The organism is Streptomyces silvisoli, from assembly GCF_029269905.1.
In the GTDB taxonomy this organism is placed as follows: domain Bacteria; phylum Actinomycetota; class Actinomycetes; order Streptomycetales; family Streptomycetaceae; genus Streptantibioticus_A; species Streptantibioticus_A silvisoli_A.
The window spans coordinates 1-57239 of sequence record NZ_JARJBC010000001.1; the positions used below are offsets into that span (position 1 = coordinate 1).

Below are 57239 nucleotides of genomic sequence, written 5' to 3' on the forward strand. Positions count from 1 at the left end.
CGTGGGGAGCCGGGCGGCCAAGCCTCCCAAGCCATGGTCGGCAGCCTCATGAAAGCCACACCCGGCTCCCCTGGGTCCCCCAACCCTACGAATGGCTGGGGCAGGCCCAGCAAGAAGGTAGAGCCTCATGAGCGCGCCGGCCGTACGGTCCCGACGCGCCGTGCTGGGCATGATGGCGGCGGCCCTGACCACCGGAGCCGCGCCCGCGTCGGCGCTGACCATCCGGCCGCGCGCCAGTACCGAGGCGCAGGCCAGGACCCGGAGCCTGCTGCTCGCCGCCGACCAGGCCAGTGAGCGGGTACTGGTCCTCGACCCCACCGACGAGTCCTGGGCCGAACACGGCACCCGCGCCGCTCTGCGCTCCGCCGCGAGGGCGGCGCTGTGGTCCTGGTCGCCGACTGACGACGGCAGCCTGAACTTCCTGAATCCGCAGAGGAGTTGGCGCAACGTCAGCGAGGCCAAGCACCGGGTGGTGGACGGCAGGCAGTGGCTGCTGACCTGCGCGTCGGCTGGCCTGGTCGCGGTGGTGTCCTACCCGCACGGCCGGGTCGCCTGGGCCACCGTGGTCGGCGGCAACGCCCACAGCCTGGAACTGCTGCCGGGCGGCAACGTCGCGGTCGCGGCCAGCACAGGGGGGTTCGTCCGCATCTACACCGCCTCCCAGGGGCCGGGCTCCGCGCGCTACGTCCAGTACGGCCTGCCCGGTGCGCACGGCGTGCAGTGGGACGAGGCCAACAGCACGCTGTGGGCCCTGGGCGAGAGTCAGTTGGTCGGCCTGAAGGTGGACGGCAGCGACGCCGAACCGGAGGTGTCCACCGGGGTGACCGTCAACCTCCCCGACACCGGCGGCCATGACCTGTCCGCGGTCGCGCGGGACCGCAACCGGCTGTGGGTCACCAGTACCCACCACGTGCGGCAGTACTCCATCTCCGATGACGCCTTCGTCGGATATCCCGGGCAGGCGGGGATCGACCGGGCCGGGGTCAAGAGCGTCGGCGACGACCCGGTCACCGGCCAGGTGCTCACGGTGACCCCGCAGTCCGGCAATCCCTGTCAGTGGTGCACCTCGACCATCGACTTCCACGCGCCCGACGGCCGCCAGGACACCGCGGGGGCGAGTCTGTACAAGGCCCGTTGGCTGCTGCCATACGACAGCGACGACGAGTGACCGCGACGCGTCCCCGCCGGGAAACCGGCGGGAAAGCGCGCCGCAGCTCAAATTACGCTCAAGTCATTCCGCTGGTTCGTGACCACCCGGTAATAGTCGGAGCCGGAGGTCCTCCCACCTGAAGCGCGTCTTGACCATTTCTTTACCAGGGGCCCCAGAGGCAGCTGAGAGCGGGCTGTCCAAGGGAAACGCGCCGGACGCATGGAAATTATCTCTGGAAGGTAACTATTCATCGTCGAGTCTTTGCGGACGTATGAACGATCCCTACTCTGAGGCAACTCTTCTCAGCACGCTCTGCCATTAATGGAGAGGCCCCTCATGGTCAGTGTGGACAAGTTCGCCCCGCAGACGGCGCGGGACCCCAGCACGCTCCGTCGCGATGTAGGCCTGATCGGGCTGCTCTGGGCGTCTGTCGGTTCCATCATCGGTTCAGGATGGTTGTACGGCGCGCAGAAGGCCGTGGTCGTCGCCGGCCCGGCCGCCATCATCTCGTGGACCATAGGCGCGATCGCGATCGTGCTGCTCGCCCTGGTCCATGCCGAACTCGGCGGCCTCTTCCCGGTAGCGGGCGGTACCGCCCGCTACCCGCACTACGCCTTCGGCGGGCTCGCCGGTATGTCCTTCGGCTGGTTCTCCTGGCTGCAGGCGGCCACCGTCGCCCCGATCGAGGTCGAGGCGATGATCGGCTACGCCGGTCACTGGTCCTGGGCGCAGGGCTTCCTCAACAAGGATCAGACGCTGACGGTGAGCGGCTTCATCGTCGCGGTGATCCTGATGGCCGTCTTCGTCGCGGTCAACTTCCTCGGCGTCCGGCTACTGGCGCACACCAACAGCGCCGCCACCTGGTGGAAGGTGGCCATCCCGCTGCTCGCGATATTCGTGCTGGCGGCCACCCACTTCCACGGCGGCAACTTCACCTCGCACGGCTTCGCACCGTTCGGCGCCAAGGGTGTGCTGGGGGCGATCAGCACCAGCGGAATCATCTTCGCGCTGCTCGGCTTCGAGCAGGCGATCCAGATCTCCGGTGAGAGCAAGAACCCCAAGCGGGACATCCCGCGGGCCACCATCGGGTCGGTGTTCATCGGCGCGGGCATCTACCTGGCGCTGCAGATCGTCTACATCGGCGCGCTGCCCGGCAGCTCCTTCGCCAAGGGCTGGGCCAACCTCAACTACGCGGGAATCAGCGGCCCGTTCGCCGGTCTGGCGACCGTCGTCGGACTCGGCTGGCTGGCCTGGGTGCTGTACATGGACGCGGTCATCTCCCCCGGTGGTACCGGTCTGATCTACGCCACCTCCACGTCGCGTATCTCCTACGGTCTGAGCAAGAACGGCTACGCTCCCACGCTGTTCGAGCGCACCAACGCCCGTAGCGTTCCGTGGTTCGGTCTGGTCATGGCCTTCGTGACCGGCGTGATCTGCTTCCTGCCGTTCCCGAGCTGGCAGCAGCTGGTCAGCTTCATCAGCTCGGCCAGTGTCCTGATGTACGCGGGTGCCCCGCTCGCCTTCGGCGCGCTGCGGTCCCGGCTGCCGGAGCGGGACCGGCCTTACCGGCTGCCCATCGGCGGCCTCGTCTCGCCGCTGTCCTTCGTGATCGCGAGCCTGATCATCTACTGGTCCGGCTGGGACACGCTGTGGCGGCTGGGCGTCGCCATCATCCTCGGTTACGTACTGCTCGGCTCGTACGCGCTGTACGCCAACCGCAAGGGTCTGCCGAACGCCCCGACGCTGAACTGGAAGTCGGCGCAGTGGCTTCCGGTCTACCTGATCGGCATCGGTGTGATCTCCTGGCAGGGCGGCTTCGGCAACGGCACCGGCGCCATCCCGCTGTGGTGGGACATCGCGCTCATCGCGGCGTTCTCCCTGGGCATCTACTACTGGGCCCGCGCCACGGCGCTGTCCAGCGAGGAGATCCAGCGGAACATCGACTCGGTGACCGTGGTGGACGAGGGCGGCCACTGAGCCTCCCCCCTCCCGACACGTGGAGCCCGGCCGGTCCCCTCGGCCGGGCTCCACGCATTCCCGCGTCAGCGCGCGTCATCCCGTGGCACAACGCGGCCAGGGGTGCCGGGACTCGAGCTCGGCGGCCAGGTCGAGCAGGGTGTGCTCACCGCCCAGCGGCGCCACCAGCTGCACCGCACCCGGCACCGCGCCAGGCTGGCCGCCCATGGGAACGCTCATCGCGGGCCAGCCGGCGAGGTTCCACGGCGGGGTGAGCGGTGAACACCGCGTACTGCCAACCAGGTTGGCCAGCCAACCGCGCTCGTACCACGGCCCCGCGGCCGGACCGGGGCGGGCCAGCGCCGGCATGACCAGCACGTCGTAACGGGCGAAGAACGGCGCCAGGCGCTCGCGCAACCGGGTCCGCAGATCCGCCTGCGGCAGCCCGGTACGGGCGAGGACCCGGCCGACCGCGCCGTGCCGCCGGGTGCGCCGAGTCAGCAGCCGCACCGGCAACCCCTCGGCGTCCGCCGCGGTGCCCGCGGTCCAGCGGGCGAACACCGCCGCGCCCAGCCAGACCGGGTACGGCGGGTCCGCCGGAGTGACGTGGTGCCCGGCGGCGGCCAGCAACTCGCCCGCGCGACGGGCGGCCTGGGCGTACGGCGCGGTGACGCCGACGCCCGGCAGCGGGCTGCGCACCGAGACGGCGACGCGCAACGGGCCGACCGCCGGGCGGGCCGCGTCCGGCGGATCCTCACCGGCCAGCACCCGAAACATCAGCCGCGTGTCCGCGGTGGTGGTGGCCAGCGGGCCGTTCTCCGACATGCCGAACCAGTCGCCGTTGCCGATTGCGGCGGGCACCGTTCCAGAACCCGGCTTGAGGCCGATCAGGCCGCAGTTGGCGGCCGGTATCCGCAACGAGCCCATCCCGTCGTTGCCGAGGGCGATCGGTACCATCCCGCTGGCCACCGCCGCCGCGCTGCCGCCGGAGGAGCCACCGGACGTGCGCGCCCGGTCCCACGGGTTGCGGGCGATTCCGTAGACGCTGTCCGCGGTACCGAAGACGCACAGTTCGGGCACGTTGGTCAGGCCGACGACCACGGCGCCGGCGGCGCGCAGTCGTCGCACTGTGGGGTGGTCGGCCGTGGCAGGGGTGTCCGTGGTGGCCGCGGAACCGTTTCGGCATGACTCCCCGCGCACCGGCAGGTTGTCCTTGACGGCCACCGGCACTCCGGCGAGCGGGAGCCCCGCGAGATCCGGGCGGGCGGCGACCTCGTCCGCCTCGTCCAGCGCGAGTTGGGCGCGCACGGTGCGGAAGGCACCGATTCCGGCGTTCTCGCGCTCGATCCGTGCCAGATGCTCGGCCACCACCTCGCGCGGGGTGACCCGGCCCTCGCGTACGGCGGCGGATATCTCAACGGCGGTACGTCCAGGCCAAGTTGGCATACGCACTGACCTTTCCTCGGGCCATGTCCGACGGGTGGTGGAGTTCGGGCGTCGAGCCTATGTCCGAGGTCAACGGTCAGGCGAGGGCGCCGTCCCGCTCGGCGGAGACCGAGCGCAGCAGCAGTACCGCGATGTCGTCGGTCCGGTGCCTGGCCTGCTCCGCGTGCCTGGTGAGCGCGTCGGCCAGGGCGTCCAGCGGTCCGTCGTCGAAGCGGGCGAGCTTGCCGCCCAGCGCGTGCAGCGCGTCGTCCAGGTCGACCCCGGGCGCCTCGATCAGACCGTCGGTGTACAGCGCGAGCACCGTGCCGACCGGCATGGGGATCCGGGTCAGCGGATAGCTGGTGACGGCCTCCGCGCCCAGCACGATCCCTCCGGCCACCTTAGGTACCCGCACCTCGCCGTCCGGGGTGCGCAACAGCGGCCGGGGGTGGCCTGCGCTGGCCAGCAGCGCGTACCTCCCGATGAGGTCCACCCGCAGATATATGCAACTCGCGAGCAAATTGGTATCGAGGTCATTCATCAGGCGGTTGGTCTGGGACAACACGGAGCCCGGGTCGGCGCCCGCTGTCGCATAGGCGCGGACCGCCGTCCGGATTTGGCCCATGAGGGCCGCGGCTGCCACATTGTGTCCCTGGACATCACCGATCACCGCGCCCGCGGTGCCGCGGTCTATTCGCAGGATGTCGTAGAAGTCGCCGCCGATATCCATTCCCTCGGTCCCGGGGAGATAGCGGGCCGCCGTCTCCAGCCCGGGCAGCAGCGGAAGGGCATGCGGCAGCAGGCTTTCCTGGAGGCCGTGGGCGAGTTCCAGTTTGGCGTCGTACATCCGGGCCCGGTCCATGGCCTGGGCGATCAGACCACTGAGCGACGTGAGCACCGCGCGTTCATGGACCGTGAAGTGGTGCGGCTGGTCGAAGGCGAGGACGCAGCTGCCCACCAGTCGGCCCGACGCCACCAGCGGCAGATATGCCCAGGCGGACATGGTGTCCCGCAGCTGCGGCCGCACCGGATACATCCGTTCCAGTTCCTCGCGGGACTCGAAGAATGCGGGCGCCCCCGAGACCAACGCGTGGACTCCCGGTGTGGCGGCGGTCAGCGGCGTGCTGTCGAAGGCGTCGATGAGGCCCGGCGGATAGCCGCGATGGCCCGCTACCAGCAGCCGGTCGCCCTCGGCGATCAGTACCGCCACCGCGCGGGCGCCGAACGAGGGGACGATCTGGTCGGCCACCAGGTCCACCACGTCCACCACCCCGGCGGCCTGGGCGAGCTTACTGGCGAGGTGCAGTATGTGGTAATACGCGCCCGCCCGGGTGGGGACCTCGGCGTCCGCGGCCAGCATCGGGCCCGGCGCGTCTTGCGGTGCCACGTCGGCCTCGTTGATCCGCACGGTGATCCCGGAAGCGTCCGGATACAGCCGGAAGGCCAGCCAGCGGTCGGGTGGTCGCAGCGCCACGAAGGACGAGATCTGCCGACTGGCCGTCGCCGCCCGGTAGCGGTCCTCGTACACCGGATCCCGTAGCCACGGCAGTACGTCCCAGGGGCGGGCGCCGAGCAGTCGGAAGACGGGGGCGCCCAGCAGGTTGGCCGCCCTGGGCGTGACCCAGGTCAGCCGACCCCGCGCGTCCAGCGCGCACATGCCCTCCGGTAGCCGCTCGACCATCGCCGTGAGGCTCTCCGTGGTCCCGGGGCCGCCGCTCTCCGCGGTGATCATCAGCGGCTCCGGCCCGGCGCGTACGGGGCGGCCCGCCGCGGTGGCGTCGCGCAGCAGGCGGGCCAGGTCGGCGGAGAGTTCCATCAGGGCGTCGTGCTCGGTCTCCGACAACTCCGCCGAGTGCCAGCCCGGCCAGCACGTGAGGACGACCCCGAGCACCGCGCCCCCCGCCACCAGTGGCAGCACGGCGAGCGAGAAGGCGTAGGGCAGGACCAGCGCGAGGGCCGGGTAGAGCCGCACCATCGCCTCCTCGCCGGCCACCCACACCAGTCGGCGGTCGCGCATCGCGTCCGTCACCGGCGTGGTGGTGGACAGCGGCACATGCTCCCACGGCCGGACGAACTCCCGCGAAAGGCCCAGCATCATCACCAGTCCCAGCCGCTCCGCGTCCGGCTCCGGAACGTAGAGCGCGGCGATATGGCAGCCCAGCCGGTCCCGCGCCGCGTCCAGGCGCGCCAGCAGGGCGTCGAGATCCTGGCGCACACCCTGGTCGATGGCGTCCGTCCCGGAGCCCGGCGCCGCGGACCGTGAGTCGCGAGCCATGGGCACCTCCACGTCTGCCCATTCTCGCCCCGATCGCCCGGATGAACGACCCCTGTCCGTGAGGGGTGCAGCCACTCCGTGTCAGCGCGTCGGTACGGAACGTGGCGCCCGTGCTATGGCGCCGAGTTGGTCACCCACTCCAGGACGGCCATCGCGCTGGGCAGCTTCATCGCCGCCTGAGTCCAGGCCAGCGAGCGCGGGCCGTCCAGTACCGCCGCGGAGACCTCCTCGCCCCGCCGGGCGGGCAGGTCGTGCATGAACCAGGCGTCCGGCCAGCGGTTAACGAACGCCTGGTTCACCTGGAAGGCTCCGTCGGCTCCGCTGCCGCCCCAGCGCGTCGTGTAGACCACGTCCACCTCGCGCGGGAGGCGACGTGGGTCGTGCAGCTGGTCCAGGCGCGCCCCGGTGCCGACGGCTCGCTTCGCGGCGCGTTCCAACTCCCGTTCGGGCAGGGCGTGTTCACGCGGGCAGACGAACGTGGCGCGGGCGTCCGGCACCGCGCTGAGCCCATGGGCCAGGGCTACCGCGGTGCTGTTGCCCTCGCCCACGTAGAGCAGCCGCAGGCCGGACAGGTCGCCGAACCGCAGCAGCAGCGTCGCCAGGTCGCAGATGCCCTGGGTCGGGTGCTCGTCGGCGGCCATCGCGTTGACGGTGGGCAGTTGCCCGTACCGGGACAGCACCCGCAGCCCCTCCAGCGGCCCCGTGGTGCGGGCCACCAGGGCGTCCAGCATGCAGCCGAGCACTCTGCCGGTGTCCGGCAGCGGTTCCCCGGCGGACGACTGGAGGTCGTCCGGTCCGTACGGCACCGGTGTGCCGCCCAGCCGCAGCGTCCCGACCGTGAAGGCGGTACGGGTGCGGGTGGAGGGCCCGGTGAACAGCGTGCCGACGACCCGGTCGCGCAGCGGGCGGTCATGCGCCTCGCGGTCGTCGAACAACTCCGTTGACCTGCGGGCCAGTCGGATGACGGCGGCGGGCGCCAGGTCGGCCAGCGAGAACAGGCCGCGCTCCGGTTCCGATGGCCCTGCCACGATGTCCACCATGCTCGGGCGACCCCCTCGGTCGGCTGGTCAGACGTGGCCTCAGCCGGGGGAAGGTAGCAACCGGAAGGCCCCGGCACCATGCGGCGGGGAAACGAATCGGCCGCGCGTCACCCCCTCGGCGGCCCGGAGGAACCCGGACGCTGCTGCGGGCTGGTGAAGTGCGGTCACGGTGCGTGGCTCCCGCGGCGCGCGGGGGTACCCATCGCTGGTGTCGCAACCGCCGCTGGAGGAGACGCCGCCACCCCGCGCGGTGAGCCCTGCCCGCACCCCGGTCCCGGGCGCCGCGCAGGACGTCAGGGTCGAGGAACGCAAGCTCCACCGCCGACTGGGCTGCTGGGGCCTGGGCGCGATCGGCTTCAGCGACATCGTCGGTTCCGGTTGGCTGTTCGGCGCGATGTACGCGGCGCGGATCGCCGGGCCGCTGTCCCTGCTGTGCTGGTTGGCGGCCGGTGCGCTCGCCGGTCTGGTCGCCCTGGTGATGGTCGAGCTGGGTGCCAGCCGGCCGGAGGCCGGGGGCACCGTGCGCTGGCCGCTGTACGCCAACGGGCCGCTGGTTGCGGGTGTGATCAGCTGGGCGGTGCTGCTGTCGGTGGGGGCGCACGCCGCGGAGGTGACCGCGATCCTGCGGTACGTCTCGCACTGGCTGCCCTGGCTCTACCACGGTGCCCGGCTGAGCTGGGCAGGGCTGGCGCTGGCCGCGGCCGTCACCGTCTCGCTCGGTGCGCTCAACTGGTTCGGCGTCCGGCTGTTCGCCCGGGTCAACCTGCTGGTCTCGGTGCTCAAGCTGGCCGTGCCCACGATCACCGTGGTCCTGCTGCTGGTCTCCGGATTCCATCCGCACCGGCTGACCGAGCACGGCGGCTTCGCCCCCTACGGGTGGTCGGCCGGGCTGACCGCGCTGTCGATGGGCGGTGTCGTCTACTCGGTGAACGGCTTCCAGGCACCGGTGGAGTTCTCCGGCGAGGCGCGCGACCCCCGGCGGGACATGCCGCGCGCGGTGCTGACCGCGATCGGGCTGGCGGTACTGCTCTACGTCGGGCTGCAGTTGGCCTATTTGTGCGCGGTGCCGGAACAGGCACTGGCCCACGGCTGGCACGGGGTCAGCTTCGACTCGCCGTTCGGCCAGCTGGCGCTGCTGCTCAATCTGCACTGGCTCGCCCTCCTGCTGTACGCCGACGCCGTGGTCTCACCCGCCGGCGGGGCCTTCGTCGGTGTGGCGGCGCACGCCCGGCGCACATACGCGCTGGCGAAGAACCGGATGTTGCCGCACTGGTTCATGCAAGTGCACGCCGGTTCCGGCATTCCGCGCCGGGGGCTGGCGCTGAACCTCGCGGTGACGTTGCTGTTCCTGCTGCCGTTCGGCGGCTGGCAGGACGTGGTCAGTACCATCGGCAACCTGTTCCTGCTGGGGTACGCCACCTCGGCGGTGGCCGCGTACACCCTGCGGGTGGCGGGCCCCGGGCGGGTGCCGGGGGTGCGCTGGATCGCGCCGGTCAGCTTCGTGGTGGCCACCTTGTTCGTGTACTGGTCGAGCTGGCACCGGTTGCGGGTGACGCTGCCGCTGGCGCTGCTGGGCGTGCCGCTGTTCTGGTGGGTACGGCGGCACGAGCCAACCGCCGTACTCCTGAGGGAGGTTCGCAAGGGCGCCTGGCTGCCCGCCTGGCTGCTCGGCCTGCTGGCCTGCTCCGCGCTGGGCGCCTTCGGCGGCACCGCTGTGCTGCCCCAGCCCTACGATTCCTTCGCGGTCGCCGCGTTCAGCCTCGGGGTGTTCGGCTGGGCGGTGCGCTCGGGGCGTCGGCACCTCGCGGAGGGCGCGGCGACCGCCCCCGACGGTATGGCGGAATTCCCGCGCTGACAGGCGGTGACCCGGCGTTACCGTAAGAGGCTCCAAGGAGGGGAGTTCCCATGGCGATGCCTCCGTCGCAGGGCGCGGGCGAACCGGCTGAACCCTGGCAGTGGAGCGAGTCCGTCTGGCGGACGCATGTCGAACGGGTACGGGCCGGGCGGAGCCTGGCACCCGAGCGGTGGCCCGGCGGCGCGAAGGCGGCGGTGGCACTGTCCTTCGACGCCGACCACGAGTCGATCCCGCTGCGCGACCGGCAGACCGGTCCCGGCAGGCTCTCCCAGGGCGAGTACGGGGCCCGGGTCGCGGTGCCCAAGATCATGCGGCTGCTGGAGCGGCGGTCCATCCCCGCCACGTTCTTCGTGCCCGCGGTCATGGCGCTGCTGCGCCCGGACGAGGCGCGCGGCTATGTCGAGGCCGGCCACGAGGTGGGCATCCACGGCTGGATCCACGAACGCAACACCGTGCTGAGCCCGGACACCGAACGGGAGTTGGCCCATCGCAGCGCGGACACCCTGGAGCGGATCTGCGGCAAACGGCCGGTGGGCATCCGCACCCCCTCATGGGAGTTCGGCGAGCACACCCTGGAGATCAGCGCGGAGTTGGGGCTGCGGTACGACTCCTCGCTCATGGCGGACGACGAGCCGTACGAGATCGTGGCGGACGGCCGGCCCACGGGCATGGTGGAGATCCCCGTCGAGTGGATACGCGACGACGCCCCGTACTTCCCCCGGCACCCGGGCACCGCGGCGGGCCCGGGTGTGACGCCCCGGGACGTCGGGCGGCTGTGGCGCGACGAGTTCGACGGTGCCTACGCGCAGGGCGGACTGTTCCAACTCACCCTGCACCCGCATGTGATCGGGCACCGCTCCCGGCTCGTCGTACTTGAGGAGCTGCTGGACTACGTCCACGACCGTGGAGACGTCTGGTATGCCACCCACGCGGACATCGCCGACCATGTGGCGCGCGACGCGGGCCTGACCTGGAAGCCGCCGCGGTGACCTAGAAGTCGACGCGCGCCGCCTCGTCGGCGCGGCCGACGGACTCCATGCCGTAGGCGTGCTTGTAGGCGTCGCGGATCTCCTCTATGTCCGCGTCCCGGGTCCGCGCCTGCGCGGCCGGGTAGAGCAGGATCAACTCATAGGACCGTTCGCGGTTGATGCTCCCGGAACGGTCCCGCCACTGTCCCCGGCCCTTGTCGATGGTCAGCCCCGACTGGAAACGCGGGGTGACGTGCTGGGCGACGAACGCGAGGAACTGCTGGTCGGTGACGGGCGGTTGATGGTTGTGCCGCCCGGTGCCGAAGAACAGCCGGGTGTCGACGTACGCGTCGCCGCGCAGCGGGCCGACAGCGGGCGCGGACCGCTGGGCGGAGCCAAGCGTCGCGTGGACGGCGGGAGTCGCGATGACCAGCACCAACAGCGCGGCGAACAGCGCGGTGAGCGCGGCGAGGAACAGATGCGGCTTGGAGACGTACAACGCGGCGGTCCCTTCGATCCGGGGAGGTCATGCCGGGGTGTCGGGCAGGGGCAGCAGTAGGGCGAGCTGGTGTGCGGCGTCCCGTAGCGGGACGGGAGTGCCGGAACGGGACCCGATGGACCGGATCGTGTGCCGCAGTGAGCTGACCGCCCGCCCGGAACCGATCGCGTGCGCGTACGGCATCAGCCGTTCCGCCGACTCCCTGGCCTGGCGCCAGGCTCCGGCGCCGACCAGCGCCGCGAGCAGCTCGGTGCTGAACAGCACACGATAGGCGGGGGCGTCGCAGCCGCCGTCCTGGCTGACGCCCTCCAGCAGTTCGATCGCCCTGTCCCAGTCCTGGAGCGCCGCGAGGGTGATGCCGCGGTGGCCGTCGAGTTCGTGCTGGTCCACCCACCAGGCCCAGGGCGGATCCCGGTCGGACAGTCCGTCCAGAAAGAGGCTGTCGGCCCGGTCGAACGTCCTCAGCGCGGTGGCCCGTTGCCCCGCCATGGCGAGCGCGCGGGCCTGCCGTACGGCGAAGACGGTGGCGACCCTGGCGGTGGGCGCGGTGGCAAGACCGAGGGCGGCGGTGTCGTACGAGGCGCGTAGCTGGCCGATGTGCGCCTGCTGCATACTCAGGTTGGCCAGCACCAGCCGTTCCGTCGCGCGGTCCGCACAGCACCGGGCCATGGCCAGTGCCCGCTGGTTGAGGCGGTGGGCGAGTGCCTGTTCCTCGGCGTCGAACAGGATCCAGGCCGCCACCTCCCGCAACTCGGCCACCGCCGCGCACAGTTCACGGTCGGCGAGCGACTGGTACGACCGGTTGGCGGCGAGTGCGGCGGACCGGGCCGCGGCACGGGCGCCCACCCGCTGGTCGAGGGTGAGCAACCGCCGGGTCGTCGCGACGACGGACGCACGGCAGCCGGGGCCGCGGCTCTCCATGTGCTCCTCCCTCGGGCCTGGCTCAGCGATGCGGCGCCTTGCGGAAGCTGTCGGCGACCCGGGTCAGCCAGACGATCTCCTTGCCGAAATCCTCGTTGCGCGCGCCGGGGAACGCCACTGTTGGTCCGCCGGACGGTGCCGCGTTGTCCGATCTGGCCCGTAGCGCCGCCTTCAGACGCAGCGCCTCACGGGCTGCCGAGGGCGGCTCGTCAAGGGCGCTGCCGGGCCGCTCGGCCTGCGGTCCGACGTACGGGCGCAGCGCCAGCTGGGCGTCCCTGATCTCGATGACCCGACGGTAGAGCCGGTAGTCGAGGTCGCGCGGCGGCAGCAGGTCCAGCAGCGGGGACGGCGGCGGGTCCAGGGCGATGGTGGGTACCGCTCGGTACAGCGCCCACCACAGCGGGCGCAGCCGCCGGTAGGCCCGGTAGCTTTCCAGCCAGCGGGCGGCGGCCGACAGCCGGGGGCCCCAGGACGGCACCGTCCACCCGAACAGTTGCAGCAGGGACCCGATGTCCCCGGTGAACCAGTACAGCGAGTCCCATGACGCGGTGTCGAAGCCCAGCCGGGTGGCCGCGATCTCGGCGTACCGGACGGCGCAGTACAGCAGTACCAGCGTCGCTCCGGCGGTCACCGACCACATGCCCAGCCGCAGCCACTGCCGGTTGGCGATCCTGGCGTACCGCAACGACAGCCGGAACGCCGAGAGTTGGCCCGCCGTGCACACACCGAGGTAGCAGCACAGGTAGGCGGCGTAGCGCGGATTGGACATGTTGAGCAGGACCGCGGACTCCGCGCTGGCCGGATGCCGGGTGGGGTCCACCACGTAGAACACGACCAGCAGCACGGACAGCGCGATGCCGAACCCGAGCAGCCTGCGCCGGGTCCTCAGACGTGCCTCGGCCGGTGGGTGCGACCAGTGGATGAGCACCACCTGCTGGGCCGCCGTCAGCACCACCACCGCGGCCTGCACCAGGATGGTGGTGATGTTCGGATAGGCGAGGAACCGGCAGATGTGCTCGCGGAACGCGTCCAGGTCGACCAGGAAGCTGAGCCCGGAGCACAGGAAGTACACGCACAGCGCGATCATCGCCGGATTGCGGCGGCTGCGCGACAGCGCGGGCAGCTTGTAGAGGAACGCCGTCAACCCCGCGACGGCGCAGGTCCAGGAGAGGAACTGGTACTCCATGCGTCAGATCCGGCCGTGGGCGCGACCGTCGCGCCCGGGGTCGGGGCGGCCCACCACGCTCTCGATGCGGGCGATGGCCTCGGCCTGTTCCAGCGGCGCGCTCGGTGCGGGGACCGCGGTGCGCCGCCGGTAGCGGGTGAGGATCAGCGAAGCCATCGTCTCGGCTTCCTGCTCGTCGTGGTCCGAGTAGCCGGAGCGGCGCAGCATGCCGCGGACCACGTCCGGGTTGATGTCCGGGAAGAGGTGTCCGGCCGTACCGTCGTTCATCGTTCCGCCGCTGTGGTGCCCGCAGATCATGTGGGACAGCTCGTGGGCGATGATGTGTTCCTGGTGCGGTTTGCTGGTGTGCGCCTCGTAGACGATCAGGTCCGCGACGTCCGTGGCCAGCCACAGCCCGTACAGATGGGCGCACTGAAGCTCTATCGGCAGCAGCCGGATCGGGCGGCCGCGCCGGGCGCCGAGGTGTTCGCACAGCTGGCGGATGTCGCCGCCCTCGGGCACACGCAGGCCGTACAGGAGCGCTTCGCACGCGGCGCGCATGTGCCGCAGTTGCCGCCCGGTGGCCGGTTGCGATCGGTCCCGACTGCCGGACATCCGCACCTCCCACGGGCAGGAGTCTGATGACGGGACGAGTCTAACTTCCTTGGTCCTTCTGGCGGTTGACCATTCGCGACCCGCTGCGCGGACACCGTTGGTACGGTGTCGAACGTGACACGGACTGCGGATGACTTCGCGGAAGTGGCGATGCTGCGGGCGCTCGGGCACCCCGTGCGGTTGGGCATCATGCGAGCGCTGGCGACCGAACCGGAGATCCGCGCCTGCGAGTTCACCGATCTGTTCGACGTGACCCAGCCCACCATCAGCCAGCACCTGAAGGTGCTGCGGGAGGCCGGTCTGGTCGCCTCCCGCCGCCGGGGCGCGCAGATCTGCTACTCGGTACGGCCGGAGGGGCTGACCAGGCTCCAGCGGTTGCTGTCCCTGATGCAGCCGCCCCGGCTGGCCGTCACCGCTTGACCGCCAGCCCCGCCACGATCAGCTGCTCCCACACGGTCAGTTCACGATCGGCGTCCCCGACGTGCGCCACGCCGTCCGCCGCTTCCGGCCGCCAGCGCGCCGCCGGGACGATGCCGGGCGGCAGGATCTCCATGCCGCAGAACAGCTCGCGGATCTCCTCGTCGCTGCGCCACCGGCCGCGCCCGAACGTCGCCTGGAGCACCTGCTCGGCCTCGCTGGTCTCCGCGTTGTGGCCGGTGCGGAAGTGGCTGATGAAGAAGTAACTGCCGGACGGCACCCGGTCCCGCCAGTAGTTGACCACCGCGCCCGGGTCCTCGTCGTCGTTGATGTGGTGCAGGATGGCGCTGAGCACCACCGCCACCGGCTGCTCGAAGTCGATCAGCGAGACGGTGTCCGGGTGCTCGCGGATCGCCTCGGGGTCTCGTACGTCGGCCCGGATCACCCGGGTGTTGGTGGTCTCCTCCAGCAGCGCCCGGCCGTGTGCCAGCACGATGGGGTCGTTGTCCACGTAGACCACGCGGGCGTCCGGCGCGTGCCGTCCGGCCACCTGGTGGACGTTGTCCGCGGTCGGCAGTCCGCTGCCCATGTCGATGAACTGCCGGACCTCCCCGTGCAGCGCGATGTCGCTGACCGCGCGCACCAGTACCTGGCGGTTGCTGTGCGCGATGGCGACCGAGCCGGGCAGGTCGTCGATGAACTTGTCGCCGATCTCCCGGTCCACCGCGTAGTTGTCCTTGCCACCGAGCAGGTAGTCATAGACCCGGGCGATGCTCGGCTTCGACTGGTCCACCTCGGTAACGTCCTCAACCATGGCAACTGCCTTATCTGCGTGGGGTGTTGTACGTGCGCCATCGTAGGAGAAACCCGCCGGTCGCACCGCCGGTCACACCAACACCATGGCCGGGGACGTTCATTCAGCCCGTCGCTCAGCGCAGCGGTACCGTCAGCCGCGAGGGGTCGTTCGCCGGGGAGCCGAACGACAGCCGGCTGCCGAGCGGGGTGTCGCTGCCGTACATCGGGTCCTTGGTGTCCAGCACCAGCGCCAGCCGGTGCCCGGCGGGCAGGTCGTAGGCGGTGGCGAACAGCGAGAGGTCCAGCGGTACGGCCTGCCCAGGCGTGCTCGACCAGCTCTGCGGAGCATGAGTGATCAACCTGCCGACCCCCAGGGCGTTCACGTCGTAGAGGTAGGCGAACACGGTGCCCTTCGGCGACGACGAGGTGACCGTGGTGTGGAACCCGACCGCCCCGCGGATGTGCTGGACGTCGGAGTACGGCGCGGACTGCCACACCGCGGCGACGGCCCGGGGCAGCAGCGGGACCTCGACGGTCGGCGGGATGCCGAGGAACTGGTCCATCCCGCCGGACAGTTCGGTGATGCCGGAGTCGGCGCCGGAGTCCACGCCGCCCATGATGGACGTCTGCCATCCGGTGTCTGGCGCGCCGCCCAGCGTTCCGGTTCCGAGCAGGTTGGCCCGGCCGAGCTCCAGCCGCTGGGCGTGGGTGCTGATCGACCGCCAGTCGGGGTACTGCTCCTGCCCGGCGTTCTCCCTGACCTGAAGCTGTACCCGGTGGTCGGCGGCGTCGCCGTCCAGGTTCTTCAGGTGCTGGTCGAACCACGCCCGGCCGTCGTCCCAGGCCGGGTTGTCCAGGCCCAGCATGCCGCCGATCTCCTGGGTGGCGTGGTCGCCGGGGCGCAGTTCCAGCCGCTTGGGGCCGGTGAGCTTCTGGTAGAAGTCGGCGACCTGGCTGGGGTTGAAGATGCTGTCGGTCCAGGCGTTCGCGATGAACACCGCGGTGTGGTGGGCGTTGATGCGGTCCACATAGGTGCCCGGGGACCTGGTCTTGGCCCACTTGACGAGTTCCGGGATGTTCTGGTTGGTGAACATGTCGTTGACCGCCTCGTGGGTCTCGGGACTCTGGCGGCCGGTGGGGATCTGTACGGCGGTCAGGATGCCGGCCGCTCCGACGTGCCGGGTCCGCCCGCCGTAGAGCGCGTTGACCAGGTCGCCCCAGGCGCTCATCGCGGCCACCGCCTTGACCCGCGGGTCGAATGCGGCGCCCATCAGCGACATTCCGGCGCCCAGCGACAAGCCCGTCATGCCGATGCGGCGGGGGTCGGCGGGGGTGTGGGCGAGCGTCCAGTCGATGACCGAGGAGATGTCGGCGACGTCCTTGGGGCCCGCGACGTCCACCTGGCCGCCGGAGAGCCAGAAGCCGCGCACCGTGTAGGTGACCACCACATAGCCGTCGGCGGCCAGCTTGCGGCTCTGCATCAGGTATTCGAGGTCGTTCTGCCCCCAGGAAGCGGGCTCGACGACCACCGGATAACGACCCTGCGCGTCGGCACCGGGGGTGCCTGGGGCGGGGGTGAGCACATCGGCCTTGAGGACGACACCGTCCTTCATGGGGATGTCGACCAGCCGCAAGGACCCGGTGGAGCCCGCCCGGGCCACCGGCTGACCGGCCGGCGCGGCGGACGCGGGAACGGCGGCGAAGGTTCCGGTGAGGGCAAGTGCCGTGGCGGCGACGGTGGTTGTCAGCCGGCGGCGGGCGCGGCGCTGGTCGCGGTTGCGGCGCTCGCGGGTGGGGCCGGATCGCGTCATCGGTGTCCCATCAGGCTCAGACCGTGGTGCCCCTGCGGCACGCGTACGGTACGGGTGCAGGGAGCCTAGGGGGACCCAAGTGGCGGGGGTGAGTGCGCGATCGGCCAAATCTACTGGCCGGTAACAGTGCTGTGCCGACGGCGTGGCGGCCAACCTCCGGTGGCGCTCAGCGTTCGCCTCTGCCGGGTCGGCAGTGTAGACAGGGGCTATGGCCCGAGGTGTGGGCCGACCCTGGGCCCGGTCGGCCCCTGCGTTCCGCGGTCGGCGCCCCTGGGGTCGGCGTGAGCGCGTGAGGACAGAGCGTGACCGGCAAGGCCGGGGCGATCAGCAGGCACCGCGTCCGGCGCGGCGCCACGCCCTGCTGCGCCCGCTGCGCCGGGTCTCCGGCCAGGTGTTCGTACTCCAGGTGCTCATCGTCATCCTGCTGGTGCTGGCCGCCGGAGCGGAGTTGATCCTCCAGGCGCAGCGCGACAGCCAGCGCGAGGCCAGCAACCGTTCGGTGGCCGTCGCCCAGACCTTCGCGCACTCGCCGGGCATCGTGCCGGCCCTGCAGTCGCCGAATCCGACGGCGATCCTCCAACCGCTCGCCGAGGCCGCCCGCGTCTCCACCGGGGTCGACTTCATCGTGGTGATGAACACAAAGGGGATCCGCTACACCCACCCCATCCCCAACCGGATCGGCAAGAAGTACGTCGGCACCATCGGCCCGGCGCTCGCCGGGCAGACCGTCACCGAGACCATCAAGGGCACCATCGGTCCGCTGGAGCAGGCCGTGGTGCCGGTCACCGACCGCAGCGGCAAGGTGGTGGGCCTGGTGTCCGCGGGCATCACCATCAGCAAGGTGAGCCGGGCGGTCGACCGTCAGCTGCCCATCCTGTTCGGCGCCGCCGCCGTGGCGCTGGCACTGGCCATGGGCGGCACGGCGGCGGTCAGCAGACGGCTGCGGCGCCAGACGCACGGCCTGGAACCGGCCGAGATGGCGCGGATGTACGAGCACCACGACGCGGTGCTGCACGCGGTGCGCGAAGGCGTGCTCATCGTGGACGGCGACGGTCGGCTGCTGCTGGCCAACGACGAGGCGGCCCGGTTGCTGGAACTGCCCCCGAACGCCGAGGGCCGGCATGTCAACGAACTGGGCATCGCCCCCCACATGGCCGAACTGCTTGCCTCCGGACGGGTCGCCACGGACGAGATGCTGCAGTCGGGGGACCGCCTGCTGGCCGTCAACAACCGGCCGACCGACCGCAACGGCGGCCCACCGGGCAGCGTCGCCACCCTGCGCGACTCCACCGAACTGCGGCTGCTGTCGGGGCGCGCCGAAGCGGCCCGAAAGCGCCTCAAACTCCTGTACGACGCCGGTGTGGGCATCGGCACCACCCTCGACATCCAGCGCACCGCCCAGGAACTGGCGCAGGTGGCGGTGCCCCGGTTCGCCGACTTCGTCACCGTGGACGTGGCCGAGCCCGTGCTGCGCGGCGAGGAACCGCCGATCGAGGAGAGCACCCAGATGGTGCGGGTGGCGGTCGGCGGGGTGCGGAAGAACCATCCCTTCTACTCGGTGGGCAAGACGATCGAGTTCCTCCGCTCCACCCCCCAGGCTCGCGGCTTCGGCCGGGGGTCGTCGGTGATAGAACCGGATCTGCGGATCGCCTCCGGTTGGAAGGCGCAGGACCCGGTGCGGGCCAGGAGGATGCTGGACCACGGCATCCACTCCCTGATCACGGTTCCGCTGAACGCCCGCGGCGTGGTGCTGGGGGTGGCCAGCTTCTGGCGCTCCCGGGACCCGAACCCGTTCGACGAGGACGATGTGTCGCTCGCCGAGGAACTGGTCATCCGGGCGGCGGTGTCCATCGACAACGCCCGCCGCTACACCCGCGAGCACAACATGGCGGTGACGCTGCAACACAGTCTGCTGCCGCGGGGCCTGCCCGAGCAGAGCGCCGTCGACGTGGCGTACCGCTACCTGCCCGCGCAGGAGGGCGTCGGCGGTGACTGGTTCGACGTCATCCCGCTGCCGGGCAGCCGGGTGGCGCTGGTGGTCGGAGACGTGGTCGGCCACGGTCTGCACGCCTCGGCGACGATGGGACGGCTGCGTACGGCGGTGCTCAACTTCACCACGCTCGACCTTCCGCCCGATGAACTCCTCGGCCATCTGGACGAGTTGGTCACCCGGATCGACCGGGAGGAGACCAGCCGGGGTGGCGAGGGTGCCATCACCGGGGCCACCTGTCTGTACGCGATCTACGACCCGGTCTCCGGGGACTGCACGATGTCCCGTGCGGGCCATGTACTGCCCGCGCTGGTGGGCCCCGACGGCGCCGTGCGCTTCGCCGACCTGCCGGCCGGTCCGCCGCTCGGCCTGGGCGGGCTGCCGTTCCAGAACGCGCAACTGCGGCTGGAGCCGGGCAGCCAGCTGGTGATGTACACCGACGGTCTGGTGGACGAGCGCGACCGGGACATCGACGTCGGGCTGGACCTGCTGGCCTCCGCCCTCGCCCATGCCGACCGGCCCGCCGAGGAGACCTGCGACGCGGTGCTGGACGCCCTGCTGCCCGTCCGGCAGAGCGACGACATCGTGCTGCTGGTGGCCCGCCCCCAGTTCCTGGCCGATGACCAGATCGCCGAGTGGGACGTGCCGTTCGACCCGGCGGCGGTGGCCGGGGTGCGCGCCCAGGTGACCGAGCAACTGACCCGTTGGGGCCTGGTCGAGGCGGTGTTCACCACCGAGTTGGTGCTCAGCGAGCTGATCACCAACGCCATCCGCTACGCCACCAGCCCGATCCGGGTCCGGCTGATCCGCGACCGCACCCTGATCTGCGAGGTCTCCGACGCCAGCAGCACCTCCCCGCACCTTCGCTACGCGGCCACGATGGACGAGGGCGGTCGCGGACTGTTCCTCGTCGCCCAGCTCGCCGAGCGCTGGGGCACCCGCTACACCAGCGAGGGCAAGGTCATCTGGGCCGAACTGCCGCTGGCCTAGTAGGTTGATCACCTGTCGGACGGCCCACCGCGTGAAAGCACGAGGTTAACGAGCGGCGGACGAACTGACACGTAGCGAAACGTGACGTTCACTGGGTCAGTTTCACGGAGAGTGTCCGATCTCGGGCATACGGTAGAGGCATGACAGGGCGGGTGCGCCGGTGCGCGGCATGCCCTGGCGTGCCGAAGTGGGGGGATCCCGGGTAACGTGGGGAACGGACGTTCTGATCGGCCGCCTTCACGAGTTTCTCCGTCGCCCGTGAGCGTTCACTGCTGGGCGGACGTGGAATTCCAGTGCCCGGATCGAGCGCTGAGTTCCCCTTAAGGGTGGATTTCCGGACAAGTGCTAGCGAGGCGATTATGGCCTTTGTCGCTGCCAAGGACGGCACACAGATCTACTTCAAGAACTGGGGGGCGGGACAGCCGGTGGTGTTTTCCCACGGCTGGCCACTGATCGCGGACGCGTGGGATCCGCAGCTGAAGCTGATGGCGGACAACGGTTTCCGGGCCGTGGCCCACGACCGACGTGGAGGCGGACGGTCCGACCAGCCGTGGACGGGTAATGACCTGGACACGTACGCCGACGACTTGTCATCGGTCATGGAGAGCCTTGATCTTCAGGACGCCATCTTGGTCGGTCACTCGACGGGTGGCGGAGAGGTCACGCGCTACATTGGCCGGCACGGCTCGAGTCGTGTTTCCAAGGTGGTTCTGCTCGGCGCCATCCCTCCGTTGATGCTCAAGACGGAAGCCAACCCGGAGGGGCTGCCGATCGAGGTCTTCGACGAGATCCGGCAAGGTGTGCTGACGGACCGTTCCCAGTACTACAAGGACCTCAGCGCCCCGTTCTACGGTGCCAACCGCGAAGGCTCGACCGTGTCGCAGGGGACCCGCGACGAGTTCTGGCTTTGGAGCATGACGGTAGGCATCAAGAGCGCCCACGACTGCGTCAAAGCGTTCTCTGAGACTGACCTCACGGAGGACCTCAAGGAGTTCGACATCCCCACGCTGATCGTTCACGGCGACGACGACCAGATCGTTCCCATCGTGGCATCCGCGAAAAAATCGTCGCAACTGGTCAAGGACGTAACTTTCAAGGTCTATTCGGGTGCTCCGCACGGCCTGTCGATGGTGCCGGAGTTCGCGGAGCGGTTCAATAACGACCTCCTTGGATTCGCACGCGGCTGACCGGCCAGGTGTCGTTTCACCGGTCTTCCCGCGCTCACGCGGCCTGCGACAGACCGGTGGTCGGCACGAGCCCGAGGAGTGGCCATGTCTCAGCGAACGAACATCGCCGCACAGACCGCTTTCGCAGAGGCGGTCATCACCGGCGACCTCGCGGCCCTCGACGAGATCGTCGCACCCGACTCGATCGACCATGATCCAGCCCCAGGACAGCTGCCGGGGGCCGAAGGGTACAAGGCCATGTTCGCCGACCTGCGGGCAGCCTTTCCCGACCTGCATGTCGCGGTGGAGCATCTGGTGGCCACCGACGACGAGTTGGCCTTTGCCTACACCATCACCGGGACCCATCTGGGGCCGCTGATGGGACGACCGGCGACCGGCAGGAAGGCAAGCTACCGGGGCATGCAGATCAGCCGCTTCGACAGTGACGGCAAGCTTGTCGAACGCTGGGGCAGCAGCGACGAACTCGGCATGCTACGCCAACTCGGCCTCAGCGAAGTGTGACCCCGGGAGTGAGGATTTCCGACGGTTCCGAAACCAGCTCGCACGCGACCGGCCACCGTTCGTATCCCTTCGGCGCCGAGACGCTTGGGGCGGCGGGATTCGGCGGGATGTTGAGGTCTTCGAATGGCAAACGGCCGGGACACGGGGTTCGCCGACTCGTCGAGCGAGTCTGTCAAGAGGGGCTGATCATGGCAAATATGAATGCACGGAACGGGTCGGCTCGTGACGCTTCGGGCGAACGCGGGGCATCAGTGGTGGATGTTTTGGTGGTCGGGGCCGGGCCGACCGGGCTTGTGCTGGCGGGCGATCTCGCCAAGTCAGGGGTCAACGTCACGCTGCTGGAGCGGCGCGACCATGAGTCCAACTTGAGCCGCGCCTTCAGCGTTCACGCACGAACCATGGAGGAACTCGACGCCCGGGGCCTGGCCGACGAACTGCTCGCTCTCGGCTCACCGGTCCGGGCGTTGCATCCGTTCGGCCGCATCAGTATCGACTTCTCCGGTCTTCGCACACGCTTTCCGTTCCTGCTGATAGTTCCCCAATGGCAGGTGGAGCGCCTTCTGCTGCGCCGGGCCGAGGAAGCGGGGGCGACGATAGTGCGGGGGACCCGGGTTACAGGGATACGGCAGGACCCGGGCGGCGTGGACGTGGAGACGAACCATCCGGACGGTGCCACGGCCACGCTTCGAGCGCGCTACCTGGTCGGTGCCGACGGAGCGAGCAGCACCGTCCGGCAGAGCCTGGGCATGCCGTTCCCCGGCAAGTCGGCCATCCGCTCCGTGATGCTGGCCGATGTACTGCTTGAACGCGCACCTGACGAAGCTTTCAATTTTGCCTCGAACAAGCACGGTTTCACCTTCTTCGCGCCGTTCGGGGACGGCTGGTACCGGGTCATCGCCTGGGACCGGCAACAGCAGCAGCTGCCCGACGATGCGCCGGTCACGATGGAGGAGGTCCGGGGCATCACGAGGCGGACCATCGGTGACGACCTCGGGATGCACGATGCCCGTTGGGTTTCGCGCTTCCACAGCGACGAACGCCAGGTACCCCGCTACCGGCAAGGGCGGGTGTTCCTCGCGGGCGACGCCGCGCACGTCCACTCGCCCGCCGGGGGCATGGGCATGAACACCGGGATGCAGGACGCCGTCAACCTCGGCTGGAAACTGGCAGCCGTCGTGCGCGGCTGGGCCGATGACGCGCTGCTGGACAGCTACCACACGGAGCGCCATCCGGTGGCCCGAAGGGTGCTGCACGTCAGTCACGCACTTCTTACGGCCGTCATCACCGGGTCACCGGCAGTCCGCGCGTTGCGGATCTCGTTGGCCGCCATCGCGCACCAGCTACGTGTCATAGAGCCGCGTGCATCCCGCAGCATCTCCGGCATCGGGATCACCTACCCCGCACCCCGGGGCTCCCACCCGCTTGCCGGGCGCCGGATACCGGACCTCCGACTGGCAGGGGAACCAGCACGGCTGTATGAGGCCCTGCGGCAAGGCACGTTCGTACTGGTGGGCCGCGACCTCGCCGCAGTCGCCGCGCCGTGGGAAGGGCGGGTAGTGACCGCCTCTCCAGCAGCCGGCCTGCACCCCACGCTACTGGTCCGACCCGACGGCTATGCCGCTTGGGCAGCCGAGGACCCCGATCCGGATGAGGTACGCGAGACCCTGACGCGATGGCTGGGCGAGGTGGACCACCGCGACTCGTGAACAGGCAGCGCAGGGAACGGAACCCAGGCATCCCGCAGGCCTCTGGTTGCGACCGTTGGATGTCCTCGATGACATCGACGAGGAGGGCCACCTCAACTTCCGGCCGTTGGAAGTTCCATTCGGACATCAGGAACACGGACGCGGCCACTATGCGGAGCCATCACGGGTGACGGGAGCCTGCCCCCGCTGCAAGCAGCGGGGGCAGGACGAGAGCCGGGTGGTCTGCCGGTCGGCGTCGCTACGACGCCTGGTACCGGCACATCACCCTGTCCATGGCCGCACTTGCCGCGCTGAGCGCCATCCGTGCCCGGGAACTGTCAAAGGGGGCAGCGATCTTGGACAAACCCGCCTGATACCCCCCTCCGTCGCGGAGATCCGCCGCCTGATCGCACTGATCCTCCACCCCCAACACCCCACCCCGACCCACCATCCGCGCCGGTCATGGTGGAGACGACTCAGCCAGACCCGCGCCCGGCTCAGCCACTACAAACGCAGAGGCCAAACCCCACAACTGTGATTGCTGGCCCGCGGTACGGCCGTCCGCCGTCCGCCGGGCCGCCGGGTCAAGCGCTGGGAAAGAATTCCGGCCAGTCGTACCGGAATTGAACCGGAACCCCACGCCCTACGTGTTGTTACCGTCGTACGCGCCTCGGCAAGGTCGGTAGTCCGACGGGGAGTTGGCCCGGGGCAGCGAAAGCAGCGTGGAGGAGAGTAGCCCCGTGCGCATTTCTCACCTGGCGGTCCTGACAACGGCCGGAGCGGCCCTGGCGGTCGGTGCCGCGCCCGCCTTCGCGGGCGTTGGAACAGGACAGATCACCGCCTCACCGACAACGGTCAGCGTCGGCCAGACGGTGCATGTCATCGGCACCTGCCCGAATAACGGCAGCGCATTGAAGTGGGTCGGATCCGCAGCGTTCTCCCCGAGGATGAACGACCCTTACACGGCCATGACCGGATACGGCGGCTCGGCCACCATGACCTCCACCAACCCCATGAATTGGTCGGGGTGGGCGAAGATATCCCAGCACGCCAAACCGGGAGCCACCGCGATCGAGGCTTGGTGCGGAAACGTGAAGGTCACCACGCGGATCGTGGTCGTCGTGGCGGGCACCGGAGGCATGAAGCCGACCCCCAAGCCCAGCCCGTCGATGACCATGCCGCACCCCACCATGTCGGCCTCCCAACCGGCCTCCGGCACCATGCCGATGCCCTCGTCCCCGATGTCCAGCGCGCCCGGGCAGATCAGCACCATGCCCAGCGGCGCGCCCAACACCGGGGCGGTGTCCTCCGGCCTGCCGGGCTATGCCACCGCGGGTGTGGTCGGCGGTCTGCTGCTCGGTGCGGGCGGTGCTGGCCTGCTGCTTCGCCGCCGGGCCAGGGCTGGCCGTTGACCCGGCACGCCGTCGGGAGCAGCCCGCCGCCGGGCCGCCGCGGGGGCCGGGTGGCCACCACGGTGGCGGCGGTGGCGGCGCTGGCCGGGGCGGTGGGGCTGGGGTTCGGCTACGCCGACTGGCGGGCGTCCTCGCGACCCCCCGCGGTGCTGGCCGCGCCGGGCGGCACCGCCCCCCGGCCCTCGGCCAAACCGTCCAGCGGGCTGACCCTGGCCAGATCGGTTCCGGTGCGTTTGGACATCCCGGCGATCGGTGTCCACACGCCCCTGATGCGATTGGGACTGAATTCGGACCGAACTGTTCAAGTTCCGCCCATCGAGAGTAACTCGCCAGCCGGTTGGTATCAGTTCTCGCCCACCCCCGGACAACTCGGCCCTTCCGTCATACTCGGTCACGTGACCCTTGGTAACTTCGGCGTCGGCGTCTTCTTCCGACTCGCCGCACTGCACACCGGTGACAAGGTGTCAGTGTCCAGAGCGGACGGCAGTGTCGCCGTTTTCTCGGTGGACCAGACCGCCGAATACCCCAAGGAGAAGTTCCCCAGCCAAGCGGTGTACGGAAACATCGACCACGCCGGACTCCGGCTCATTACCTGCGGTGGTCCGAAGAACCCCACGACGCACGCCTATCCGGACAATGTCGTGGTCTTCGCGTCACTGGTATCGGCCACTTCGGCAACGGCCTGACCGGAATTCCGCGGCAGGCGGGGAGATAGGAGTGAACAAGTGTCCATGCGCGCAGCGGATGGCTACGCCCGCATAACCAGTCCGGTAACCACCGGCGGAGGCGGTGTCCCGGCCGCCGGGCCCTCCGCGACCGAGCCCCGCGGATGACGCGGGGGGATGGATGGGTTCTCGGACCGCGGACGACGAGACCTTGCGAACGCTGTACGACACGTACGCGGGTTCGCTGCTGAGATACGTACTCCGGCTGACCAGTGGTGACCGGCAGCGCGCGGAGGACGTGGTGCAGGAGACCATGCTCCGGGCCTGGCGCAGCTCCGGCGCGCTGGACCCGGAGCGCGGGTCGACCCGGGGCTGGTTGTTCACTGTGGCCCGCAACCTGGTCATCGACCAGGAGCGGATGCGCCGGGCCCGCCCCACCGAGGTGGGCGACGAGTCACTGGTGCTGCAACCCTCGTCAACTCCCGGCCCGGACGAGGCGTTCGCCCGCACCCTGCTGTCCTGGCAGCTGGCAGAGGCGCTGTCCGGGCTCAGCCCGGACCACCGTGCCGTGCTGCTGGAGCTGTACTACCGGGAGCGCTCGGTCGCGGAGGCGGCCGAGGCGCTCGGCATCGCTCCGGGCACGGTCAAGTCGCGGGCCTACTACGCGGTTCGCGCGTTGCGCGTCGAATGTGAGGAGCGAGGGTTGAGCCGATGACGTTCTCCGGAACACACGAGGAGTGCGAGCCGGTTCGGCTCTCGCTCGGCGCCTACGTGCTCGGTGCGCTGAACGCGGGCGAGTCGTTCGATGTGCGCCAGCATCTCGCGGTCTGCCCCGACTGCCGTCAGGAACACGACGAGTTGGCCGGGGTGCCCGCGCTGCTCTCGCTGGTGTCGAAGGCCGAGGCCGAGGCGGTGTGTGCCGCCTCGGCCCCGGCCGCCCCGGCCCCCGCCCAGTGCGCCCCGCTGGTGCGACTTCGGCGGCACGGGCGGCGGCGCCGCAGCCGCCGCGGCCGGCTGGCCGTCGCCGTGGCGGGGGCGGCGGTGCTGGCCGCAATAGGCACCACCTGGACGCTGAGTACGGGCGGCGGCGGTCACGGCGCGCCCGCGCATGTCGCGTCGGCCACCGACAACGCCACCGGGGTGGGCGCATCGGTTTCGGTCCAACCGGTTGCCTGGGGCAGCCGGTTGACCCTCGACCTGCACAACGCGCCGCCGGGCTCCACCTGTTCGCTGGTCGCGATCGGACGGCACGGTGAACGCCAGGTCGCGGCGAGTTGGACCGCCAAGGGCCGGGGCAACCTCACCATCCCCGGCGCCACCGCCATGCAGCCGGGCGACATCAGCCGGTTCGACGTGGAGACCGTCGACGGTCACCGGCTCGTCTCCGTACCGGAGTAGCACTGTCTCGCGGCGCTACCCCGGCACGCCCTGTTCCTCCAGCGTTCTTCTGAGCGCGCGCAGCCCGTAGTAGATCCGGGACTTCACGGTGCCGTTGGGGATGCCGAGCACCGCCGCGGCCTGCTGGATGGTGCGCCCGGCGAGGTAGGACTCCACGATGGCCTCTCGGTGCGCCGGGGTCAGGGTGGCCAGTGCCTCCGAGAGGGTCATGGCGGACAGCGCCCGGTCGAACTCGTCCGGTGCGGCAAGGAGTTCCAGCGCGGTGTCGCCCATCTCCTGCGGCCTGGACCGGCGGCTGCGGTAGTCGTCTATGACGATGCGTCGGGCCACGGTGGCCAGCCACGGGCGGGCGCTGCGGGTGGGGTCGGTGAGCTGCGCCGCGTGCCGCCACGCCCGCAGCAGGGTCTCCTGGACGACGTCCTCCGCCCAGTAGCGGTCACCACCGGTCAGCGTGATCACGTAGCTGAGCAGTGCGGAAGCGTGTTCCCGGTAGAGCCGTCGGACCAACTCGGATTCCACGGTGGGAGCTTGAGAACGTTTTGACCGTCTGCGTTGGATTAGCATGGGTCAGTCCTCACCCGCCGATCCCGGCGCATCACCGCCGGTCAACCCGACCGTCGCATTTATCGGGACGTTATGTGGGTGGGGCCGATATCGGCCGCCTTGCGGCGGGGTCGTCCCTGTGAATTCGGGGACGCCTTCGTTGAACGGGAAACAGATTAAGGTGGCGGCGTTATGGGCCGCCGGACACGATCCGTACGCCGAAGCCGCGGCGGCTCCGCGGCGTTGGTGGGGGGACATGGCAACACGCTCCTCGACGTGACGGTCAGGGGGCAGTGCGGCTGCCGCGACGCGCCGTGGGGGTGGCCCGCCGCCTGCATGGCGTGCGCAGTGCGTGCATGGAAGGCGGCCCGGTGGGGCATCCTCAGGTTGGCGATCACAGGGTGCTGAGATCGGAATTGGAAAAGCTGACGAGCGCCGTCGAAGGTCAACCGCCCGCCACTTCGGGGGAGTTACCCCGGAGTACCGCGAAGGTTAACCACAAGCCCGAGTACATATCAATGGGATGACGGCCGGTCTGGCCTGCCGATTCGCCGACGGGGGTTACCCGGCGTCCTGGAGAAATTCGGGAGGATGCCGCACGATTCTCCCCGCCGTTCGTCGGAAAGTCCGTGCCAAATGGCAAAGAGACGGTAAACGGAATGTGTTGCGGTGAACCGGCGCCGGTCTGCGCCCGTACTGAACGGTCACACAGCACCGCCCCGCGGACCCGCCTCCCCCGGGTCGGGGCCGGTGCTGTGTGTACCGGGGAGCCGAACGGGACCGGATCCAACGGAAAGGTCAGGCGATGACCTGTCTGGACGTACTGCTGTCACTGCGCCCGCACGGGCGGGGACGGCACCGCGCGGCCGAACGGAGAACCTCCGCCGCGACCCTCAACGCCCTCGCGAGCTGCGGGAGTTGGCTGAGCCGGGCGGGCTACTGGCTGGGCCGGGCGCCGAGCATGGCCACGCTGTGCGCCTTCCTGCTGTACGTCCTGCTCTCCTCGTTCCTGGGCGACGTGATGAGCCTTCCGGTGCCGGGCCTCGGCAACGTCGGTGTGCTGCTCGGCCTTTCGCAGTTCGCGGCCGTCTTCGGGTTCGCCGCCCATGGACTGCGCACCGACTGCCGTGGCGATCCGGCGGTCGGTGAACTCGGCGAGCCCGTGGAGTCGTACCGATGACCAACTCCACCTCGGCGCAGACCGGTGCCCTGATCATGTTCTCGGTGCTGGCCACGCTCGCGATGCTGCTGTGCATCCTGACCGGCTCGGAACCCGACGACCTCGCCGACTTCTACACCGGCTACCGCACCTTGACCCCACTGCGCAACGGCCTGGCGGTCGCGGGCGACTACGTCTCGGCGGCCACCGTGCTGAGCACCTCCGGAGTCATCGCGCTCAGCGGCTACGACGGGGTCGTCCTGGTGCTGAGCACCGTGCTGTCCCTGCTGCTGCTGATGCGGCTGCTCGCCGAACCGCTGCGCACCGCGGGCCGGTTCACCATGGGCGACGTGCTGGCCCGGCGGATGCCCGGCCGCGCGGTGCGCGGCGCCGCCTGCGCGGTCATCCTCGCCGCCTCGCTGCCCTTCCTGCTGGTCCAACTGTCCGTCGCCGGTTCGCTGCTGACGTTCATCCTGGGCATCTCGGTGGACGGCGCGAAGGCGGCGTGCATCTGTGTGGTCGGTGCCCTGATGATCGGCTACGCGGCGATGGGCGGGATGAAGGGCACCGCGCTGGTGCAGATCATCAAGATGGTGATGCTGTTCGGCGCCAGCCTGGCCATCACCCTGCTGGTGCTCAGCCGCTTCCACTGGAACCCCGACGCACTGCTGTCCGCCGCCCGGCGGGGCAGTGGCGCGGGGGACGCGTATCTGCGGCAGGGGCTGGAGTTCGGCCGCGGCGCCCGAGGCAGACTCGACTTCCTCAGCGTCCAGATCAGCGTGGTCCTCGGCGCCGCCTGCCTGCCCCATGTCACCATGCGGATGAACGGCGGGTCCAGCGCGTCCGCGGTCCGTCGGTCGATGTCCTGGGCGGTCGGGGCGACGGTCGTCATCGGGCTGTTCGTCACCGTGATGGGCACCGCCGCGGCCGCGCTGGTCGGACACCAGGTGATCACCGCCAACGATCCACAGGGCAGCACCTCACTGTTGCTGCTGTCCAGCGCGCTGGGCATGGACTACCCCTCGCTCGGCGAGGCGGTGCTGTTCGCCGCCATCGGCGGAGCGATCTTCATGACGCTGCTGGCCTCGGTCGCCGGAGTGACGCTGGCCGCCGCCACCTCGGTGGCGCACGATCTGTACGCCGGGGTGCTCCGCCGTGAACGGGCCACCGAGCGCGGCGAGTTGGCCGTCGCCCGGTGGGCGATCCTGGGCATCGGCCTGGTGGCGATCGTGCTCGCCGCGCTGGTACGCGACCGGAACCTCCAGGTGCTCATCGCCACCGCGTTCTGCGTCGGCGCCTCGGCGGTGGCGCCCGCCCTGGTGTACAGCCTGTTCTGGAGCGGCTACACCCGTACCGGACTGCTGTGCACGCTGCTGGGCGGTACGGCGTGCGTGCTGCTGCTGATGACGTTCTCGACCGCCGTGTCCGGTAGGCCCGACTCGCTCTTTCCCCACCATGACTTCCACTGGTTCCCGTTGCGGACCACCGGGATCGTCTCGGTCCCGGTCGGGTTCCTCAGCGGCTGGCTCGGCAGCCGGCACGGCTGGCGGTCGGTGGTCAGCGCGCTGCGCGCGGCGGTGGCCTCTAGTTGATGACGGTCACCGACTTGAGTTTGTCCTCCTGGAGGAGTTGCCACATGTGCCGCCGTCGCAGCTTGCCGCTGGTGGTCCGCTTGAGCAGGCCGCGCCGCCCGGCGACCAGGGTCAGCGAGGGCTCGGGGCCCAGTTCGCCGCGGAGCGTCTCGGTCACCGCGTCCGTCCACGGCCCGGGCGCCGACTCCGCGAAGACGGCGAGTCCGACCCGGCCGCGGTCGTTGACCGCCACCACGGCAATCCGGTCCTTGTCCAGCCCGGCCGCCGCGGCGACCTTCGCGTCCAGGTCGTCCATGTACACACTGCGGCCGCGCAGTTTGAGGCTGTCTCCCATCCGGCCCAGCACGAACAGCTGCCCGTCGTACACGAACCCGGCGTCCCCGGTGCGCAGTTCACCGTCGACGAACCGGGTGGAGCCGCCCTCCCGGCCGCCGTGGTAGCCCTGGGCCACCGAACTACCGGTGACGGCGACCTCGCCGAGGTGCCCGTCCGGCAGCGGACGCCCCTCGTCGTCCAGGATCCGCACGCCCACGCCGTCCGCCTCGTGCGGGGCGCCGTGGCCGACGAGCCAGCCGGAGCCCGGCTCGATGGGCCGGTCGCCCAGCTTCCCCGCCTCCTGGATGCGCACCGGCTCGCCGAGCCGCATCGAGGACCAGTCGGGGCGCACCACCACGACCGGTCCCTCGGCTCCGGTGACCGCCAGGGTGTTCTCGGCCAGCCCGTACGAGGGCAGGTAGGTGTCGCGGGAGAAACCCACCGGCTCGGCGAACCGGGCGAACGCGTCCAGCGCCGCCGGATCGACCACCTCGGCCCCGACCACCACACTGCGCCAGCCGGACAGGTCCAGCTCGGCCAGCCGCTGCGGCTTCACCCGTCGGGCGGCGTAGGCGAAGGCGAACGACGGCGCCGCCGAGTGCGTCGCCTTGCCCGGCGCGAGGCACTCAAGCCAGCGTGCGGGGTCGCGGATGAACTGCTCGGGCCGCATCAGCCACAGCTCGCCCTGCGCGGCGAACGGGAACAGGCAGCAGCCGATCAGTCCCATGTCGTGGTGGAGCGGCAGCCAGGAGACGACGGAGTCGCTGTCCCGCCAGTCGAGCAGACGGCTCAGCATCGCGTGGTTGGCCGCCAGGTTGTCCCAGGAGACCCGGACGCCGCGGGGCTGTCCGGTGGAGCCAGAGGTGAACTGGAGCAGCGCGATCCCCTCGCGGTTGTGGTCCTCGATGGGGATCTCGGTGGCACCCTCGCGCGGGATCCACGGTTCGTCCGACCGGCCCGCCCGGACCATCGCCTCGGCCGCCAGCGGGCGGTACGTCTCGGCGGTGACCACCAGGGCGGGCTCGGCCTGCCGCAGGATTCCGGATACGTACTCGGTGTACTCGTTGTCCGACTGGAACGAGGGCGGCAGCAGCGGGGAGATCGTGGCGCCCGCCGCCCAGGTGCCGAACAGCGCGGCCAGGCAGTCCCGGCCAGACGGCATCAGCAGGCAGACCACATCCCCGGGGCGCACCCCGGCCGACACCATCTCGGTGGCCATCCGGCGGGCCGAGGAGGCGAGTTCACGGTAGGAGACGAACTCCCAGTCGCCCCCGTCGGCGGCGAAGCGCACCCCGCGTTGCGGGTGCGGGTCGGTGAGCCAGGAAATCAGACGTGACACGTCCAGAACCGTCCTATCCCTCGATGACCTGGGCGGTTTCCGCCGGGCGCGCGGGCTCGGCGGTGTCCTCGATCCTGCCCAGCCGGGGCAGGAAGCGGCCGCTCTGGGCGATGTACCGGCGGTACTCGGCGCCGAACTCCGAGGCACTCAGCCGCCGTTCCTCGCGGGCGGCCGTGGTGTTCAGCGACACCAGTCCGTAGACCGCGAACAGCACTGTGCCCCAGTGCGGGTAGACGAGCAGGCCCGCGAGGAAGGCCAGCAGGAACGAGGAGTAGAACGGGTGCCGGATCCGGCGGTAGGCGCCATAGGTCACGATGTGCCGTGGCGCGTCGTTGTCCTGGTGCCACAGCGCCAGCGGAATGCGGTGGGTGCCCAGCGTCATGAAGATCAGCGCGATGGACGCCACGCTCAACACCACGGAGATCAGCGTCAGTACGGTGCGCGGGGTACCCGAGGCGAACGGCTGCCAGCCGATCGCGAGCCCTGCCGCGATGTACAGCGGGCACAGGAAGAACGGCAGCGCGGTCAGCCACCACCTCAGGTTGAAGCTGCCGTCCGAGCGGAAGAAGAGTCGGGGCAGGGCGCCGATGAAGACGAAGTCCAGCAGGAGCAGCAGGAGGGCGGAGTCATCCACGTGAGGGTGGCATCCTTTCTGGCGGTTACGATGCGGCGGCTGTGGCGGTGGTTACGACCGGACGACGGGCTCCTCGGACTCCTGCGCCCTGACGACGGGTGCGGGCCGGTCCGGGCGGCCGGGCAGCCACCAGTTCCACCGGCCCATCAGTTGCATGGCGGCGGGCACCACGACCAGCCGGATGATGGTGGCGTCCAGTGCGATGGCGACGGCCAGGCCGAAGCCGAGTTGCTGGATGGGCATGATGCCGGTGAAGGCGAAGGCGCCGAACACCGCGACCATCAGCAGTGCGGCACCGGAGATCAGCGGCGCGGTGCGGGCCATGCCGGTCGCCACGCTGGAGGTGTTGTCCGCCCCGCCGTCGTACTCCTCGCGGATGCGGTGCAGCAGGAACACCTCGTAGTCGGTGCTGAGGCTGAACAGGATCGCCAGCAGCAGGATGGGCACGAAGTTCTGTAGGTAGCCGAACTGCTGGAAGCCGAACAGAGCGGCACCGGAGGAGTGTTGGAACACCAGCACCAGGGCGCCGTACGTCGCCCCGAGGGAGAGCAGGTTGATCAGGATCGCCTTGATCGGCAGCAGTACGGACCGGAAGGTGATCAGCAGCAGCACGTAGATGACCACCAGCATGACCGCCACCACCGAGGGCAGCCCGTCCGAGATCGCCGAGTTGGCGTCGATGCCCTCCGCGGTCTCACCGCCCACCACCGTGTGCAGGCCGGGAGCGCCGAGCCGGTCCACGGTGGACCGCATGGCGGCGACCAGGCCGCGGGAGGGCGCGCTGGACGCGTAGTTGTCCGCGATGACCTCCAGCACGATGGTGCGCCGGTCGCTGGAGACGAAGTGGTTGACAGTGGCGCGGGCGTCGGTCGGCAGCCGGTCGAAGACCGCCGGGTCCAGCGCGGCGAACGGCCGAGCGGGACTGACCGCCCGTAGCGCGTCGACCGGCGAGTTGACGTCGGTGACGTGCGGAAGCCTGGCCAACTCGTCGCGCAGCGCCAGGATCCGGCCGCTGTCCCGCGCGGTGTTCAGCGGGGTGTCCGAGCTGATGACCACCTCGTTGGGCGAGGCGGAACCGGGCCCGAACTGCTCGCGCATGGCGTCGTACCCCTGCCGCACGGGGGAGGACTCGGGCACGATGCGCGCGTCCGGGGTGAAGGTGCGCAAGCCGAGTGAAGGGGAGGCGAGCGCCACCATCGCGACGATCGCCACCACCAGGAACAGGACCGGACGCCGCATGATCTGCCGTGCCACGTTCCGCCAGCGCCGCCCCTGCTCCTCGGGCCCACGCCGCTGCATGGGCAGTCGGCCCCACAGGATCCGGTCGCCCAACAGCAGTAGTACCAGCGGCAGTACGAGCACCGCGGCCAGCACCGCGAAGGCCACCACGACCAGGATGCCCAGCGCGATCGACTGGATGACGTTGAGGTCCACCAGGAACAGGCTCGACATCGCCAGGATGACGATGAGCCCGGAGAAGGTGACGGTCTTGCCGCTGGTGCGCAGTGTGGCGGCGAGCGCGGCCGTGCGGTCCCGGCCGCGGGCGAGTTCGTCGGTGTAACGGGAGATGATGAACAGCGAGTAGTCGACGCTCACTCCGAGGCCGATCATGGTGGCGGCGTTCTCCACGAAGATCGACAGCTCGAAGTGCTGGGCGAGTACCGACATCAGCCCGAGGGTGAAGACGATCGCCGTCGCGGAGACCACGAAGGAGACCACCGCCGACGCAATGCCCCGGTACAACAGCAGCAGGATCACCAACAGCAGCGGGAACGTGATGAGTTCGGCGGTCTGCAGGCCCTTCTGGCTCAGTGTGTTGATCTCGCCCCACAGCGTGCCCGCGCTGACCAGTGAGACCCGCAGTCCCTGTGGCGCGAAGCGGTGGTCGACGTCGGTCTGGACGCCGGGCAGTACCCGGCGAGCCGTGCCGTCGTCCAGCTTCAGTCCGACGAGGGTGATGGCGGTGTGCCGGTCCTTGCCGACGAACTTCCCACGGGCCGCCGGGGACAGGTCGAGCCAGCCGTAACTGCCCACCACCGCGAGCCGCTTGTCGCCGATGACCTGCCGCATGGCCTGCCCCACCCGCTGGTCGAACGCGGGGGTTCCGGCGGCGTTGCGCTCGTCCCGTACCAGCAGGGTGAGGTCGCTGGCGCCGCGGTCGGCGAAGCCGGACTGGGTGGCCGTGATCGCCTGCTGCGAGCCGGACCCGGGTACGTACCAGCCGCCACCGCTGAGCCGGTCGGCGATGGGCAGCGCGGCAACCCCGGCCGCGACCAGCGCCACCAGCCATACGGCCAGCAGCGGCCAGCGGAGTCTTGCGATCGCGCGGATCAGACGTTCCGACATACCTAGCTCCGGTGAGAGGGGTTCCGTGGGGTGGGGGAGGGCCCAGCGGGTGGGGGAGGCGGCCGGTGGATCAGACCTTCGCGCCCACCAGCCCGGCGAGTTCGCCGAGGGTGGTGATCTCGCGCAGTTCGTCCTGGGTGAAGATGGTGTCGAACTCCTCCTGGAGGTCGACGGCCATCTCGACCAGCAGGAAGCTGTCCGCGGCGAGTTCCCGCAGGGTGGTTTCCGGGGTCAGCTTCTCCACCGGTATGGACAGCGTCGTGCTGATGCGGTCGGCGACCTCGTCGAAGGTGACGGCGGTTGGCACTGTCGGCTCTCTTTCTGGTGCGTTGGCTTGCGGGGTGCGGGTCTCGCCGTGGAACGCCGCGGCGACGGACAGGTGGGCGCCGTGCAGCCGGGTGCTGGCGTAGCCGAAGACCGGCTCGCGGTGCGGGCCGGCGCGGGCGCTGCCGCGGCGGGCGGACGCGTCGAGGGTGCGGTAGTCGAGCAGCACGGTGTGCCGGTTGTCCGGATCGGCCTTGAACAGCGCCTCCTTGACCGTCCACAGCCGCAACTGCTCACTGGGCCTGGCGTGTTCGGGCAGCGAGGCCAGCCATGACCGTTCGTGCTCGTCGAGGAAGAACCGGGCGGTGTCCACCCGGGCCTGCCGGTCGGTCTCCAGGTCCACCCCGATGCCCGCCAGCCGCGGTGCCGGACGCACCGCGCCCGCCGCCACCGCCGCGCCCTCGATGTGCGACAGCGACAGCCGGCGGTGCGGAAACGCGTACCCGGTGGTCTCCCGCGGCAGCCCGAGCACGCCCAGCAGCACCCGCAGGGCGTGCCGGGAGACCAGCCACTGCGGCCTTGCCCGCCGCGGCAGTTCGGCGAGCCGGTCCCGCTCCCGGCGGGTGAGGGTGTGCGTGGCCAGTGGCTGCCGCGTCCACACGGCGAGCACCGTCTCGGTCATGCCTTGCCGGGGACGCTCAGGTCGACGGCGCCGTCGCCGAGGAAGGCGATGCGTTCGCCGTACTCGGCGAGAGTCTTGGCGTAGACCTCCTCGTCAGCCGCGGTGAACCGGGCGAGGGTGTCGTCGATGAGCTGCTGGCCGTACTTGCGCGCCATCTCCTGGAGCGCGTCGCGTACGTACTTCACGTGCCAGCGCTCGTCTTCCATGATCGTCTCAATGGTCTGCCGGACCCGCGGATGGGTGTCGGGCGCCCGCAGATGCCGGTGGTACTGGCCGATCACCCGCTTCTCGAAGACCTGGGTGATCGCCATGACCTCCATGAGGTTGGCGGGCAGGCCCACCGCTTCCAGGTACTGGTCCTGGTAGGCACCGGAGAGCTTCTCGGCGTTGTAGCCGAGGTCCTCGATGCAGCGCGTCCAGTATTTGGCGTGGTTGGCCTCGTCGGCGAAGTGGTGGGTGACATCGGCCTGTAGCGGTCCGCCGCGCAGGGTGCGGGCGACCCGGCCGAAGAACAGCGCGCCGTTGATCTCGGAGGAGCGGTAGAAGCTGAGCAGCCACAGGTCGTTCTCGGAAAGCGTCGTCACGGTGTCTCCTGGGTCCGGCGGCCCCACTTGGATTCGATGAGCCGTAGGCAGGTGGTTTCCGCCAGCGCGAGCGGGTCGGGAGCCGTGTAGCCGGGCCAGGCGGCCCGCAGCGCGTCGTTGCGGAAGGTCTTCGGTAGGTACAGCTGGTGCGCGAACGGCGAGACCGAGGAGAGCGACTGGTTGATCGGGCCGCCGCGCAGCAGGTCGGCCGCGGACAGCAGGTCCTCGAAGCTCTCCTGGTCGCAGGGGAGCGGCCGCATCAACCCGCGCCGCTGGAAGCCCGGATCGCGCTCGAAGACCGTGAAGGCGGTGTCGACGAGCTGGTCCAGCGTCGCGGTGTCGGCCGGGTCGGGGCAGATGTGGTAGACGCCGTCGGCGATCGCGGGGTCGAGCAGTCTGGTGACCGCCGAGGCGGTGAACGACGCCGTCGCCAGGCTCAGCGGCGTCGCGCCGTCGCCGGGCAGCAGGGACAGCAGCCCGTAGTAGAACAGCTTCAGGGTGTTGTGGAAGGCGTTGTACTGGGTGACCTGGCCGCCGTCGTCGTCGGCGACGAGCGTCGGCAGCCGCAGCACGGAGACCGGCAGCTCCCCGGCGGCGCCCAACACCTCTTCCTCCGCAGCCCACTTGGACCACTCGTAGTGGTTGACGAAGCCCACGTCGTCCAGCCGCTCCTCGTGGACGTCACCGCGTCGGCGGCCCGCCGCGTACAGCGTGGACAGCATCGCCAGCCGCTGGAGGTTGTCGCAGCGCGCCGCGAACGCCCGCAGCCGTGCGGTGCCGTCGACGTTGACGCGCTGCGCCAGGTCCCGCTCGACGTTGAAGCGGGTGACGGCGGCGGCGTGCACGATACGGGTCACCGAGCGGGTGTCGATGTCCGCCAGCGCGTCGTCCCGCGACAGGTCGGCGGCGACGACGCGGGTTCTGCTCCGCGCCTGCGGGCCGAGCCGCTGGTCCAACCGCTCCTTCTTCGCGGCGAGTTCGGAGCTGTCGTCGGCGCGTACGGCGAGCACGAGGTCGTCGTCGCCGTCGGCCAGCAGTGCCGCGGCGAGCTGACGGCCCAGATAGCCGTCCGCGCCGGTGATGACGGTGGTTCCCCTCATACCCTGCCTCCCCCCAGCCCGGAGCGCACCTTGGCCGCGGCGTCCGCCAGCCTCGGCCAGTCGGCCGGGTCGGTGCCGTGGCGGTCGGTGATGGCGAACAGCCAGCGTTCGATGCCGAAGGCGACACAGCCGCTGTGGGCCGGTTCCTCGCCCCGGGTCAGTTCGAAGTTGACCCCGAAGTGGTCGTGGTGGCGGTTGATCGAGGCGATGGCCAGATCGCCGCCGTAGGTGGCCTCGTGCTTGACGGGCTCGACGCGCTGCATGATGTACCGCGGGTTGGCGCGCGGCCGGAAGAACGGGTCGGTCGCGGTCAGCCACTCCAGGGGCAGGTCGACGAGTTCGAAGAACGCGTCCAGTGCCGCCCGGGCCTGTTCGAGGAAGTCGACCACCTCGGCACTGGTGCCCAGGCAGACCACCTCGCGCATGGTGAAGCTGCTCAGCCGGCGCAGCGGAACGTAGTAGCGCTCGTTCCGGAAGCAGGTGTTGCGGGTGGTCAGGTACCTGGGCGCGTCGAACGTCTCGCCCAGGTGGTCGTTGAACAGGTGGTAGCAGGCCGCCGGGGTCAGCACCTGGGTGACCGCGGCGAGTTCGGTCACCGCGACGGTGCCGTCCTCGCGCAGCACCGGGCCGTCCAGGAACGCGTCCAGGTTGGCCTCCTGCTCGGCCAGCCGGGCGGCGAGGGTCGCCTGGTGCGGGAACGAGCGCAGGTAGTCGACCCGTTGCAGGCGCTGGGCGGGCAGCGAGGCGGGGTGGCGCTCTTCGTCCGCCTGCCAGATCTGGGCGAGGGTGGTGAAGGCCCGGTCGCACTCCTCGGCGAGCCGCAGCAGCGGTCCGCGTAGCGCCGCCTGGCCGGACGGCTGCCAGGACAGGCCGAGTTCGGCCAGCCGCGCCGCCCGTACCGGATCGACGGCGGGCGCCTCGACGGCCGTCATGGCGTCGCTCCCGTCGTGCAGAACCGGAGCACCATCGAGTCGATGTCGCGGAAGTCCCCCGGGTTGAGGTCCTCCACGTCGATCGGCGTACCGCTCAGCCTCTCCAACAGCAGCAGCAGTTCGGGCAGATGGACCGACCGCAGGTACCGCTCCTCGAACAGCGCGGTCTGGTCGGTGATCGTCGCACCGTCCCGGTCGGCGGCCTTGGTCAGTACCCAGGACCGCAGGCTGTCACGGATCTCCTGCTCAGAACGCATCGGCGGGCTCCTTGTCGAGAATGCCTGTCGAGGTGAGGAAACCGACGACCTTCTTCGACACCTCGCGGCGGTGCTCCCGCTGCGCCGGTGCGGACCATGCTCGTTCGGCGATCTCCCATGGATCTTCGAGCCCGGCGTCGGCGTAGACGTCCGGGTTGTAGTACTCACGCCAGGCCATGGTGAAGTACTGCCGCAGGTAGGCCCGCAGCTCCTCGACGGTCTGCCCGCCCCAGGAGGGGGCGCAGGCCTCCCACAGCGCGGTCACCAGACGGCGGCCGAAGATCAGATGGCGGGATTCCTCGAAGTGGTGGTTGTGGTTGATGAACCGGGCCACCGGATGCAGGCGGGAGTCCCTGGACTGCACCCAGTTGTAGTTGTCCACGATCTCTTCGAAGATCATGGTCTTGGCGAAGAAGAGGAAGTCCTCGATGTCGCGCGACCGGGAGTCGTGCGACTCCTCGAAGGAGAACTGGCGGCTGCGGTACACCCGCGAGTATCGGGTGCAGAAGGCGCCGAAGTAGATGCTGTGCTTGTTCTCCTCGTCCAGGAAGTGGTGCAGGTACTCCGAGACGTCCAACAGGTCCTTGCGGTAGAGCCGTTCGGCCAGGCCCTGCATCAGGGACTTCTCACCGTGGATGTTGAGGCTGTAGAAGTTGGCGGCCTCGTGGAAGGCCAGTCGGCGACGGGCGGTCTCGTCAAGCCGCTCCCAGTGCTCCGTGCCGTGCAGGCTCAGGTACTCGGGGCTGCTGAACCACTCCTGTTCCGGCCGGACCTCCTTCGGCCACGCCGCCAGCTCGGTGTACGGGTTCTGGTACGAGCGCTGCGACAGGTGGCTGAGCCTGCTGACGGTGGGGCCGAGCGAGGCGAGCGCCTCGGCCAGCCGGGCTTTGGGCACGTTCGATGTACTCAAGCGGTCCTCATCCGGTGGTCGGTTGCTTGGCGGATGTACGGGCCGGGTCAGTCCCGGGCGGCGGCAGCGGCCACCGCTTCGGTGGCTTCGAGGATCAGGCACTGCCAGTTCAGCCCGAAGCCCGCCATGATGAGGGCGATGCGCTGGCCCGGGCGCACCCGCCCGGTGGCGAGCAGCTCGGCGAGGTTGACCACGTTGTCGGCGGAGATGACGTGGCCGACGTCCGGCATGGACGAGAAGAACACCTTCTCGAAACCGACTCCCAGCAGTCTGGCCAGGATCTGCCACGCCTTGTCGTTGGTGTTCTGGGTGACCACCCAGTCGAGGTCGGCGGCGGTCAGACCGGCACGTTCCAGGGTCTCGCGCACCAGCCGGTGGGTGTACGAGAAGTAGCTGCCCACCGTCTCGTCGTCGCCCGCCTGCCCCAGGCCGCCGTTGGTGATCTGATGGGCCGTCACCAGACGGAAGGCGGCGGGCTGGCGGCTGACCACACAGGCGGCGGCGCCGTCCGAGATCAGGTTGTACGCCTGCTCGTACTTGGCCCCCTCGGGGAACCGGTCGGCCGTCACGCACAGCACCCGGTTCCAGTCCTTCTCCACCAGGAGCATCGCCTGTGCCAGCCGGACGGAGCCCAACATGGCCGTACAGGCCTGCTGGTTGAGGCCGATGACGACCGCCTTGTGCAGCCCGAAGTCGGCCTGCAGCCGACTCGCGGGGAAGTCCATCAGGTGTTTGACGTCCTTCGTGGCTTCCCACTCGGCGGCGTCGCCCGCGTTGCCGTTGAGCGGCAGGCAGGTGGCGTACACGATCGCGTCGACGTCGCCGAGCCGGTCGGAGTCGGCGAGCCGGCGGGTGACCGCGCTCGCCAGGTCGTAGGCACTGGTGGTCGGTTCGCACACGTGATGCCAGCGGAACCCGGCGGACTCGAGGTCCTGCGCGGACGAGATCAGTCCGCCCGCGGCCGCCGTCTCATTGACATGGATCTTGCGCTCGCCAAGTGAGTAGACGAACGAGTCGACGAAAACATCCGTCACTGACAACTCCCAGCCCCCCGTAACGAACCATGCGCGCACCGCGGTCGTACCGTCCGCTCCATCGCGTACGGGACCGTCGGCTTGGTGAGGGTTCAAGCGCTCACCAGGGCGCCACCGCTTCCGGTTGAAGGCGCCAAACCCCTTGCGCCTTCGCGCCCCCTGCTCCATGCTTCCGTCTGGCTACGGGCCGCGTCGATGGCCGCCTGCTGCGGATTCCCACGGCCAGACTGTGCACCGAGCACAACCGCCCCACGGGTTTACATGCGCGTTACATGTTCTCCGTGTCGGACTGGGGCGGCGAGGTGAGCGGCAGCGTGTTGACCGCCACCAGTGCCATCTGACAGGCCAGTTGATGGCGGTCGTCGTCCAGCGAGTGGCCGGTGAGCGATTCCACCCGGCGCAGCCGGTTGAGCACGGTGTTGCGGTGGCAGTGCAACCGCTGTGCGGCCTTGGCGGCCGAACAGCCGCTGCGGAACCAGGCGTCCATCGTCGTCAGCAGTACGTCCCGCTCCTCCGGCGCGCAGTCCAGCAGGTGCCCGAAGGCCCGCTGGGTCAGCCGCTGTGCGACGTTCGGGCTGGTCACCACGAAGGCCTCCAGCAGCCGGTCGTCGAAGGCCGCCACCCCCGTGGCCCCGTAGCGCAGCGTCTGCAGCGCGGTCTCCGCGAAGTGGTAGGCGGTGGCGATGTCAGCGAGGCTGTCCACCTCGCCGGAGACCCCCACCCGCTGCCCCGCACCGGCGGAGAGCCATTCGACCAGCCGCGGCAGCGCGGTGCGGCCCAGTTCCAGTACGCCGATCTCCCGGTCCGAGCGCAGCCGCCACACGGCCTGTACCGAGCGCGCGGGCAGCGCGGCGCTCAACGTACGGAAGGAGCCGCCCGCGTCCGCGTCCACGGCGACCACCACGAACCGGCCGCGGGTCGGCAGCCCCAGCGTGACCCGCGCCTCCGCGGCGACCGCCGGTTCCACACCGCGCCCTTCGATCAGCGCGTCGAACAGCGCGTCCCTGCGCGCCGCGTCCTCGCGGCGGGCGGTCAACTCGGCCGAACGGTACCCCTTGACCAGCGCCAGCGAGTAGCTGTCCAGCACGTCCCACACCGGCCCGCTCTCGTCCAGCAGCCGTTGCAGCACCTCCGGTGACCTGGCGCGGGCCTCGTCGAACAGTTTCTCCCACAGCAGTTGGGTGGCCAGCCGGTGCACCCGCAGCATCGACTCCAGGGCCACCCCCTCCTGGGCGCGGTGGTGGCCCCAGGCCATGGGCACGGTGAGCGGGTCGTCGGCGGGGACGGGCTTGTCCGCGAGGAACCGCAGGAAGCCCAGTACGTGCTCGCGCAGCGAGCGGCGGATGTCGGCCGGTGGCAGCTGCTGGACATGCTCCACGTCCCGGCCCGCGGCCAACTCGACGAGCTGCTCGATGAGTTGCGGAGCCTGGCGTATCAGTGCCTCCGCGAGCGCGGGCACCACCGAGTCGTGCCCGCCTAACGGCCGTGTACTGGGCAGATGAATGACGTCTGACGGGCTCTCGGCGTCCTTGGCGGTGCCTGAGGTGATCGCCCGCACCGAGGCGATGTGCGCGGGTACCGACATCTTGAGCTCCCTTTGGCCATGGCCGACGGGTGTCGACGGCTGCCCTCGTAGACTACGAGGCGTGACGGAAAGGTTGCCCATTGCGCTGGGTGGATGTGGCTAGCACCACTTCGGCCGGGGGCGAATTCCGGCCCGGTTGCGCCTTGTCCGGCACGCGGGCTGGAGCGTCGTGGTTGCTAGCCGTGCCACTCCACCGCTGCCGCGCCCGCGAAGTCACCTGCGTGCGCGAAGCCGCCCAGGACCAGCAACGAGCCGTCCTCCAAATCGCCTGAGCGGATGGCACGGTCGAGGGTGATCGGGATCGCCGCGCCGAACAGGTTGCCGCAGGTGTCGAAGGTGTCCGGGTGGCGTTCGGGCGGTAGGCCCAGCGCCTCCCGCCAGTTGCGCAGGAAGGTGCGGTTGGGCTGGTTGGTGATCAGCGTACCGATCTCCGCAGCATCCCTGCCGAGACCCTTGCACAACTCGGTGACCACCTCGGGGACCAGCCGGTTGCCGCGCTCCAGCACCCGGGCGACACCGGTCTCGGTGAAGCCGATCCGCAACTGCGCCTCACCCGGCTCCCAGTACCTGCGGCCGTCGTCGCGCACCATCGTCATGTCCCCCGCGTACTCGGCGATGTGCCGCACCCGCACGTCCAGTACGGGATTCGGGCCGGACGCGGTGACGTACCCCACCCCGCAGCCGTCACCCGGGATCGCGGCCTGGGCGAGCCCGCGCACCTCGGACTGGGTGAACAACTGCCCGGCCGCGGTCTGCGCGTTGCAGATCAGCGCGGACCTCGCGGAGGTGGTGGTCAGCAGCTGCCGGGCGAGGCCCAGCATGTGGACGAACGACGCGCAGCCCCCGTTGGCCACGTCCACCAGCCACTCCGGGGACATGCCGAGGCGGCGCGCCACCTCGGTGCCCGCGCCGACGAACGGCACGTCCGGCAACTGGCTGTGCACCAGCAGTACGTCCACCCCGCGGATCGCCGCCCGGCCGTGCCGCTCCATCAGCGACCGCACGGCCCGCTCGATCAGATCGACGTTGCTCTCCCCCTCCGCCACATGGTGCCGGAACGGCGGCACCCGGAACATCGGGCTGTCCCGCAGCCGGTCCTCCGCCCCGGGGTAGCCGGTGTAGAACTCCGCGGGCACCGGCTCGCCCGGCAGATGTGCCGCGACATCGGTGAGACTGACCGGAGTCAACGGGCCACCGCCCGCGTGGGCGGCACGCTGACCGGAAGCCCGGCCTTGTGGCGGTGTTCCAGGATCGCCTTGAGGTTGTGCATCTCCACCGTGTGACCGGCGTAGAACAGGTCCCAGTACTCGCCCACCCAGCGCCGGTCGGGGCGCGGCGCGCGCTCCGGGAACGGGTTGGCGTCGTAGTACGGATGGCGGCAGTTGGTCCAGGTGACCACCGAGCCCGGCTCGTCCAGCACCAGGGACGCCGGGACGACCCGCATCAGATAGACCATCCACAGCGTCTCGCCCTGGTCCCAGGCGCAGTGGTAGTCCACCGTCATCGCCTCGGAGTTGGCCACCACCTTGCAGTAGATGCCGGTGCCCGGCTCCAGCAGGTCGCGCCCGAGCCACAGCCCGGGCGTGTCGGTGGGGCCGAAGTCCCGCAGGCTACAGGTCCATTCCTCCAGGTGGTGCCCCTGGCGCAGATAGTCGTAGACCTGCTCGGGCGGGCAGTCGACATACTGCTCGATGGTGCAGTACCGCCCGTAGACCTGCTGGTGCGGATAACTCTCCCGGGTCATCCGGGCACAGTGCTCGGCCAGTTGCTCGGGGGTGGTGTTCTCCACCCTTATCAGGCCGGGCACTTCAGCCAACGTGGAGTGGTCCGCGGTCATCGGTGCTCTCCTCGGTGTGGTCGGGTTCCTGGTCCGGGGCGGCCAGGAAGGGGAGGAACGGGGGGATCTCCCGGTGGTCGAAGTCCAGGGCGACCAACGCCGGACCGGCGTTGCCGTTGCCGCGCAGCAGGGCCAGGCGCAGATCACCGGCGCGGTGCGCCCGGCTCACGTCCAGGTCGGGGAACATGGCCGCCGCACCGGCGGCGATGTCGGACGGGCGGAAGACGTTCTCGGCACGGGCGCCGCCCTGGAACAGCTGCTCGCGGGTGGCGCACATCGCGTGCGCGTTGTTGTTGAGGATGACGAAGGTGACCGGGGCCGCGTACTCGACCGCGGTGTGCACCTCCATCCCGTGCATGAAGAACGCGCCGTCCCCGGCCAGCACATAGGTACGGCGACCGGTGCCGAGCGCCGCGCCGATGCCCGCGCCGAAGGTGTAGCCCATGCCGCCCATGCCCACCGCCACCACGAACCGGCCGTCGCGCGGTGCGGGCAGCAGATGGATGGCGCTCGCTCCGACGTTCCCGGCGTCCACGAAGACATGGGCGCGCTCGGGCAGCGCCGAGGCGATCTCGGAGAGCGCCTCGGCATACGACAAGCCGGCCCCGGGCGGCGGCGGTACGGCCAACGGGCGCGGGTCGCCCGCGGGTTCCGGGTGCGGGCGGGGCCGTGGCGTCAGTCGGGCGTTGAGGGTGGCCAGCGTCTGGCGCGGGTCGCCGCGCAGCGCGATGCCGGGGACGAACGGCGGTTCCGGGTCCACGCAGACCACGGGGGTGGTACGCAGCGCTTCGTCCAGGCCGCCGCGGGCCATCAACGGCAGGCGGGTGCCGACCAGCAGGCAGGCGTCGGCCCGCCGCAGGCGGTCCTGGACGCCGAGGTGCCCCATCACCCCGGCCACCCCGACGTACCGGGGGTCGTGGTTGGGGAACACGTCCTTGGCGTCCGGGCTGACCGCCACCCACGCCCCCAACGCCGTTGCCAGTTCGGCCAGTTCCGCGCGGGCACCGGAGGCGGCCACCCCCTCCCCGGCGATCAGCAGGACGCGCCGGGCGCCGTCCAGCAGCCGCACGGCCTCGTCCAGGGCCGCCGGATCCGCCCGCACCACCGGTGGCGGTACCGGCGTGCTCCTCGGCACGGTGACGAGGGCCTGCTGTACGTCCTTGGGCAGCAGCAGTACCGCCGGACCCCGCGGGTGGGTCCGCGTGGCCTGGATCGCCTCTGCCAGCAGTCCGGCGAACGACTCCGGTTCGGTCACCCGGGCGCAGAACCGGGACACCGGCGCGAAGACCCGCGCCGCGTCGAAGGAGCCGCCCTTGCCGCTGGAGTCCTGGAACGCACCCCGCCCGTCCAACCCGGTCGGCGGCTGCCCCACCAGTGCCAGCACCGGGACCCGTGAGGCGTGCGCCTCGGCCAGCCCCGGCACCAGGTTCATCGCCCCGCCGCCGGAGGTGGCCACGACCACACCGGTCCGCCGGGTGGCCCGGGCGTAGCCGTCCGCCATGGTGGCCGCGGAGAACTCGTGCTTCGCCACCACGCCGGCCAACCCCGGCTGGTGGTGCACGGCGTCGTACAGGTCCTCGATGTTCGCGCCACCCACGCCGAACACGTACCGGGCGCCGATCCGGGCCAACTCCCCGGCCAGGTAGTCGACCAGGCGCACCCGGGCGTCCGCGGTCATGCGCCCACCTCCGCGAAGCCGTCCCTGCCGGGGGCGACGATCAGGCCCGCGGGGGAGAGCACCTGGAAGCGCTGCCGGTACTCGCCCGGAGTGAGCCCCATGGCCCGGCCGAACGACCGCAGGAAGGTCTCCACGGCCGGGAAGCCGCAGCGCCTGGCCACATGGCTGATCGGCAGTTCGGTGCTCTCCAGCAGCTCACGCGCCCGCGCGATCCGCATCCGCTCGACGTACTGGCCGGGTGTGGTCCCCACCTCACGGCGGAACACCCGGGCGAAGTTGCGTGGGCTCATGTTCGCCCGCCGCGCCAACTCGGCCACCGGCAGCGGCTGTTCGAGGTGGCCCAGGATCCACTCCTGGGCCGCCCTGATCGGCAGCGGGTCGGCCAACTGCGCCTCCAGCACCGAGCTGAACTGCGACTGGCCGCCGTGCCGTTTGAAGAACAGCACCAGATAGCGGGCCATGTCCAGGGCGACGGCCGCACCGTGGTCGGCCTCCACCAGCGCCAGCGCCATGTCGATGCCGGTGGAGACCCCCGCGGACGTCACATACCGGCCGTCCCACACGAAGATCGGCCCCGAGTCCACCGTCACCCGCGGATAGCGGCGGGCGAACTCCTCGCAGTACGCCCAGTGCGTGGTCGCCCGCCGCCCGTCCAGCAGACCCGCCTCGGCCAGCAGGAACGCCCCGCCGCACACCGAGGCCACCCGGCGCGACCGGGCGGCGGCGTCGCGGATCCAGGACACCAACTCCCGCTCCCGCAAAGCCTCGCGCAGCCCCCAGCCCCCGGGCACCAGCAGGGTGTCGATGGGGCCGACCGCCTCGTCCAGCCGCGCGGCCTGGACCACCAGCCCGACGGAGGTGCGCACCAGGGGCGCGTCGGCGGAGACGTACTCGATGCGGTAGCCCACCCCCTGCTCGGCTAACCGGCGGTTCACCGTGTCGAACACCTCAATGGGCCCGGTGACGTCCAGCGCCTGCACGCCGGAGTAGACCACGACCACCACACGTCGTTGGATCACGATCACAGCGTGTCGGCGACCGAACCTGGCCGCAATGACAGTCTGTTGACGATTACTGCCAGCGCGGCGCCGGTGCGCCGCTGAGCAGCGCGTCGGGTCGGGCGGGGGTGAGCGAGGTCACGTCTGGTGGCAGTGCCGGGCCGCGGGTCCGGGGTGGGACCTGATCGAACGGTCCAGGTTGGTGGCCGCGCTGATCAGCGCCAGGTGGGTGAAGGCCTGTGGGAAGTTGCCCAGTGCCTCGCCCGCCGGACCGATCTCCTCCGAGTACAGGCCCACATGGTTGGCCTGGGTCACCATCTTCTCGAAGACGTAGCGGGCCTCGCCCACCCGTCCGGCGCGGGAGAGCGCCTCGACGTACCAGAAGGAGCACAGGTTGAAGGTGCCCTCCGAGTCGGTGAAGCCGTCACTGCCGTCGATCCGGTAGCGGTGCACCAGGCTGTCGCTGACCAGGGACTCCTCGATCCGCTCCACGCTGGACAGGAACCTGGGGTCCGTCGGGGACGCGAACTTCACCAGCGGCATCACCAGCAGCGCCGCGTCCAGCGTGTCGCTGCCGGGGTAGCGGACGTACGCGCCGTGGTCGGGCGCGTAGCACATCTCCTGTACGAAGCGGTACGCGGCGCCGGCGGTGTCCCGCCAGCGCTCGATGGGCGCGGGCATGCCGCGCTGCCGGGCGATGCGCTGGGCCCGCTCGAAGGCCACCCAGGTCATCAGCGCCGAGTAGGTGTACCGCTGGCGGGCGCCGCGGCCCTCCCAGATCCCCTCGTCCGGGTCCTCCCAGTGCTTCTCCAACCAGTCCAGTTGGCGGCTCAACGCCTCCCACAGGTCGTAGGAGATCGGCTGCCCGTACTTGTTGTACAGATAGACCGAGTCCATCACCTCGCCGTAGATGTCGAGTTGGAGCTGGTCCGCTGCGGCGTTGCCGATGCGCACCGGCCGTGAACCGCAGTAGCCGTCGAGGTGGTCGAGCACCATCTCCGGCAGCTCCGTGCGCCCGTCGATCCCGTACAGCACCTGGAGCCCGCGCTCTGGCGGCGCCTCCAGGCAGCGGCTGCGCAGCCAGTCCACGAACGACGCCGCCTCCTCGGTGAAGCCCAGCCGCATCAGCGCGTACAGCGTGAAGGCGGCGTCCCGCACCCAGGTGTAGCGGTAGTCCCAGTTGCGCACCCCGCCGATGGCTTCCGGCAGCGAGGTGGTCGGCGCCGCGACCAGCGCCCCGGTGGGCTGGTAGACCAGCAGCTTCAACGCCAGCGCGGAGCGCTCCACGATCTCCCGGTACCGGCCCTGGTAGCGGGAGTGCCGCAGCCAGCCGTCCCAGAACGCCAGCGTGAGGTCCAGCAGCCGGGAGACCTCGCTGTCGCCGAGCGGGCGCAGCTCACTGCCCCACTCGGCGGCCAGCTCCAGGGTCTGCCCCGGCTCCAGCTCGACCGCGACCACCGCGGCGTCGCCGTCGACCTGCAGCGGCACGGAGGCGCGCAGCGTCAACGTGCCGACGGCGCTGGTGAACACCGCGCCCAGATCCGGAACCAGACTCACCTGGTGCGGCACCCGCGCGTAGTCGAACGCGGGTCGGCAGTACACCTCCACGCTGGCCCGCCCCCTGAGCACCCGTACCTGGCGGACGATCTGGCGGACGCTCGCCTTGGGGCACGAGGGGTGGTCCGGCACCATGAAGTCGTACAGCTCGGCGACGGAGTCATGGGCCAGGAACCGGGTCAGCAGCACGTTGGAGTCCGGCATGTACATCTGCTTGGTGCGTTCGGCCTTCGCCACCGACACGGAGAAGGAGCCGCCCTTCTCGGCGTCCAGCAGGGAGCCGAACACCGACGGTGCGTCGAAGCGGGGCAGGCAGCACCAGTCGATCGTGCCGTCGTCTCCCACGAGGGCCACGGTGTGCAGATCGCCGATGATGCCGTGGTCCTCTATCGGTATGTAGTCGGGTCGTCCACTCTGGGTGACGAACTGCATGTCCACCCCTCCTCGGGACGCGTGGAACCCGCTCTCTCCTGTATACCGCCGTGGAGAGCGGAACGCGTCCCGACGGGGGCGCGTGCGTTCAGTGCGCCGCGGTCCGTACCCGGCTGATGTCGACCGGTAGCGTCGGGAAGCCGTCGCCAGGGCCGTTCTGGTCGTCCTCGCCGCCGGCGGCGATCCTGCGCAACACGTCCATGCCGCCGGTGACTTGACCGAAGGGCGTGTAGGCGGGGGAGAGCTTGGTGTCCTTCCAGACGAAGAAGAACTGGCTGCCGTTGGTGTCGGGGCCGGAGTTGGCCATGGCCACGGTGCCCGCCGGATAGGTGGCGCCGGACAGGTTCTCGTCGCGGAAGGAGTAGCCGGGACCGCCGCTACCGGTGCCCGTCGGGTCGCCGCACTGCAGTACGTAGATCTTCTGCGTGGTCAGCCGGTGGCAGTGCGTGTGGTCGAAGTAGCCGCGCTGGGCGAGGAAGCGGAAGGAGAACGTGGTGCACGGTGCCTTGTCGGTCAGCGCCCGGAACGTGATGCGGCCCTGACCGGTCCGCAGCGTCGCGGAGTACGGCCGGGCCGCGGTGGCCGGGTCGAAGACCGGTATGCCCTTGAATCTGTCGGCGGGCACCGCTTTCGTGAAGCCGCACGGTGCCGGGGCGGGCGCGGCCGAAGTGCGCTCGTTCGTCCGCGAGTTGGCGGACGCGGCAGTGGTCAGCGTCAGGACGACGGACGCCGCGGCGGCGAGGGGTACCCAGTGCTTGCGCTTCATGTGACGGACCTCCGAGGTCTGTGGCACCAGCGGCACTTGATCGGTTGGCGTGGGTCACCCTAAGGCCACTGCACCGTCGATGGCCATGGTCCGCTGGCCAGTCGACTGAGCCCGGCGCCGGCCGCCTTGGTGGCGTCGATGACGTTGCGCGGGGCGCGCGGCATCTCGCTCACCGGCTTGAGCAGCAGCACGGCGCCCATGATGGAGTCGTCCCACATGATGGGCGCGGCACAGGAGTTCCAGCCGGCCATACACTCCTCCTGGCCGAGTGCGAAGCCCTGGTCCCGCACCTCCACCAGCGAGGCGAGCAGCTTGTCGTTGTCCCGGAACACCCCGGGCCCGGCCTCCTCCGGTACCGGCTCGGCGAGCACCCGGGCCTGGATCGCCTCGGGCAGATAGGCCAGGATCGTGCGGCCGGAGGCGCCGGTGCGAAGCGAGCGGGTGACCGACAGCACGTCGCGCGGCGTCATCCCCAGCTCGACCAGGTCGGAGTCGCCCACCGCCATGTCGATGCACTGGCGTTGAGCGCCGCCGAACGGCGCGAGCATGTAGAGGAAGGCCAGACCGCCGTCGGTCCGCGCCCGCAGCTCCTGGAGCACGGCGTGCCCGGCGTCGCCCTCCGGGCCCTGGGCCAGCGCCTGCAGACCCAACTTGGCCGCCGACAGGCCGAGTTGGTACTGGCCGCGCCCGGCCCGGATGAAGTTTCCCTGGTAGACACCGGATTGCAGGATGCGGTGGACCGCCGAGTCGTCGAGTCCGGTGACCTTGGCCAGTTCCCCGGGGCCGTGTGAGGTGCCGCCCAGCTCGGCGAAGGCCCGCTGTACCCGGAAGACCCGCTCGGCGTGGCTGGTGCCGCCCGTAGCCGCCTGACCGTCCCGCGCACTGTGCCTGTTCATGCAGTGAGCCCGCCCTCTACTCGCTGTGGCCGTGTCCCCCGTCCCCCCGCGGGGACACAGCCTTCCACGTATTGCGCCAGGCCAGCCGTCGTGTTTCGGCCAAGGCGGGCGGCGCGGCGAGGAGTGCCCACGGTGCGATCAGATCCTACGGTGCGGTGGCCAGTACCAGCTTTCCGGTCTGGGTACGGGCGGCCAGGTCGCGGTGCGCCTGGGCGGCCTCGGCGAGCGGGTAGCTGGCGCCGATCACCGGACGCAGGTCGCCGGAGCGGACGGCGGCGGTCAGCGCCTTCATGCTCGTCGGCAGTGCGTTGCGGTCCGAGTAAAGGTGCGGCAGCCAGAAGCCGGAGACGGTGACGGACTTCTCCATCAGCAGTTGGGTCGGCACGGCGCCGGTCTCCCCGGACGCGTACCCGTACACCGCCACTCGGCCGCGCGGCGCGACCGCGGCCAGGGTCGCCCGCAGCGTCTGGCCGCCGGTCATCTCCAGGGCTGCGTGCACGGGGCCGCCCGCCGCGTCCAGGATGCGCTCGGTGAGGCCGTCGGTCGTGGACGAGTCGAGTACCGCGTCCGCGCCGAGCCCTTTGGCCAGCTGCCGTTTGGCCTCGGTGCTGGCCAGCGCTATGACCTTGGCGCCCATCCGCTTCGCGAGCTGTACGGCGATCGAGCCGACGCCGCCCGCCGCGGCCGGGATGACCACGCTCTGACCGCCGGTCAACTGGGCGGCGGTGAACAGCAGGTGCCAGGCGGTGTTGCCCTGCAGGGCCAGCGCCGCCGCCTGGTCGTCGGTGACGTCGTCGGGAATGTCCCAGGCCACCCGGCGGTGTACGACGGCCTTTTCGGCATAACCGCCGCCCATGGTGAGCGCGACGACGCGGCGGCCGTCTTCCGTGGTGCCCACCACTTCGTTGCCGGGAATATAGGGCAGTTCGATCGGGGCCAGATACGTGTTTCCTCGGACGTGTACGTCGGCGTAATTGATACCGGCTCGGGTGACATTCACCAGGAGGTGCCCCGCGCGGGGCTGGGGGTCGGGTACCTCGGCGATTTCGAGCACCTCTGGCCCGCCGAACTGACGCATGGTGATCGCGCGCATGTCTCTCCTTGGCTGGACGGTGCGGAGCGCCCGCTCCGACAGGCTAGGCCATGGTCTGCGGCGGCCCCACGGCGGTCCGGCAGCCGCTTTCTCGCACGGCGAGAAAGCGTGGCAGCGTTATGTCCGAAACGGTGGATTGCGGTGGCGTGGTTTCTCGCCTGGTGAGAAACGCGGCCATCCTTGCGGGTTGACGGATTTTTTGACACACTGAAGTCAGTCGCGTTCGGGGCGGCAAATCCGCTGAATCCACGGGGGAATTAGTTCGGCGGAGTTGCTTCTGGGATTTCCCAGGCCCCGAACGCGGCTTAATTTTTTGCCGAGTGGGTTTCTGTTCCCCACCGGTTGGGCGTTGGTACGCGCGAGTGACGGCAGGTCATCCGGACGGCCGTCAAGACGGACGGGCGTTCGGCGAGGCGCGTTCCACCGTGCGGGGCCTTTGTATGACCATCGGATGGGGGCTGTTCGAGGGAATTTCGGCTCGTCCGACCGGTGCAATCGGATGACCCCTCGTGTGCGGACCGCCGCCGTCGGGTGGTGCGTGGTGACATGTCGGCTGCGGGAACCGTCCCCACCGCCACACCACGGAGGCCCACATGAAAGCCATCAAGAAGGCCGCGGTGCTGACCGCGACCACCTGCGCGCTGGTTCTGGCCAGCGCGGCCGGTGCCAGTGCCGACGCGGGAGCCCACGGTGCCGCCGTCGGCTCACCCGGCGTCCTGTCCGGCAACGTCGTGCAGATTCCGATCAACATTCCGGTCAACGTCTGCGGGAACACCGTCGACATCATCGGACTCCTCAACCCCGCCGCGGGCAACTCCTGCGCGCACAAGGAAGACGGATTCCAAGGGCACGACAAGGGCAGCGGTGTCGGTGGCCCCAGCGGCGCCAAGAAGGGCAAGTGCGCCACCGCGCACCACGCGGACCACGGTGTCGAGCACCACGCGGACCGCCCCGCTCCGCATCGCGTGGACCGCCCCGTCGCCCACGCCAACCGTCCCGCGGCGCATCGTCCCGCCCGCCACCACGCGCGCCGCCCGTTCCACCACCGCCCGGCGCACCACCGTCCCGCCCGCCACCACGTCCGCAAGAGGCACCACCGCTGACCGCTTCGCTCCGCGCCCGGCCCGCCGCCCCAACGGAGGCCGGGCGCAGCGCTTTCGGGGCCTGGGGGGCTCGCTCCGTAAGGGAGGTCGCCCCCGGTCCGTCCCCGTCAGTCCAGTGGACGCGCACTCGTGGGTCGGCTGAGGGCCTGGCGCCCTCCGCTGGCCAGCATTCTCACCTCTCCCTTGTCGCTGATCTCCGCCCGGATGATGCCGCTGTCGTCCTCGTACACCGCGCTGCCGCCGGGCCCGGCGGTCTCCGTACGGCGGACCACCACCGTGTCGGCCGCTCCCTCCTCCTCACTGTGCGGGAAGGTCAGCTCGTATGCGGTGGGTTGTTGGTCCATGGCACCTCCCATTGAGCACATGCAAGGACACAAGGTGTAACCGCGATGTCCTGAGTTTCGCACCTTTGTCGTGCGCCCGCGCATGGACGCGATCTTGTCCATGACGTTGACTATTGTTCAAAGGCGGCCCTGCGCTCCAGGCGCGCCACCCACCGGCCGCCGTGCGCCGTCCCCGAAACTGACCGCTCAGCGGGCCGGTTGAACCCACGCTGCGGGGAGGCCCCAGGTGTTCCAGATCCAGGCAGCACCGTTCCGGGCCCATGCCATCGGGGCGACCTTCGCGCTGTCGGCGGCATGCCAACTCCAGTTATGGACGGGCCGGTTGGCCGCCGCGCGGCTGGGAGGCGGGGCGGCTGGACGGCTGGGCGGCTGGACGGCTGGGCGGCCAACCCGTACCTGCGCGCTCACGCTGCTGTTCGCCGCCGTCCTGCCGGCACCGACCGTGCTGCTCCTGCTCCGGCAGACCCGACCCGGAAGGCGATGCACGCGGTGCCCGGGCACCACGGAGGGGACTGCCCGCCCGACCGGCGGGCCACCGTCGAACGCACCCAGATCCCAACCAACGCCCCTGGCGGCGCGGAGGGTTGACCGTTGAGCCGTGGGCCGGAGGGCACCCATTGGAGGCATCCGTGCACACCGACGCAATGGACCGGCTGCGCGGCGAACTGGCCGCACCGCCACCGCCGAGTCCTGTGCGCACCTCGACCCGCGCCGGATCGCCGGCATCGTGCAGCGACTGGACGAGGACCTGCTGGTGCGGATAGCGGTGGCGCTCGCCGAGCGCGGCGACGACGTGACCATGGGGCGGTTCGTCGGCCACCTGCCGGACGCCGCGCTGCGCCGGATCCTGGGGCTGGTGGACGCGTCCGTGGTGCTGCGCGTCGGATTCCTCATCGACCAGCCGCAACGCGTCGACAGCGTCATCGAGTTGATGGGCACCGAGCGGCTGGCCGCGGCCATCACGGCCCGCCAGGCACCGGAGCACCTCGACTCGCTGGTGCGCGCCGCGCACGAGCAGAACCTGTGGGAGGCGGTGCTTCCACGGGTGGAGCTCATGGACGACCCGGCGAAGGAACGAGTCCTCGCGCTGCCCGCCTTCCAGGAACACGGCGCGGACTAGACCCGCCCGCCGTCCGACCGGTTGCCGTTAGGATGAATTGAAGAATTCCTGAATTCGTGAGTCACGGCAAGGGCGGGAGGCGAGGTGTCCGGAGGGCGGGTCCCGCTGTACCAGGCGAAGGCGGAGTTCTTCCGGATGCTGGGACACCCGGTGCGCATCCGGGTGCTGGAACTGCTCCAGGACGGCCCGATGCCGGTCCGCGACCTGCTGGCCGCGATCGAGGTCGAGCCCTCCAACCTGTCGCAGCAGCTCGGCGTGCTGCGCCGGTCGGGGATCGTGACCGCCACCCGCCAGGGCTCCACCGTGGTGTACGAGCTGGCGGGCGGCGACGTGGCCGAGCTGATGGGCGCCGCGCGGCGGATCCTGACCGAGATGCTGGCGGGGCGGCAGGGCCTGCTGGCCGAGCTACGAGGGCCTGCCGGCCGGAGCGGAGAGCCTTCGTGACTGACGACATCGCAGGTCAGGACCGCCCGCTGCCCAGGGATCCGGGCGCCGGAAGCGAGCGCTTCAAGGAACGCGGGGTGCTCCTGCGGGTCTTCGTCTACGTCTTCGCCACCCACCTGTTCGCCGGATTCATATGGCTGCTGTTCTACGTGGGCGGACACCGCATGTGACATCGCGGGCCCGGCGGCGGGGCCATAACCGTGTTGCGAAGTTGTGACCCGTACGAGTGGTACATCCCCCCATCCGGACGTAGCGTCGACAAGGCAACAGCCGTTACGAGCTCCGCCGGAGCGGTTGAGGAGCGAACATGCAAAGTCGTGTGGCAAAGACAGCGATCCTGGTCTGTGCTGGTACGGCACTCGCGGCGATCGCCGCCCCGTCGTCTGCTTCAGCGTCCGCCAACTCTCGACCGCAGTCACCCAACCGGGTGGTCGTCGACTGCTTCTTCCATGCACAGGTCCGCCCCGCGTCGTTCCTGATCGCCTGCGCCGACGGTAACAACTACCTGAGCAATCTGCGCTGGTCGCAGTGGGGGCCGGACGCCGCCACCGCCACCGGGCAGGACGTGGTCAACGACTGCAAGCCCTACTGCGCCGCGGGCAAGTTCCACAGCTACCCGGCGCAGATACGGCTGGACCGGGCACGGCAGTGGAACGGCAAGTCCCGCGAATGGCAGTACGGCCGGTTGACCGTGAACTACCCGGGCGCCAGGCCCGCGGACACCCCCCAGACCATGACGTACAACCTGTGGAGCTGACGCTCAGGCAGATGGCGCAACCGCTCACGGTGCGCCGTACCCGCCACCACCGGGCGTCTCCACCACCAGTACGTCACCCGGCCGCACGTCCACCGAGTCGCAACCGGTCATCGCGGTGACCGTGCCGTCCGAGCGCTCCACCCGGTTGGCGCCCAACGCGCCCGGAGTACCCCCGGCCAGCCCGTACGGCGGTACCCGGCGGTGGCCGGAAAGCGTGCTCACCGTCATCGCCTCCCGGAACCGGATCCTGCGCACCGCCCCGTCACCGCCGCGCCAGCGGCCCGCACCACCGCTGCCCGGCCGGACTGCGAACTCCTCAAGCAGGACCGGCAGTCGCCACTCCAGCACCTCCGGATCGGTCAGCCGGGAGTTGGTCATGTGCGTCTGCACCACTGACGCCCCGTCGAACCCGGCACCGGCGCCCGAACCGGATGCGACGGTCTCGTAGTACTGGTGGCGCTCGTTGCCGAAGGAGACGTTGTTCATCGTCCCCGACCCCTCGGCCTGCACACCCAGCGCCGCGTACAGCGCGCCGGTGATCGCCTGTGAGGTTTCCACGTTCCCGGCGACGATCGCCGCGGGATGCCGTGGGGCCAGCATCGAGCCTTCGGGGATGACGATGCGCAACGGGCGCAGACAGCCGTCGTTCAGCGGGATGTCGTCGGCGACGAGCGTGCGGAAGACGTACAGCACCGCGGCCGTCACCACCGACGACGGCGCGTTGAAGTTGGTGTCGAGTTGTGCGGAGGTACCGGTGAAGTCCACGGTCGCCGAACGCCCTTGCCGGTCCACCCGGACCCGTACCGAGATCACCGCGCCGGAGTCCGTCTCATAGCGGTACTCGCCGTCGTCCAGCGCGTCGATGACGCGGCGCACCGCCTCCTCCGCGTTGTCCTGCACGTGACGCATGTAGGCCTGCACCACATCGAGCCCGAAGTGCCGGATCATCGCCCCGACCTCGTCGACTCCCTTGTGGTTGGCGGCGATCTGGGCGCGCAGGTCGGCCAGGTTGGTGGCCGGGTTGCGGGACGGGTACGGCGCCTCGCTGAGCAGCCGCAGCGTCTCCGCCTCGCGCAGCCGACCGTTCTCCACCAGCAGCCAGTTGTCGAACAGCACCCCCTCCTCCTCGATCCGGCGGCTGTTGGCCGGCATCGAGCCCGGAGTGATGCCGCCGATCTCCGCGTGGTGGCCCCGGGAGGCGACGAAGAACAGGATCCGCTGCTCGCCGTCGGCGCCGTCGCCGAAGACCGGCGTCACCACGGTGATGTCCGGCAGGTGCGTGCCGCCGTGGTAGGGGTCGTTGACCGCGTAGGCGTCGCCCGGCTTCATGGTTCCGGCGCGGCGGTGGAGCACCTCCTTGACGCTGGTGCCCATCGAGCCCAAGTGCACCGGGATGTGTGGTGCGTTGGCGATGAGGTTGCCCTCCGGGTCGAAGAGGGCGCAGGAGAAGTCCAGCCGCTCCTTGATGTTGACCGACTGGGCCGTCGACTCCATCCGTGCGCCCATCTGCTGGGCGATGGACACGAAGAGGTTGTTGAAGATCTCCAGCATCACCGGGTCGGCCTCGGTACCCACCTCCGCCTCGGTGCGCGCCCGCACCCGCTCCACCAGCAGATGCCCGGCCCCGGTCACCGACGCCCGCCATCCGTCGTCCACCACGGTGGTGGCGTTGGCCTCGGTGATGACGGCCGGTCCGCTCACCGCCTCGCCGGGACGCATCCCTTCCCGCCGCCGCAGCGGTACGTCGCGCCAGGCGCCGTCGGTGTACATCCGGGCGGTGCCGGTGTCCGCGGGCTCCCCGGGCGCGCCGGACGTGCCGAGGTGGTCGAGGTCGGGGTGCTCGGTGAGCCCGGTCGCCTCGACCGAGAGGGCCTCCACGATGACCGGACGGTCCATCAGGAACGAGTAGGTGGACCGGTGGTTCTCCTCGAACTCGGCGATCATCTCGGCCGGTTCGGCGAGCTCCACCGGTACCGCGGTGTCGGTGCCGTCGTAACGCAGATGGGCCCGCCGGGTGACCTGGATCCGCTCCCGCGGTACGTCCTCGTCCAGCAGCTCGCCGCGCGCCGCCGACTCCAGGGCCTCGGCCACCGAGCGCACCCGCTCCATGGCCTCCGGCTCCAGCCGCACCTCCACCGACTGCTGGCGCATCGCCGTGGTGTCGGCAAGCCCGATGCCCAGCGCGGACAGCACCCCCGCCATCGGCGGCACCAACACG

General features: G+C 70.3%; 52 protein-coding genes (1 of these 52 running past the window's edge). 20 read left to right on the forward strand and 32 right to left on the reverse strand.

From position 1 onward, the window contains the following. The first annotated feature begins 127 nt into the window (after positions 1-127). Positions 128-1168 (forward strand): DUF6528 family protein, encoded by a 1041-nt coding sequence (locus P3G67_RS00005; protein ID WP_276091558.1) that lies wholly within the window; start codon positions 128-130, stop codon positions 1166-1168. A gap of 318 nt (positions 1169-1486) precedes the next feature. Then, positions 1487-3127 (forward strand): APC family permease, encoded by a 1641-nt coding sequence (locus tag P3G67_RS00010; protein ID WP_276091559.1) that lies wholly within the window; start codon positions 1487-1489, stop codon positions 3125-3127. A gap of 75 nt (positions 3128-3202) precedes the next feature. Here P3G67_RS00010 and P3G67_RS00015 read toward each other — a convergent pair whose 3' ends face one another. The 3 genes from P3G67_RS00015 to P3G67_RS00025 all read right to left on the reverse strand — a co-directional run bounded on the left by P3G67_RS00015 (position 3203) and on the right by P3G67_RS00025 (position 7834). Beyond that, positions 3203-4552 carry an amidase gene (locus tag P3G67_RS00015; protein WP_276091560.1) on the reverse strand — a complete coding sequence of 450 codons (1350 nt, stop codon included), beginning with the start codon at positions 4550-4552 and terminating at the stop codon, positions 3203-3205. A 76-nt stretch (positions 4553-4628) separates the two neighbouring features. Continuing rightward, entirely contained in the window at positions 4629-6806 is a 2178-nt protein-coding gene (locus P3G67_RS00020; RefSeq protein ID WP_276091561.1) for a SpoIIE family protein phosphatase, read from the reverse strand. A gap of 113 nt (positions 6807-6919) precedes the next feature. Beyond that, positions 6920-7834: an ornithine carbamoyltransferase gene (locus P3G67_RS00025; protein ID WP_276091562.1), complete on the reverse strand. Its 915-nt coding sequence runs from the start codon at positions 7832-7834 to the stop codon at positions 6920-6922. Between the two features lie 220 nt (positions 7835-8054). Between P3G67_RS00025 and P3G67_RS00030 the strand changes: the two genes are divergently transcribed. Together P3G67_RS00030 and P3G67_RS00035 are read left to right on the forward strand one after the other, a co-directional pair. Beyond that, positions 8055-9701 carry an APC family permease gene (locus P3G67_RS00030; RefSeq protein WP_391858150.1) on the forward strand — a complete coding sequence of 549 codons (1647 nt, stop codon included), beginning with the start codon at positions 8055-8057 and terminating at the stop codon, positions 9699-9701. A 56-nt stretch (positions 9702-9757) separates the two neighbouring features. Beyond that, positions 9758-10690, forward strand: coding sequence for a polysaccharide deacetylase family protein (locus P3G67_RS00035; RefSeq protein ID WP_391858170.1), 933 nt, complete (start codon positions 9758-9760; stop codon positions 10688-10690). 1 nt (position 10691) lies between these two features. Here P3G67_RS00035 and P3G67_RS00040 read toward each other — a convergent pair whose 3' ends face one another. From P3G67_RS00040 to P3G67_RS00055, 4 genes are read right to left on the reverse strand one after another with little or no spacing between them, the layout of a single operon-like run. After that, positions 10692-11168, reverse strand: a complete 477-nt coding sequence (locus tag P3G67_RS00040; RefSeq protein WP_276091564.1) for a DUF3574 domain-containing protein — start codon at positions 11166-11168, stop codon at positions 10692-10694. A 27-nt stretch (positions 11169-11195) separates the two neighbouring features. Continuing rightward, positions 11196-12089, reverse strand: coding sequence for a DNA-binding protein (locus tag P3G67_RS00045; protein ID WP_276091565.1), 894 nt, complete (start codon positions 12087-12089; stop codon positions 11196-11198). Positions 12090-12111: 22 nt separating this feature from the next. After that, positions 12112-13275, reverse strand: coding sequence for an MAB_1171c family putative transporter (locus P3G67_RS00050; RefSeq protein WP_276091566.1), 1164 nt, complete (start codon positions 13273-13275; stop codon positions 12112-12114). A 3-nt stretch (positions 13276-13278) separates the two neighbouring features. Continuing rightward, the gene (locus P3G67_RS00055) at positions 13279-13869 is read right to left on the reverse strand and encodes a toxin (RefSeq protein ID WP_276091567.1); all 591 of its coding nucleotides are present in this window, start codon (positions 13867-13869) and stop codon (positions 13279-13281) included. A 114-nt stretch (positions 13870-13983) separates the two neighbouring features. Here P3G67_RS00055 and P3G67_RS00060 point away from each other — a divergent pair, with 114 nt between their 5' ends. Beyond that, on the forward strand, positions 13984-14289 hold the full coding sequence (locus P3G67_RS00060; protein WP_276091568.1) for an ArsR/SmtB family transcription factor: 306 nt from the start codon (positions 13984-13986) through the stop codon (positions 14287-14289). Here the strand turns inward: P3G67_RS00060 and P3G67_RS00065 are convergent. Together P3G67_RS00065 and P3G67_RS00070 are read right to left on the reverse strand one after the other, a co-directional pair. Next, positions 14279-15100 (reverse strand): SAM-dependent methyltransferase, encoded by an 822-nt coding sequence (locus tag P3G67_RS00065; RefSeq protein ID WP_276091569.1) that lies wholly within the window; start codon positions 15098-15100, stop codon positions 14279-14281. The two genes, P3G67_RS00060 and P3G67_RS00065, sit on opposite strands and share 11 nt — an antisense overlap. A 115-nt stretch (positions 15101-15215) precedes the next feature. Beyond that, the gene (locus tag P3G67_RS00070) at positions 15216-16892 is read right to left on the reverse strand and encodes a CocE/NonD family hydrolase (protein ID WP_276091570.1); all 1677 of its coding nucleotides are present in this window, start codon (positions 16890-16892) and stop codon (positions 15216-15218) included. Positions 16893-17100: 208 nt separating this feature from the next. Here P3G67_RS00070 and P3G67_RS00075 point away from each other — a divergent pair, with 208 nt between their 5' ends. The 5 genes from P3G67_RS00075 (at position 17101) to P3G67_RS00095 (ending at position 24657) form a co-directional block, all read left to right on the forward strand. Then, positions 17101-19872, forward strand: coding sequence for a SpoIIE family protein phosphatase/ATP-binding protein (locus P3G67_RS00075; RefSeq protein WP_276091571.1), 2772 nt, complete (start codon positions 17101-17103; stop codon positions 19870-19872). A 359-nt stretch (positions 19873-20231) separates the two neighbouring features. Next, positions 20232-21059, forward strand: a complete 828-nt coding sequence (locus P3G67_RS00080; RefSeq protein WP_276091572.1) for an alpha/beta fold hydrolase — start codon at positions 20232-20234, stop codon at positions 21057-21059. 84 nt (positions 21060-21143) lie between these two features. Continuing rightward, positions 21144-21560, forward strand: a complete 417-nt coding sequence (locus tag P3G67_RS00085) for an ester cyclase (protein ID WP_276091573.1) — start codon at positions 21144-21146, stop codon at positions 21558-21560. A gap of 197 nt (positions 21561-21757) precedes the next feature. Continuing rightward, positions 21758-23266 (forward strand): FAD-dependent oxidoreductase, encoded by a 1509-nt coding sequence (locus tag P3G67_RS00090; RefSeq protein WP_276091574.1) that lies wholly within the window; start codon positions 21758-21760, stop codon positions 23264-23266. Between the two features lie 719 nt (positions 23267-23985). Next, positions 23986-24657, forward strand: a complete 672-nt coding sequence (locus tag P3G67_RS00095) for a hypothetical protein (RefSeq protein ID WP_276091575.1) — start codon at positions 23986-23988, stop codon at positions 24655-24657. Between the two features lie 109 nt (positions 24658-24766). Here the strand turns inward: P3G67_RS00095 and P3G67_RS00100 are convergent, their stop codons facing one another. Further along, a complete protein-coding gene (locus tag P3G67_RS00100; RefSeq protein WP_269858625.1) occupies positions 24767-24919 on the reverse strand; it encodes a hypothetical protein in 153 nt (50 codons plus the stop codon). A 7-nt stretch (positions 24920-24926) separates the two neighbouring features. Between P3G67_RS00100 and P3G67_RS00105 the strand changes: the two genes are divergently transcribed. The 3 genes from P3G67_RS00105 to P3G67_RS00115 all read left to right on the forward strand — a co-directional run bounded on the left by P3G67_RS00105 (position 24927) and on the right by P3G67_RS00115 (position 26720). Continuing rightward, positions 24927-25343, forward strand: coding sequence for a class F sortase (locus P3G67_RS00105; RefSeq protein ID WP_269858622.1), 417 nt, complete (start codon positions 24927-24929; stop codon positions 25341-25343). A 160-nt stretch (positions 25344-25503) separates the two neighbouring features. Beyond that, positions 25504-26037 carry a sigma-70 family RNA polymerase sigma factor gene (locus P3G67_RS00110; RefSeq protein ID WP_269858560.1) on the forward strand — a complete coding sequence of 178 codons (534 nt, stop codon included), beginning with the start codon at positions 25504-25506 and terminating at the stop codon, positions 26035-26037. Next, the gene (locus P3G67_RS00115; RefSeq protein ID WP_269858559.1) at positions 26034-26720 is read left to right on the forward strand and encodes an anti-sigma factor family protein; all 687 of its coding nucleotides are present in this window, start codon (positions 26034-26036) and stop codon (positions 26718-26720) included. The genes P3G67_RS00110 and P3G67_RS00115 overlap by 4 nt, the downstream gene beginning before the upstream one ends. A gap of 15 nt (positions 26721-26735) precedes the next feature. Here P3G67_RS00115 and P3G67_RS00120 read toward each other — a convergent pair whose 3' ends face one another. Continuing rightward, positions 26736-27284 (reverse strand): sigma-70 family RNA polymerase sigma factor, encoded by a 549-nt coding sequence (locus P3G67_RS00120; protein WP_269858558.1) that lies wholly within the window; start codon positions 27282-27284, stop codon positions 26736-26738. A 784-nt stretch (positions 27285-28068) separates the two neighbouring features. Here P3G67_RS00120 and P3G67_RS00125 point away from each other — a divergent pair. Together P3G67_RS00125 and P3G67_RS00130 are read left to right on the forward strand one after the other, a co-directional pair. Beyond that, positions 28069-28443 (forward strand): DUF485 domain-containing protein, encoded by a 375-nt coding sequence (locus P3G67_RS00125; protein WP_276091576.1) that lies wholly within the window; start codon positions 28069-28071, stop codon positions 28441-28443. Then, on the forward strand, positions 28440-30014 hold the full coding sequence (locus P3G67_RS00130) for a sodium/solute symporter (RefSeq protein WP_276091577.1): 1575 nt from the start codon (positions 28440-28442) through the stop codon (positions 30012-30014). Before P3G67_RS00125 ends, P3G67_RS00130 begins: the two co-directional genes overlap by 4 nt. Here the strand turns inward: P3G67_RS00130 and P3G67_RS00135 are convergent. The 19 genes from P3G67_RS00135 to P3G67_RS00225 all read right to left on the reverse strand — a co-directional run bounded on the left by P3G67_RS00135 (position 30007) and on the right by P3G67_RS00225 (position 51253). Continuing rightward, complete coding sequence (locus P3G67_RS00135; RefSeq protein WP_276091578.1) at positions 30007-31668, reverse strand: AMP-binding protein; 1662 nt, start codon at positions 31666-31668, stop codon at positions 30007-30009. The two genes, P3G67_RS00130 and P3G67_RS00135, sit on opposite strands and share 8 nt — an antisense overlap. Before the next feature lie 13 nt (positions 31669-31681). Continuing rightward, a complete protein-coding gene (locus P3G67_RS00140; RefSeq protein WP_269858554.1) occupies positions 31682-32302 on the reverse strand; it encodes a methyltransferase family protein in 621 nt (206 codons plus the stop codon). Positions 32303-32353: 51 nt separating this feature from the next. Then, positions 32354-34648 (reverse strand): MMPL family transporter, encoded by a 2295-nt coding sequence (locus tag P3G67_RS00145; protein ID WP_276091579.1) that lies wholly within the window; start codon positions 34646-34648, stop codon positions 32354-32356. Positions 34649-34718: 70 nt separating this feature from the next. Further along, on the reverse strand, positions 34719-35594 hold the full coding sequence (locus tag P3G67_RS00150) for a 4'-phosphopantetheinyl transferase superfamily protein (protein WP_276091580.1): 876 nt from the start codon (positions 35592-35594) through the stop codon (positions 34719-34721). Then, the gene (locus P3G67_RS00155) at positions 35591-36178 is read right to left on the reverse strand and encodes a ferritin-like domain-containing protein (RefSeq protein ID WP_269858551.1); all 588 of its coding nucleotides are present in this window, start codon (positions 36176-36178) and stop codon (positions 35591-35593) included. Before P3G67_RS00155 ends, P3G67_RS00150 begins: the two co-directional genes overlap by 4 nt. Then, positions 36175-37278 carry an SDR family oxidoreductase gene (locus P3G67_RS00160; protein ID WP_276091581.1) on the reverse strand — a complete coding sequence of 368 codons (1104 nt, stop codon included), beginning with the start codon at positions 37276-37278 and terminating at the stop codon, positions 36175-36177. Before P3G67_RS00160 ends, P3G67_RS00155 begins: the two co-directional genes overlap by 4 nt. Beyond that, on the reverse strand, positions 37275-38210 hold the full coding sequence (locus tag P3G67_RS00165; protein WP_276091582.1) for an aminoacyl--tRNA ligase-related protein: 936 nt from the start codon (positions 38208-38210) through the stop codon (positions 37275-37277). The genes P3G67_RS00160 and P3G67_RS00165 overlap by 4 nt, the downstream gene beginning before the upstream one ends. Beyond that, entirely contained in the window at positions 38207-38467 is a 261-nt protein-coding gene (locus tag P3G67_RS00170; protein ID WP_276091583.1) for an acyl carrier protein, read from the reverse strand. The genes P3G67_RS00165 and P3G67_RS00170 overlap by 4 nt, the downstream gene beginning before the upstream one ends. Then, on the reverse strand, positions 38457-39377 hold the full coding sequence (locus tag P3G67_RS00175; protein WP_276091584.1) for a diiron oxygenase: 921 nt from the start codon (positions 39375-39377) through the stop codon (positions 38457-38459). The genes P3G67_RS00170 and P3G67_RS00175 overlap by 11 nt, the downstream gene beginning before the upstream one ends. 47 nt (positions 39378-39424) lie before the next feature. Beyond that, the gene (locus P3G67_RS00180; RefSeq protein ID WP_276091585.1) at positions 39425-40411 is read right to left on the reverse strand and encodes a 3-oxoacyl-[acyl-carrier-protein] synthase III C-terminal domain-containing protein; all 987 of its coding nucleotides are present in this window, start codon (positions 40409-40411) and stop codon (positions 39425-39427) included. 268 nt (positions 40412-40679) lie between these two features. Further along, complete coding sequence (locus P3G67_RS00185; RefSeq protein ID WP_276091586.1) at positions 40680-41996, reverse strand: PucR family transcriptional regulator; 1317 nt, start codon at positions 41994-41996, stop codon at positions 40680-40682. 176 nt (positions 41997-42172) lie between these two features. Then, the gene (locus tag P3G67_RS00190; protein ID WP_276091587.1) at positions 42173-43183 is read right to left on the reverse strand and encodes a 3-oxoacyl-ACP synthase III family protein; all 1011 of its coding nucleotides are present in this window, start codon (positions 43181-43183) and stop codon (positions 42173-42175) included. Then, positions 43180-43833 carry an SRPBCC family protein gene (locus tag P3G67_RS00195; protein ID WP_269858543.1) on the reverse strand — a complete coding sequence of 218 codons (654 nt, stop codon included), beginning with the start codon at positions 43831-43833 and terminating at the stop codon, positions 43180-43182. The genes P3G67_RS00190 and P3G67_RS00195 overlap by 4 nt, the downstream gene beginning before the upstream one ends. After that, positions 43805-45511, reverse strand: coding sequence for a thiamine pyrophosphate-binding protein (locus P3G67_RS00200; RefSeq protein WP_276091588.1), 1707 nt, complete (start codon positions 45509-45511; stop codon positions 43805-43807). The genes P3G67_RS00195 and P3G67_RS00200 overlap by 29 nt, the downstream gene beginning before the upstream one ends. Next, positions 45508-46530: a GlxA family transcriptional regulator gene (locus P3G67_RS00205; RefSeq protein WP_276091589.1), complete on the reverse strand. Its 1023-nt coding sequence runs from the start codon at positions 46528-46530 to the stop codon at positions 45508-45510. The genes P3G67_RS00200 and P3G67_RS00205 overlap by 4 nt, the downstream gene beginning before the upstream one ends. A 117-nt stretch (positions 46531-46647) precedes the next feature. Beyond that, positions 46648-48498: a glycoside hydrolase family 15 protein gene (locus tag P3G67_RS00210; RefSeq protein WP_276091590.1), complete on the reverse strand. Its 1851-nt coding sequence runs from the start codon at positions 48496-48498 to the stop codon at positions 46648-46650. Between the two features lie 88 nt (positions 48499-48586). Next, complete coding sequence (locus P3G67_RS00215) at positions 48587-49264, reverse strand: peptidylprolyl isomerase (protein WP_276091591.1); 678 nt, start codon at positions 49262-49264, stop codon at positions 48587-48589. A gap of 59 nt (positions 49265-49323) precedes the next feature. Beyond that, a complete protein-coding gene (locus P3G67_RS00220) occupies positions 49324-50160 on the reverse strand; it encodes an IclR family transcriptional regulator (RefSeq protein WP_269858538.1) in 837 nt (278 codons plus the stop codon). Positions 50161-50305: 145 nt separating this feature from the next. Then, complete coding sequence (locus tag P3G67_RS00225) at positions 50306-51253, reverse strand: quinone oxidoreductase family protein (protein ID WP_276091592.1); 948 nt, start codon at positions 51251-51253, stop codon at positions 50306-50308. A gap of 593 nt (positions 51254-51846) precedes the next feature. Between P3G67_RS00225 and P3G67_RS35820 the strand changes: the two genes are divergently transcribed. Beyond that, entirely contained in the window at positions 51847-52356 is a 510-nt protein-coding gene (locus tag P3G67_RS35820) for a chaplin (RefSeq protein WP_313879545.1), read from the forward strand. A 107-nt stretch (positions 52357-52463) separates the two neighbouring features. On the opposite strand, the gene P3G67_RS00235 is transcribed toward P3G67_RS35820, so the two are convergent. Further along, positions 52464-52700 carry a DUF6296 family protein gene (locus P3G67_RS00235; RefSeq protein WP_269858536.1) on the reverse strand — a complete coding sequence of 79 codons (237 nt, stop codon included), beginning with the start codon at positions 52698-52700 and terminating at the stop codon, positions 52464-52466. A gap of 727 nt (positions 52701-53427) precedes the next feature. Here P3G67_RS00235 and P3G67_RS00240 point away from each other — a divergent pair. The 4 genes from P3G67_RS00240 to P3G67_RS00255 all read left to right on the forward strand — a co-directional run bounded on the left by P3G67_RS00240 (position 53428) and on the right by P3G67_RS00255 (position 55021). Next, positions 53428-53820: a hypothetical protein gene (locus P3G67_RS00240; protein WP_276091593.1), complete on the forward strand. Its 393-nt coding sequence runs from the start codon at positions 53428-53430 to the stop codon at positions 53818-53820. 84 nt (positions 53821-53904) lie between these two features. Continuing rightward, positions 53905-54264, forward strand: a complete 360-nt coding sequence (locus P3G67_RS00245; protein WP_276091594.1) for an ArsR/SmtB family transcription factor — start codon at positions 53905-53907, stop codon at positions 54262-54264. Between the two features lie 29 nt (positions 54265-54293). Then, positions 54294-54434: a DUF6126 family protein gene (locus tag P3G67_RS00250; RefSeq protein WP_269858621.1), complete on the forward strand. Its 141-nt coding sequence runs from the start codon at positions 54294-54296 to the stop codon at positions 54432-54434. Between the two features lie 149 nt (positions 54435-54583). Further along, positions 54584-55021, forward strand: coding sequence for a hypothetical protein (locus tag P3G67_RS00255; protein WP_276091595.1), 438 nt, complete (start codon positions 54584-54586; stop codon positions 55019-55021). 24 nt (positions 55022-55045) lie between these two features. Here the strand turns inward: P3G67_RS00255 and P3G67_RS00260 are convergent, their stop codons facing one another. Further along, positions 55046-57239, reverse strand: the 3' portion of a protein-coding gene (locus P3G67_RS00260) for a hydantoinase B/oxoprolinase family protein (protein WP_276091596.1). 1412 nt of this gene lie beyond the right edge of the window; only the last 2194 of its 3606 coding nucleotides appear in the window; the start codon falls outside the window, past its right edge; its stop codon occupies positions 55046-55048.

Excerpts from the sequence above, each read along its gene's own strand:
- P3G67_RS00045 (WP_276091565.1), bottom strand. The coding sequence starts at position 12,089 with ATGGAGAGCCGCGGCCCCGGCTGCCGTGCGTCCGTCGTCGCGACGACC.
- P3G67_RS00005 (WP_276091558.1), top strand. The coding sequence starts at position 128 with ATGAGCGCGCCGGCCGTACGGTCCCGACGCGCCGTGCTGGGCATGATG.
- P3G67_RS00035 (WP_391858170.1), top strand. The coding sequence starts at position 9,758 with ATGCCTCCGTCGCAGGGCGCGGGCGAACCGGCTGAACCCTGGCAGTGG.
- P3G67_RS00020 (WP_276091561.1), bottom strand. The coding sequence starts at position 6,806 with ATGGCTCGCGACTCACGGTCCGCGGCGCCGGGCTCCGGGACGGACGCC.
- P3G67_RS00050 (WP_276091566.1), bottom strand. The coding sequence starts at position 13,275 with ATGGAGTACCAGTTCCTCTCCTGGACCTGCGCCGTCGCGGGGTTGACG.
- P3G67_RS00065 (WP_276091569.1), bottom strand. The coding sequence starts at position 15,100 with ATGGTTGAGGACGTTACCGAGGTGGACCAGTCGAAGCCGAGCATCGCC.
- P3G67_RS00080 (WP_276091572.1), top strand. The coding sequence starts at position 20,232 with ATGGCCTTTGTCGCTGCCAAGGACGGCACACAGATCTACTTCAAGAAC.
- P3G67_RS00225 (WP_276091592.1), bottom strand. The coding sequence starts at position 51,253 with ATGCGCGCGATCACCATGCGTCAGTTCGGCGGGCCAGAGGTGCTCGAA.
- P3G67_RS00120 (WP_269858558.1), bottom strand. The coding sequence starts at position 27,284 with ATGCTAATCCAACGCAGACGGTCAAAACGTTCTCAAGCTCCCACCGTG.
- P3G67_RS00160 (WP_276091581.1), bottom strand. The coding sequence starts at position 37,278 with ATGAGGGGAACCACCGTCATCACCGGCGCGGACGGCTATCTGGGCCGT.
- P3G67_RS00220 (WP_269858538.1), bottom strand. The coding sequence starts at position 50,160 with ATGAACAGGCACAGTGCGCGGGACGGTCAGGCGGCTACGGGCGGCACC.
- P3G67_RS00125 (WP_276091576.1), top strand. The coding sequence starts at position 28,069 with ATGACCTGTCTGGACGTACTGCTGTCACTGCGCCCGCACGGGCGGGGA.
- P3G67_RS00150 (WP_276091580.1), bottom strand. The coding sequence starts at position 35,594 with ATGACCGAGACGGTGCTCGCCGTGTGGACGCGGCAGCCACTGGCCACG.
- P3G67_RS00090 (WP_276091574.1), top strand. The coding sequence starts at position 21,758 with ATGAATGCACGGAACGGGTCGGCTCGTGACGCTTCGGGCGAACGCGGG.
- P3G67_RS00115 (WP_269858559.1), top strand. The coding sequence starts at position 26,034 with ATGACGTTCTCCGGAACACACGAGGAGTGCGAGCCGGTTCGGCTCTCG.
- P3G67_RS00195 (WP_269858543.1), bottom strand. The coding sequence starts at position 43,833 with ATGACCGCGGACCACTCCACGTTGGCTGAAGTGCCCGGCCTGATAAGG.
- P3G67_RS00085 (WP_276091573.1), top strand. The coding sequence starts at position 21,144 with ATGTCTCAGCGAACGAACATCGCCGCACAGACCGCTTTCGCAGAGGCG.
- P3G67_RS35820 (WP_313879545.1), top strand. The coding sequence starts at position 51,847 with ATGAAAGCCATCAAGAAGGCCGCGGTGCTGACCGCGACCACCTGCGCG.
- P3G67_RS00130 (WP_276091577.1), top strand. The coding sequence starts at position 28,440 with ATGACCAACTCCACCTCGGCGCAGACCGGTGCCCTGATCATGTTCTCG.
- P3G67_RS00145 (WP_276091579.1), bottom strand. The coding sequence starts at position 34,648 with ATGTCGGAACGTCTGATCCGCGCGATCGCAAGACTCCGCTGGCCGCTG.
- P3G67_RS00055 (WP_276091567.1), bottom strand. The coding sequence starts at position 13,869 with ATGTCCGGCAGTCGGGACCGATCGCAACCGGCCACCGGGCGGCAACTG.
- P3G67_RS00200 (WP_276091588.1), bottom strand. The coding sequence starts at position 45,511 with ATGACCGCGGACGCCCGGGTGCGCCTGGTCGACTACCTGGCCGGGGAG.
- P3G67_RS00105 (WP_269858622.1), top strand. The coding sequence starts at position 24,927 with ATGCGATTGGGACTGAATTCGGACCGAACTGTTCAAGTTCCGCCCATC.
- P3G67_RS00010 (WP_276091559.1), top strand. The coding sequence starts at position 1,487 with ATGGTCAGTGTGGACAAGTTCGCCCCGCAGACGGCGCGGGACCCCAGC.
- P3G67_RS00210 (WP_276091590.1), bottom strand. The coding sequence starts at position 48,498 with ATGCAGTTCGTCACCCAGAGTGGACGACCCGACTACATACCGATAGAG.
- P3G67_RS00015 (WP_276091560.1), bottom strand. The coding sequence starts at position 4,552 with ATGCCAACTTGGCCTGGACGTACCGCCGTTGAGATATCCGCCGCCGTA.
- P3G67_RS00185 (WP_276091586.1), bottom strand. The coding sequence starts at position 41,996 with ATGTCGGTACCCGCGCACATCGCCTCGGTGCGGGCGATCACCTCAGGC.
- P3G67_RS00170 (WP_276091583.1), bottom strand. The coding sequence starts at position 38,467 with ATGCGTTCTGAGCAGGAGATCCGTGACAGCCTGCGGTCCTGGGTACTG.
- P3G67_RS00110 (WP_269858560.1), top strand. The coding sequence starts at position 25,504 with ATGGGTTCTCGGACCGCGGACGACGAGACCTTGCGAACGCTGTACGAC.
- P3G67_RS00215 (WP_276091591.1), bottom strand. The coding sequence starts at position 49,264 with ATGAAGCGCAAGCACTGGGTACCCCTCGCCGCCGCGGCGTCCGTCGTC.
- P3G67_RS00235 (WP_269858536.1), bottom strand. The coding sequence starts at position 52,700 with ATGGACCAACAACCCACCGCATACGAGCTGACCTTCCCGCACAGTGAG.
- P3G67_RS00165 (WP_276091582.1), bottom strand. The coding sequence starts at position 38,210 with ATGACGGCCGTCGAGGCGCCCGCCGTCGATCCGGTACGGGCGGCGCGG.
- P3G67_RS00075 (WP_276091571.1), top strand. The coding sequence starts at position 17,101 with ATGGCCCGAGGTGTGGGCCGACCCTGGGCCCGGTCGGCCCCTGCGTTC.
- P3G67_RS00070 (WP_276091570.1), bottom strand. The coding sequence starts at position 16,892 with ATGACGCGATCCGGCCCCACCCGCGAGCGCCGCAACCGCGACCAGCGC.